Source organism: Lentibacillus songyuanensis (assembly GCF_039548255.1).
In the GTDB taxonomy this organism is placed as follows: Bacteria; Bacillota; Bacilli; order Bacillales; family Amphibacillaceae; genus Lentibacillus_C; species Lentibacillus_C songyuanensis.
Map to the genome: position 1 here is coordinate 1 of NZ_JBCLVH010000018.1, position 57,671 is coordinate 57,671.

General features: G+C 41.6%; 52 protein-coding genes and 1 riboswitch. Of the genes, 48 read left to right on the plus strand and 4 right to left on the minus strand.

What is annotated here, in order from left to right; genetic code table 11:
* Positions 1–195: 195 nt before the first annotated feature.
* The 3 genes from WMZ97_RS15750 to WMZ97_RS15760 all read left to right on the plus strand — a co-directional run bounded on the left by WMZ97_RS15750 (position 196) and on the right by WMZ97_RS15760 (position 919).
* Positions 196–420, plus strand: a complete 225-nt coding sequence (locus WMZ97_RS15750) for a DUF1659 domain-containing protein (RefSeq protein ID WP_343273047.1) — start codon at positions 196–198, stop codon at positions 418–420.
* A 39-nt stretch (positions 421–459) separates the two neighbouring features.
* On the plus strand, positions 460–675 hold the full coding sequence (locus tag WMZ97_RS15755; protein ID WP_343273048.1) for a DUF2922 domain-containing protein: 216 nt from the start codon (positions 460–462) through the stop codon (positions 673–675).
* A 109-nt stretch (positions 676–784) separates the two neighbouring features.
* A complete protein-coding gene (locus WMZ97_RS15760) occupies positions 785–919 on the plus strand; it encodes a YvrJ family protein (protein ID WP_343273049.1) in 135 nt (44 codons plus the stop codon).
* A gap of 108 nt (positions 920–1,027) precedes the next feature.
* Here the strand turns inward: WMZ97_RS15760 and WMZ97_RS15765 are convergent, their stop codons facing one another.
* Positions 1,028–1,462 carry an Hsp20/alpha crystallin family protein gene (locus tag WMZ97_RS15765; protein ID WP_343273050.1) on the minus strand — a complete coding sequence of 145 codons (435 nt, stop codon included), beginning with the start codon at positions 1,460–1,462 and terminating at the stop codon, positions 1,028–1,030.
* 144 nt (positions 1,463–1,606) lie between these two features.
* Between WMZ97_RS15765 and WMZ97_RS15770 the strand changes: the two genes are divergently transcribed.
* From WMZ97_RS15770 to WMZ97_RS15790, 5 genes are all read left to right on the plus strand, one after another.
* On the plus strand, positions 1,607–2,221 hold the full coding sequence (locus WMZ97_RS15770; RefSeq protein ID WP_343273051.1) for a DUF2179 domain-containing protein: 615 nt from the start codon (positions 1,607–1,609) through the stop codon (positions 2,219–2,221).
* Between the two features lie 235 nt (positions 2,222–2,456).
* Positions 2,457–3,371, plus strand: coding sequence for an RpnC/YadD family protein (locus WMZ97_RS15775; protein ID WP_343273052.1), 915 nt, complete (start codon positions 2,457–2,459; stop codon positions 3,369–3,371).
* Positions 3,372–3,601: 230 nt separating this feature from the next.
* Complete coding sequence (locus WMZ97_RS15780) at positions 3,602–5,197, plus strand: sensor histidine kinase (RefSeq protein WP_343273053.1); 1,596 nt, start codon at positions 3,602–3,604, stop codon at positions 5,195–5,197.
* Positions 5,190–5,876 carry a response regulator gene (locus WMZ97_RS15785; protein WP_343273054.1) on the plus strand — a complete coding sequence of 229 codons (687 nt, stop codon included), beginning with the start codon at positions 5,190–5,192 and terminating at the stop codon, positions 5,874–5,876. Before WMZ97_RS15780 ends, WMZ97_RS15785 begins: the two co-directional genes overlap by 8 nt.
* A gap of 262 nt (positions 5,877–6,138) precedes the next feature.
* A complete protein-coding gene (locus tag WMZ97_RS15790; protein WP_405027699.1) occupies positions 6,139–6,753 on the plus strand; it encodes an RraA family protein in 615 nt (204 codons plus the stop codon).
* A gap of 73 nt (positions 6,754–6,826) precedes the next feature.
* On the opposite strand, the gene WMZ97_RS15795 is transcribed toward WMZ97_RS15790, so the two are convergent.
* Positions 6,827–7,687, minus strand: coding sequence for a LysR family transcriptional regulator (locus WMZ97_RS15795; RefSeq protein WP_343273055.1), 861 nt, complete (start codon positions 7,685–7,687; stop codon positions 6,827–6,829).
* Between the two features lie 164 nt (positions 7,688–7,851).
* Here WMZ97_RS15795 and acnA point away from each other — a divergent pair, with 164 nt between their 5' ends.
* The 4 genes from acnA to WMZ97_RS15815 all read left to right on the plus strand — a co-directional run bounded on the left by acnA (position 7,852) and on the right by WMZ97_RS15815 (position 14,020).
* A complete protein-coding gene (acnA, locus tag WMZ97_RS15800; protein WP_343273056.1) occupies positions 7,852–10,557 on the plus strand; it encodes an aconitate hydratase AcnA in 2,706 nt (901 codons plus the stop codon).
* A 322-nt stretch (positions 10,558–10,879) separates the two neighbouring features.
* Complete coding sequence (locus WMZ97_RS15805) at positions 10,880–11,875, plus strand: Bug family tripartite tricarboxylate transporter substrate binding protein (protein WP_343273057.1); 996 nt, start codon at positions 10,880–10,882, stop codon at positions 11,873–11,875.
* A gap of 91 nt (positions 11,876–11,966) precedes the next feature.
* Entirely contained in the window at positions 11,967–12,437 is a 471-nt protein-coding gene (locus WMZ97_RS15810; RefSeq protein ID WP_343273058.1) for a tripartite tricarboxylate transporter TctB family protein, read from the plus strand.
* A 23-nt stretch (positions 12,438–12,460) separates the two neighbouring features.
* On the plus strand, positions 12,461–14,020 hold the full coding sequence (locus WMZ97_RS15815; protein ID WP_343273059.1) for a tripartite tricarboxylate transporter permease: 1,560 nt from the start codon (positions 12,461–12,463) through the stop codon (positions 14,018–14,020).
* Positions 14,021–14,081: 61 nt separating this feature from the next.
* On the opposite strand, the gene WMZ97_RS15820 is transcribed toward WMZ97_RS15815, so the two are convergent.
* A complete protein-coding gene (locus tag WMZ97_RS15820; RefSeq protein ID WP_343273060.1) occupies positions 14,082–14,915 on the minus strand; it encodes a DUF6282 family protein in 834 nt (277 codons plus the stop codon).
* A 35-nt stretch (positions 14,916–14,950) separates the two neighbouring features.
* Positions 14,951–15,811, minus strand: coding sequence for a LysR family transcriptional regulator (locus WMZ97_RS15825; RefSeq protein WP_343273061.1), 861 nt, complete (start codon positions 15,809–15,811; stop codon positions 14,951–14,953).
* 130 nt (positions 15,812–15,941) lie between these two features.
* Here WMZ97_RS15825 and WMZ97_RS15830 point away from each other — a divergent pair, with 130 nt between their 5' ends.
* From WMZ97_RS15830 to putP, 36 genes are all read left to right on the plus strand, one after another.
* On the plus strand, positions 15,942–17,033 hold the full coding sequence (locus WMZ97_RS15830) for an isocitrate/isopropylmalate dehydrogenase family protein (RefSeq protein WP_343273062.1): 1,092 nt from the start codon (positions 15,942–15,944) through the stop codon (positions 17,031–17,033).
* Positions 17,033–17,683, plus strand: a complete 651-nt coding sequence (locus WMZ97_RS15835; RefSeq protein WP_343273063.1) for a class II aldolase/adducin family protein — start codon at positions 17,033–17,035, stop codon at positions 17,681–17,683. The genes WMZ97_RS15830 and WMZ97_RS15835 overlap by 1 nt, the downstream gene beginning before the upstream one ends.
* On the plus strand, positions 17,673–18,362 hold the full coding sequence (locus WMZ97_RS15840; protein WP_343273064.1) for an aspartate/glutamate racemase family protein: 690 nt from the start codon (positions 17,673–17,675) through the stop codon (positions 18,360–18,362). Before WMZ97_RS15835 ends, WMZ97_RS15840 begins: the two co-directional genes overlap by 11 nt.
* 17 nt (positions 18,363–18,379) lie before the next feature.
* Entirely contained in the window at positions 18,380–18,976 is a 597-nt protein-coding gene (locus WMZ97_RS15845; RefSeq protein ID WP_343273065.1) for a four-carbon acid sugar kinase family protein, read from the plus strand.
* A 20-nt stretch (positions 18,977–18,996) separates the two neighbouring features.
* Positions 18,997–19,665, plus strand: coding sequence for a nucleotide-binding domain containing protein (locus WMZ97_RS15850; RefSeq protein WP_343273066.1), 669 nt, complete (start codon positions 18,997–18,999; stop codon positions 19,663–19,665).
* A 509-nt stretch (positions 19,666–20,174) separates the two neighbouring features.
* On the plus strand, positions 20,175–21,197 hold the full coding sequence (locus WMZ97_RS15855; RefSeq protein WP_405027700.1) for a tripartite tricarboxylate transporter substrate binding protein: 1,023 nt from the start codon (positions 20,175–20,177) through the stop codon (positions 21,195–21,197).
* Between the two features lie 66 nt (positions 21,198–21,263).
* Positions 21,264–21,716, plus strand: a complete 453-nt coding sequence (locus tag WMZ97_RS15860) for a tripartite tricarboxylate transporter TctB family protein (RefSeq protein WP_343273067.1) — start codon at positions 21,264–21,266, stop codon at positions 21,714–21,716.
* Between the two features lie 36 nt (positions 21,717–21,752).
* On the plus strand, positions 21,753–23,240 hold the full coding sequence (locus tag WMZ97_RS15865) for a tripartite tricarboxylate transporter permease (protein ID WP_343273068.1): 1,488 nt from the start codon (positions 21,753–21,755) through the stop codon (positions 23,238–23,240).
* Positions 23,241–23,538: 298 nt separating this feature from the next.
* Entirely contained in the window at positions 23,539–24,450 is a 912-nt protein-coding gene (locus WMZ97_RS15870; protein ID WP_343273069.1) for an RpnC/YadD family protein, read from the plus strand.
* 231 nt (positions 24,451–24,681) lie between these two features.
* Positions 24,682–25,560: an SDR family oxidoreductase gene (locus WMZ97_RS15875; protein ID WP_343273070.1), complete on the plus strand. Its 879-nt coding sequence runs from the start codon at positions 24,682–24,684 to the stop codon at positions 25,558–25,560.
* A 120-nt stretch (positions 25,561–25,680) separates the two neighbouring features.
* Positions 25,681–25,781, plus strand: a riboswitch (purine riboswitch).
* Between the two features lie 164 nt (positions 25,782–25,945).
* Positions 25,946–26,437: a 5-(carboxyamino)imidazole ribonucleotide mutase gene (gene purE, locus WMZ97_RS15880; RefSeq protein ID WP_343273071.1), complete on the plus strand. Its 492-nt coding sequence runs from the start codon at positions 25,946–25,948 to the stop codon at positions 26,435–26,437.
* Positions 26,424–27,557: a 5-(carboxyamino)imidazole ribonucleotide synthase gene (gene purK / locus WMZ97_RS15885; RefSeq protein WP_343273072.1), complete on the plus strand. Its 1,134-nt coding sequence runs from the start codon at positions 26,424–26,426 to the stop codon at positions 27,555–27,557. Before purE ends, purK begins: the two co-directional genes overlap by 14 nt.
* Positions 27,550–28,878, plus strand: a complete 1,329-nt coding sequence (gene purB, locus WMZ97_RS15890; protein ID WP_343273073.1) for an adenylosuccinate lyase — start codon at positions 27,550–27,552, stop codon at positions 28,876–28,878. Before purK ends, purB begins: the two co-directional genes overlap by 8 nt.
* Positions 28,856–29,569 (plus strand): phosphoribosylaminoimidazolesuccinocarboxamide synthase, encoded by a 714-nt coding sequence (purC, locus tag WMZ97_RS15895; RefSeq protein WP_343273074.1) that lies wholly within the window; start codon positions 28,856–28,858, stop codon positions 29,567–29,569. Before purB ends, purC begins: the two co-directional genes overlap by 23 nt.
* On the plus strand, positions 29,566–29,817 hold the full coding sequence (purS, locus tag WMZ97_RS15900) for a phosphoribosylformylglycinamidine synthase subunit PurS (RefSeq protein ID WP_343273075.1): 252 nt from the start codon (positions 29,566–29,568) through the stop codon (positions 29,815–29,817). The genes purC and purS overlap by 4 nt, the downstream gene beginning before the upstream one ends.
* The gene (gene purQ / locus WMZ97_RS15905) at positions 29,814–30,497 is read left to right on the plus strand and encodes a phosphoribosylformylglycinamidine synthase subunit PurQ (RefSeq protein WP_343273076.1); all 684 of its coding nucleotides are present in this window, start codon (positions 29,814–29,816) and stop codon (positions 30,495–30,497) included. The genes purS and purQ overlap by 4 nt, the downstream gene beginning before the upstream one ends.
* Positions 30,481–32,724: a phosphoribosylformylglycinamidine synthase subunit PurL gene (gene purL, locus WMZ97_RS15910; RefSeq protein ID WP_343273077.1), complete on the plus strand. Its 2,244-nt coding sequence runs from the start codon at positions 30,481–30,483 to the stop codon at positions 32,722–32,724. The genes purQ and purL overlap by 17 nt, the downstream gene beginning before the upstream one ends.
* The gene (purF, locus tag WMZ97_RS15915; protein WP_343273078.1) at positions 32,700–34,139 is read left to right on the plus strand and encodes an amidophosphoribosyltransferase; all 1,440 of its coding nucleotides are present in this window, start codon (positions 32,700–32,702) and stop codon (positions 34,137–34,139) included. Before purL ends, purF begins: the two co-directional genes overlap by 25 nt.
* Positions 34,129–35,148 carry a phosphoribosylformylglycinamidine cyclo-ligase gene (gene purM / locus WMZ97_RS15920; RefSeq protein ID WP_343273079.1) on the plus strand — a complete coding sequence of 340 codons (1,020 nt, stop codon included), beginning with the start codon at positions 34,129–34,131 and terminating at the stop codon, positions 35,146–35,148. Before purF ends, purM begins: the two co-directional genes overlap by 11 nt.
* Positions 35,145–35,723, plus strand: a complete 579-nt coding sequence (gene purN, locus WMZ97_RS15925) for a phosphoribosylglycinamide formyltransferase (protein WP_343273080.1) — start codon at positions 35,145–35,147, stop codon at positions 35,721–35,723. The genes purM and purN overlap by 4 nt, the downstream gene beginning before the upstream one ends.
* 36 nt (positions 35,724–35,759) lie before the next feature.
* A complete protein-coding gene (purH, locus tag WMZ97_RS15930) occupies positions 35,760–37,283 on the plus strand; it encodes a bifunctional phosphoribosylaminoimidazolecarboxamide formyltransferase/IMP cyclohydrolase (protein ID WP_343273081.1) in 1,524 nt (507 codons plus the stop codon).
* Positions 37,284–37,484: 201 nt separating this feature from the next.
* A complete protein-coding gene (gene purD, locus WMZ97_RS15935) occupies positions 37,485–38,756 on the plus strand; it encodes a phosphoribosylamine--glycine ligase (protein ID WP_343273082.1) in 1,272 nt (423 codons plus the stop codon).
* Between the two features lie 154 nt (positions 38,757–38,910).
* A complete protein-coding gene (locus WMZ97_RS15940; protein WP_343273083.1) occupies positions 38,911–40,866 on the plus strand; it encodes an FUSC family protein in 1,956 nt (651 codons plus the stop codon).
* Between the two features lie 150 nt (positions 40,867–41,016).
* Positions 41,017–42,759, plus strand: a complete 1,743-nt coding sequence (locus WMZ97_RS15945) for an adenine deaminase C-terminal domain-containing protein (RefSeq protein ID WP_343273084.1) — start codon at positions 41,017–41,019, stop codon at positions 42,757–42,759.
* 40 nt (positions 42,760–42,799) lie between these two features.
* A complete protein-coding gene (locus WMZ97_RS15950; RefSeq protein ID WP_343273085.1) occupies positions 42,800–43,837 on the plus strand; it encodes a DUF3048 domain-containing protein in 1,038 nt (345 codons plus the stop codon).
* Positions 43,838–43,862: 25 nt separating this feature from the next.
* On the plus strand, positions 43,863–44,165 hold the full coding sequence (locus tag WMZ97_RS15955) for a YerC/YecD family TrpR-related protein (protein WP_343273086.1): 303 nt from the start codon (positions 43,863–43,865) through the stop codon (positions 44,163–44,165).
* Between the two features lie 410 nt (positions 44,166–44,575).
* A complete protein-coding gene (locus WMZ97_RS15960; protein WP_343273087.1) occupies positions 44,576–45,583 on the plus strand; it encodes an ABC transporter substrate-binding protein in 1,008 nt (335 codons plus the stop codon).
* A 78-nt stretch (positions 45,584–45,661) separates the two neighbouring features.
* Entirely contained in the window at positions 45,662–46,645 is a 984-nt protein-coding gene (locus WMZ97_RS15965; protein ID WP_343273088.1) for an ABC transporter permease, read from the plus strand.
* Between the two features lie 2 nt (positions 46,646–46,647).
* Entirely contained in the window at positions 46,648–47,442 is a 795-nt protein-coding gene (locus tag WMZ97_RS15970; protein WP_343273089.1) for an ABC transporter ATP-binding protein, read from the plus strand.
* A 454-nt stretch (positions 47,443–47,896) separates the two neighbouring features.
* Positions 47,897–48,571 (plus strand): heptaprenylglyceryl phosphate synthase, encoded by a 675-nt coding sequence (locus tag WMZ97_RS15975; protein ID WP_343273117.1) that lies wholly within the window; start codon positions 47,897–47,899, stop codon positions 48,569–48,571.
* Between the two features lie 25 nt (positions 48,572–48,596).
* The gene (pcrA, locus tag WMZ97_RS15980) at positions 48,597–50,810 is read left to right on the plus strand and encodes a DNA helicase PcrA (protein WP_405027702.1); all 2,214 of its coding nucleotides are present in this window, start codon (positions 48,597–48,599) and stop codon (positions 50,808–50,810) included.
* A 15-nt stretch (positions 50,811–50,825) separates the two neighbouring features.
* Positions 50,826–52,829: an NAD-dependent DNA ligase LigA gene (gene ligA, locus WMZ97_RS15985; RefSeq protein WP_343273091.1), complete on the plus strand. Its 2,004-nt coding sequence runs from the start codon at positions 50,826–50,828 to the stop codon at positions 52,827–52,829.
* 118 nt (positions 52,830–52,947) lie between these two features.
* On the plus strand, positions 52,948–54,072 hold the full coding sequence (locus WMZ97_RS15990; protein WP_343273092.1) for a CamS family sex pheromone protein: 1,125 nt from the start codon (positions 52,948–52,950) through the stop codon (positions 54,070–54,072).
* A gap of 333 nt (positions 54,073–54,405) precedes the next feature.
* Entirely contained in the window at positions 54,406–55,671 is a 1,266-nt protein-coding gene (locus tag WMZ97_RS15995) for a helix-turn-helix domain-containing protein (protein WP_343273093.1), read from the plus strand.
* A gap of 13 nt (positions 55,672–55,684) precedes the next feature.
* Positions 55,685–55,822 carry a hypothetical protein gene (locus WMZ97_RS16000; protein WP_343273094.1) on the plus strand — a complete coding sequence of 46 codons (138 nt, stop codon included), beginning with the start codon at positions 55,685–55,687 and terminating at the stop codon, positions 55,820–55,822.
* 326 nt (positions 55,823–56,148) lie between these two features.
* A complete protein-coding gene (putP, locus tag WMZ97_RS16005; RefSeq protein WP_343273095.1) occupies positions 56,149–57,669 on the plus strand; it encodes a sodium/proline symporter PutP in 1,521 nt (506 codons plus the stop codon).
* Positions 57,670–57,671 lie beyond the last annotated feature (2 nt).

A 57,671-nucleotide genomic window follows, 5' to 3' on the forward strand; every position in this document is an offset into this window, starting at 1 on the left:
ACATTTTATGATAGAGTGCCTTTTCTTTTTTGGCTAGAATATCGCTCAAATACCCTCGAGAAATATTTTACACTTACTTAGTTAAATGATCCAATTGTGGAACAGCTCATGTTTAATCAGCTATTTTTAAAATTTACACTGATGCCACCTATTATCCTAAACGATTCGATTATAGTCGTGAAAGGAGGGAGGAACATGGCAACATTACAAAAATATGCTTCGATTTTGCAATTGGTACTTGATGACGGCATGGATGAAGAAACAGGAAAGCCGGCGTACAAACTAAAAAGCTTCAACCATGTAAAAACAGATGCAACTGCCGATCAATTGTTTACAACAGCAAATGCCTTTGCTGGATTGCAGGAGCGGACGCTAACTGAGATTAATCGCAAAGACAGCTCCAAAGTTCGGAACAACTAATGAAAGGATTAAGAAAATCATGCGAGAGGAGGGAAATCCTTGAAAAAGCTGGAGTTCAAATTTTTAAATGAGGATGGCAAAACAGTCACTTATAGCTTGGAGAAGCCGATTGAACCAGTTGATCCGGAAGCAGTGAAGCAGGCTATGAATGATATCCTGGAGCAAAATGCCTTCAACACTTCTGGTGGCGAGCTGGTAGCGATCAAAGGCGCGCGCATCGTTGATCACAATGTAGAAGAAATTGAGCTTGATTAAAGCTAGTGATAATGGCAAACGGCTGCTACAGGTTCATGAAAAAAAACCAGTGCTTAACAACTGTCTATAGCCCTGGTTTTTTACAATAACAACGATAGGAGGTTTACCTATGGACACATGGATATCGTTTTTAACCGATGTGGGCTTTCCGATTGTGGTCACATTTTATTTGTTGAACCGCATTGAAGATAAGCTCAATATTTTAATCGAATCCATACACGCTTTGCCGGAAAAAATGAAGTAATAAAAAAGCTGTCCCAGGAAGTATATTACTTAACTGGGACAGCTTTTTCGCGTCTAGGTTGGTTCGGAAACTGCTGTCATACGATAAGTCTGGAATGCTACTGATTTTTTATTCATCTTCGAGCAGCTTCACTGGAACGCGGTATTTACTATTCGAATCGGAATACAAACGGTATAGCTGAATGAGCACGATACCATTTTTATAGTTGGCTCTGATTTTATCTGACCGTACTGGAAATGGCAATCTTATGGTTCGTTCAAAAACACCTTGTAGTATTTCTTCTTGCAATACTGTTCCATCACTGTGCGGAATATCGATGACACCATTTAATTCTAGCTCCGTATAGTTTACATAGATATCCACTTTGTTAATATCGGTTAACCCGGGGATACTAACTAGACATGTTATTTCATTTTCGGTTTGATACATATTGATTTGTGGAATAGTAGGTTTTATGATGCCATCAAATTCATTCCAAAAATTTTCTCCAAAAAAGGAATCCATATTTCGCTTCCAATCTGACATTTGTTTAAATGGATCCATCCTAATCCTCCTTTGCCACATATACGAAAATTGATATGTATTACGTTATGCGGGTAATTTTAATTGGGTGAACATCATAGTATTTAATTTTAGGCATGATTGATGTATGCTGAAAAAAGAATAAATGAATGGGGAGGGCTTATTGTGCTTGGCAATGCATATGTAATGGTTGTCATTATTCTCGTGATTAATATTGTTTACGTCACCTTTTCGACCATGCGCATGATTTTAACGTTAAAGGGACGCAGATATTTAGCAGCTTTGGTTAGTATGGTTGAAATTGTTGTCTATGTTTTAGGGTTAGGGCTTGTGCTGGATAATTTAAACCATATCCAAAATATTGTTGCCTATGCAGTTGGTTTTGGAATCGGCGTTGTTGTTGGTACCAAAATTGAGGAAAAGCTTGCCCTCGGTTATATTACAGTTAACGTTGTTTCATCCAATCCGGATCTTGAATTCACACGGAAATTACGGGATAAAGGCTACGGTGTCACAAGCTGGTATGCGTACGGAATGGATGGCGACCGATTAGCCATGCAGATTTTAACACCAAGAAGATATGAACTAAAGCTATATGAGACGATTAAGACGATTGATCCCAAGGCATTTATTATCTCCTATGAGCCAAAACAGATTCATGGCGGTTTCTGGGTGAAACAAGTCCGAAAAGGAAAATTAGGAAAGAATGGGAATGCAGCGGAAAGTCAACCAGGAGCACACTCCCAATTTCCTGGATCGCATGTGGAATATCCGGAATGACTGTACTTTAGGCTATGTCAAATCTGGGATTGGATAATAAAGACATTTTAGCGGCAAGACCTCTGGATGTCTTTATTTTGTTTCATTTTATAGTAATACTTTTAACTATTAGTAAATTGGATGTCCATACTAGGGCAATGAAAAAATGCTTGTTCCTGTTACATTTTTCTGATATATTAAAAACAGAAACACACCCCGGTTTTCCGCTTCATACCCTCATAAAGGATGTGCTGCTTTGCCAGTAACCACAGTAATCAAAGAAGATTCCCCTAATTACACGAGACACGATCAACTATTCAAGCAATTAATCAACACATTTTTTGAAGAATTTTTAGAAGTATTCTTTCCTGACATCCATCATGATATTGATTTTCAAAGCCTTCAACCCTATCCACAGGAACTTTATACCGACTTAATTCAAGGAGACACGAGAAGGCTCGATATTATCGTAGAAACGAAGCTAAAAGGTACAGATTCCGTCATTCTTGTTCATATCGAACCGCAAAGCAGTAAGGAAGATGACTTCCATGAGCGGATGTTTCGGTATTATAGTTTGTTGTATAATACGTACCAAAAGCCAATTGTTCCAATCGCGGTATTTAGTTACAACGAAAAATGGGAACAAGATGAATATATAATAGAATTCCCATTTGCCCATGTATTAACGTTTCATTACCAGACGTTGCATTTGCGTAAAAAAGATTGGCGAGACTATATCAAATCTGACAATCCAGTGGCCGCGGCGTTGTTAAGTAAGATGGGATATAAAAGAGACGAAAAAATACAGGTTAAAATCGAATTTTTGCGGATGATGGCGAAAATGGAGTTGGATCCAGCACGAGAGCGGTTGATATATGGATTTTTCGAGACTTATTTAACACTGTCCGAAGAGGAGGAGGATGAATTGATGAAGGATATTAAACAGTTGGATGACGCGGATAAGATAATGGAGTTACCGATTTCGTATGAGGAACGTGGGATTGAGAAAGGGAAAGAGATTGGAAAAGAAATTGGAAAAGAGATTGGAAAAGAAACCAGAAGCAAGGAAGTGGCGCTGGAAATGTTAAAGGAAGGGATGGCTGTTGGACTGATAGCGAAAGTAACTCATTTGAAGAAGGAAGAGATTGAACAGTTAAAGGACAAGTTGTAATCTTTAGCCCACCTTTCCTTTCGATTTGTATAATGGCTGTTAAATAGTATTCTAGCACTAGAGCCTAAGACAATAAATGTCTTGGCTCTAGTTCTTGTGAAGGAAAGTTAACTAACGTTTCCTTTATATTATACTAGTCTATGTCCATCCGCTTTAATACTTCCAACTAACAAACTATTATGATAAATTTAAAGTGAATGATTGTATAATGGGAAGGTCGTACCGGAATAATGAAAAGAATCAGTTTACAAACAAAAATATTAGTGTTAATTACATCATTGGTTTTATTTGTTACGGTGTTACTTGCGGGTATCCTTTCCTATATTGAATCCAAAGATACGACAGAGAGTATCGGAAATCGGGCCTTAAATGTTGCAACAGCGATTTCATTCATGCCAACCGTAAAGGAGGCACTTGAAATAGATGATCCTGCCGGAGTGATTCAACCATTAGCAGACCAGATCAGGGAAAAAGTCGGCGCAGAGTATATCGTGATCGGTGATGAAAAGGGAGTCCGATATGCGCACCCGGATGAGAACAAATTGGGCAAGCATATGGTTGGCGGTGATAATGATCGTGCAGTTGTTAAGGGGAAATATTACACGTCTAGGGCTGTTGGAAGCTTAGGTCCTGCGCTGCGTGGGAAGGCACCGATTTTCAATGATCAGGGTGATATCATTGGGCTCGTATCGGTTGGCTTTATGGTTAAAGATATTAAATCTATTGTATTGGGCAAGCTTATTAAAATTAGTGGCATTGCATTGCTCGTGTTAGTTTTTGGTATCGTTGGCGGGATCATATTGGCACGAAATATTCGCAAAGATACACTTGGATTGGAACCACATGAAATCGCTTCATTATATCGTGACCGGGATGCTATTTTACATTCTATCAAAGAAGGGGTGATTGCGGTTGATAAAGCGGGGTACATTTCGATGATTAATCCGTCAGCGAGGAAGATTCTTTCGCTAAATCGTGACATGCGGTTCAAAAAGGTAGAAGAGGTCATCCCCAATACGCAAATGTACCAAGTATTGAAGACCGGGGCACTGGTAAATGATGAAGAAATGCATTTGAACCACCGGGAAATTATCGTCAATCGAACACCGATTATCGAAAATGGGGAAGTGGTCGGCGTTGTTGCCAGCTTCCGCGATAAAACGGAAGTAAACGAAATGCTTAATGCGTTATCGGATGTCAGAAAGTATTCGGAGGACTTACGCGCACAAACGCATGAGTTCACCAATAAATTATATGTGTTATCCGGACTCCTGCAATTGGGTCACTACGATGAGGCAATCGAACTCATCCAGCAGGAATCCGATCTGCACGTGAACCAGAATAAGGTAGTACTTACCCAAGTCAAAGATAAAACGGTTCAGGCCATTCTATTGGGGAAAATCAGTAAAGCATCGGAGAAGAAAATCAGTTTTGTTGTGGATGATAACAGTTCATTGGAAACCGTCCCGAAACAAATTGATACGGTAAAGTTAATCATGGTCTTGGGGAATGTCATCGACAATGCGCTGGAAGCAGTTGAGGATAGCGAAAACGGACAGGTGACCTTTTTTACAACCGATTTAGGAAAAGATATCGTTTTTGAAATAGCCGATAATGGTGGTGGGATTGCAGAAGATACAATGACACATATTTTCGATACAGGCTTTTCAACAAAGAGTGAATTCGACAGGGGGTATGGGCTGGCAACGGTTAGGGAAACAGTTGATGAGCTACGTGGCGTGATTGAAGTACATAACCAGCCAGGCGGTGGAGCAGTATTTTCCGTTTTTATCCCGAAAAAGGTGGAGGAGAAGGAAAATGATTAACGTCATTATAGCTGAAGATGATTACCGGGTTGCCGGAATCCACGAGGAATTTTTAATGAAAGTTACTGGCATCAACCTAGTTGGCAAGGCACTGAATGGAAAAGAGACGTTGCAATTAATGCGCGAGAATGCAGTTGATCTGGTGCTGTTGGATATATACATGCCTGATATGCTTGGTACAAAACTGATCCAGGGTATCCGGGGTATACGCTGGGAAACAGACATCATTATGATTTCTGCGGCAACGGATAAACAAGTCGTTGAAGAAACCATTAGAGGTGGTGTGTTTGATTATATTATCAAACCAGTAAAAATGGACCGGTTCATTCAAACCATTGAAAAATATAAACAGACGAAAAAGTCACTGCATGATAAAACCGAAATAGATCAGGCTTTTTTGGATGATTATTTCGGACATACCGAAGGAAAGACCAGTCAGGTTAAGCAAACGCCAAAAGGGATTGACCCGCTGACACTGGAAAAGATAGAAGAATTGTTACCAAAAATGGACGGCGGGGTGACCGCTGAGGAAATGGGCTATCAGATTGGAGCTTCCCGAACCACAGCTAGGCGATATCTGGAATATTTAATTTCCGCGGGAACATGTACTGCTGAACTGGAATATGGGATTGTTGGCCGGCCTGAACGCAGATATCGGTTTGCTGGGAAAACATCTTGAGAATAAGTCGAGGTGCTTTTTTGTAAGTCCAGCATGGGTGAGAAAGGATAGGGTGCAAGTTCCGAACAGTGAAGCAGGTAGTACCTGTAGCTTAAGACAATAGAATTTAATCCAGTTTTAGGAATATCCACTCAGGTATGAAAAAGTAATATTCAAGTTTGGAATATCCAGGCATTAATTATTTGAATTTTCGAGTTCGCAAATGCTTGTTAGAATTATATATACATTGAACATAAATTATGAATGTAAGGAGAGAAAAATAATGTGTATACTTAAAAAGTTCCAGGATATCCCGACTACTTGTATTTCTGATGCGTTAAATGGTCTTTATAATTTCGATTCGTCGATTAAGCCTTTAAAAGAAAACTATCAAGTAGTTGGCCGGGCATTTACCGTCAAAATGCCTGTTGGTGATAATTTAATGGTGTTAAAAGCAATTAGAAATGCACAGCCTGGAGATGTACTGGTGATTGACGCGAAAGGAGATACATATCGGGCAATTGCCGGTGATTTTATTCTAGGTATGGCGCAAACATTGGGAATCAAAGGTGTTATAGCAGACGGTGTTATTCGCGATATTTCAGGTGCGAAAAAGTTAAATTATCCAGTTTTTTGTAAAGGTACAACGGTTGCGGCCAGTGGCAAAGCAGGTGCGGGAGAAGTGAACGTACCGATTTCCTGTGGCGGGGTAATGATTCAGCCGGGTGATATTATCGCGGGAGATGCAGATGGTGTTGTGGTTGTTCCACGTTCGATGGAAAATGAGGTCTTGGAAAAATCAATAGAAAAAAAGAATAAAGATGAAAAGAGAGAGGAAACAGTGGCTGGGAACAAGGATAAAATAATTGAGTACTTAGATTCCATGTTAACAAAATAAACGGAAGCGTATATATCTAACCATATAGACTTTTAATGATAAAAGGGTACCCAATTATTTGGATACCCTTTTATCATGACATATAATTTTTGATAAAGTCAGTAAATGCTTTTACAACATTTAGGTTTTTATTATCCGTATAGTATATCATCCAGGTTTGTTGCGACAGGGGGGAGCCATCTTTTGTGAATAATGGGATTTGATAAACGTTGGGAACATCCTTTAAGAAAAGTGAAGGAAGGATGGCATACCCAAGTCCGTTAAGAATCATTTCCCTGCATGTGTCACCCCGATCGACGGTAATTTTCACAGTGGGCGGTTGAGAATAGCGTTCTGCCCACCAATTGTCGGTAACGTGTTTATAGAGTGTGTCAGTGTGATAATCAATCCTTGGCAAATTGGGAAGATCCTCTAAATCGACAGGATGAATGGATGCGATGCAAAGGGGTTCTTCAAAGAGAAGTTCTTTTTCCTCTGGCCAGTTATATTCCCCTCTTATAAATCCAATATGAACATCCTGATTATAAGCCAGATTATAAATCTGTTTACTAAAGCCTGTCTCTACTTGGTATTTCACATTTGGATAGTGCTTTTCAAACGCTGCGAGCCATCCTGGAAGTTTATATTTACTAATAAAATTCGAAACACCTAGACGTAATGTGCCGACAATACAATGGTTAAGATTGTCAACATCTTCTTTTATCTCCCGGAATGTTTCCAGAATTTCATCGGCCCGTTTTGCTAGATATTCCCCCTCCTCTGTGAATTGAACGCCTTTTATACTGCGGTTAACAATTTTTACTCCTAACTCCGTTTCCATTTGTTTTAAGCGCTTCGTTAAGGTTGGCTGGGAGATATATAGCGATTCTCCGGCCTTTGTGATGCTTTTTTTTCGATAAAGCGTATGTATAATCAGCCAATCTTTATCATCCATATCGATGTTCTCCCCTTCAGAAGGAGTATATCATAAAGACTTGTCCTCTAAAAGATGCTATTCAAAATATTCATTATCAGGCATGAAATATTACTATTTTCAAAAGGATTGGATATTCCATTATTATAAAAATAATCAACTGTACAACTACGGAGGTGTGCAAAATGACAACAGACTTGGTTGATTCCTTTGCTTCGAAATTAAGGGTTGGTAATAAAGAATATATTTATTATCCAATTCAAACAGTAGCCGAGCATACCGCAAACAGGCTGCCTTATTCCATTAAAGTACTCCTTGAAGCAGCAATAAGGGAATACGATGGGAATTCTATCACATTCGAACATATTCAAAAACTTGCTAATTGGACAATGGGGCATTCCAAAAATGAGGAAGTTCCGTTTAAACCCTCGCGTATATTAATGCATGATACAACAGGTCTTCCGGCTATTGTTGATCTTGCCGCGATGCGGGAGAAGCTGTATGAAATGGGAGGCGATGTCACAAAAGTAAACCCGGACATTCGGGTGGATCTTGTGGTTGACCATTCCGTAACGGTAGATTATTTCGGTGATCAACGTGCGATGAGGCTGAATGAACAATTAAATATGACCAGGAATAAAGAGCGATTTAAGTTCCTGCGCTGGGCACAGCAGGCATTCGATCACTTACATGTGATACCGCCAGCCACGGGTATTATGCACCAGATAAATATGGAGTATTTATCTTCCGTCGTTTCTCGAAAAGATAAAGATGGGGAAATCATTTTGTCTCCGGATTCGCTTGTTGGCACGGACTCGCATACAACCATGATCAACGGCCTCGGCATTGTGGCATGGGGTGTTGGAGGTATTGAAGCGGAGGCTGCAATATTAGGGCAACCGATTTATTTTGCTGTTCCTGAGGTGGTTGGGGTAAAATTAACCGGTTCGTTACTTGAAGGCGTTACGGCAACAGATGTAGCCCTGACAATTACCAATATACTTCGAAAACACGGCGTCGTTGGGAAATTTGTTGAGTTTTACGGACCAGGAGTTCGTACCATGACGGTAGCCGATCGGGCAACAGTGGCTAATATGGCACCTGAGTATGGTGCTACAATGGGCTTCTTTCCAGTTGATGATCAAACTATACATTATCTGCGTTCTATTGGTCGTAGTGAGGAACAGTTGCAATTAATTGAAACTTATTATCGTGCACAGGGAATGTTTGTCGACGATAATAGTCCGGAAGCTGACTTTTCAGAAACGATTACATTAGATTTATCTACTGTGTCTTCCTCGCTTGCAGGACCAAAGCGGCCACAGGATCGAATTAATTTGGCTGATATGAAACGGTCCTATCACGAAACGATTCGAAAGCCAATTGAGACGGGTGGTTATGGGCTTTCAGAAGATCAAATCAAAGAGGAAGTGCTCATCACACATAAAAACGGTGAAAAAAGCAAGCTGTCACATGGTTCTGTTGTGCTGGCGGCGATTACAAGTTGTACAAATACTTCCAATCCAACCGTGTTAATGATGGCAGGATTGCTGGCGAAAAAGGCAGTAGAGAAAGGTTTAAGAAAACTGGAGTTTGTAAAAAGCTCGTTAACACCGGGATCTCGTGTGGTGACCGATTATTTAAGGGAGTCAGGATTATTGTTTTATTTGGAAAAACTAGGATTTTATGTTTCCGGTTATGGTTGTGCAACGTGCATTGGAAATTCAGGACCACTTCCCGAAGAGATAAGCGATGCGATTGAACAACATGATTTAACGGTGGCCGGTATTCTATCCGGGAACCGAAATTTTGAGGGGCGAGTCCATCCGGAAATTAAAGCGAATTATTTGGCTTCTCCGCCATTAGTAGTCGCTTATGCACTGGCGGGGACGGTTGATATTGACTTTTTGACAGAGCCAATCGGTGTTGACCAACAACACAATCAAATTTACTTGCAAGACATTTGGCCAACTTCAGCAGAGGTAGAAACATGGATTAGTCGCTCGCTTCAGCCACAGCTTTTTAAAAATCGCTATCAGGAAGTATACGAAGCGAATGAAGGTTGGAATGACATGCAAGTACCTGGTGGTCAATTGTATGAATGGCAGGATAATTCTACCTATGTTCAAGAGCCGCCGTTTTTAAATGAATTGTCGAATAATGCACCTGTTATAGAGGAGATAAGAAATGCTCGAGTTTTAGCTTTGCTTGGAGATTCAATAACAACCGATCATCTCTCGCCATCAGGGATCGTTCCGGTAAATAGTGTTGCGGGGAAGTACTTGCACGAACAGGGAGTGGCACCTAAAGATCTTAATTCCTACCCTTCTCGTCGCGGCAACCATCACATCATGCTTCGTGGTGCGTTGGCAAATCATCGGATTCAAAATAAACTCGTACCTGGTGTGGCGGGTGGATTTACCAAACATTTTCCGACCGATGAAATAATGTCAATCTATGAAGCGTCTTCTAGATATAAAAAGAATGGAACTCCTTTAGTTATTATTGCTGGGAAGGAATTTGGAACAGGTAGTTCAAGAGATTGGGCGGCGAAAGGAATTTATCTGTTGGGGGTCAAAGCAGTTATTGCGGAAAGCTTTGAACGTATTCATCGAAGTAACCTGGTTGGAATGGGAGTTCTGCCACTTCAATTTGAAAAAGGGAGTAACGCTGCAACGTTGGGGCTTGCTGGACAAGAAATTTTTACGACATTCGGTTTGTCTGAAAAGATACAGCCTGGAGAAACGATAACCGTACAAGCGGAAAAAGAAAATGGAACACAACTAAAGTTTGACGTCACTGTACGTTTGGATAATGTGGTGGATCTGGAATATTATCGAAATGGCGGAATTATGCAGAAGGTGGTCCGGCAATTGTTGGTGGACGAGTAAGAGATAGAGCGGGGAAAAATTCAGTGATTCAATCACAGCAAAAAGGTAGCTTATCTTATCAACCGAGAGTCCTCTTTCAAATAACGGTTTAATGAAGTGTATGATCAGGATTTGAATGTGGTATCAAAAAATTCTATGTAAATATATTGAATTTTAATATTTTATTAATTTCAATATTTAATATATAGTAGTTGATAACGAGTTTGTTTACCTAGAGATAGGCATACTTTATATGGATGGAGGGATGATGGACAAGCTTTAGTATAATACATTTTTGGCGTAATTTGTCAGAAGATAACGATTATTAGGAGGCGTTCATATTATGAAAAGGTTTAAATTCCTTTCGATGATGATACTTGTATTGTTTGTATCGATTTTGTTAGCTGCCTGTGGTGAAAATTCAAAGAAAACAACTGCAGAAGGAGAAGGTGCAAACTATCCTGAAAAAACATTAAACTGGACAGTGGCATTTGGCCCCGGTGGTGGAAACGACCTCATGTCCCGAACGGTAGTTGACATTTTGAATAAGCATGACCTTTATGACGGAGATATTGTAGTAGAGAACAAGGAAGGTGGAAGTGGCGCAGTTGGTTGGAGTTATGTGAATCAGCAGAAGGGAAATCCATATCATATTTCATCGACAAGTGGTAATTTCATTGCGACACCACTGATTTCGAATACTGATTTTAACTATGAATCATTCACGCCGGTAGGATTATTAGCTAGAGATGAAATGTTGTTCCTAGTAGGAGACGATTCAGAATATAAGTCGATCGAAGACTTTGTTAAAGCAGCTAATAGTAATACGTTAACTGTTGGTGGAATGGGAAGCGCAGGTCCTGATTTGGTGGTCACGAGCTTGCTTGAATCTACTGCAGGAATCGATCTTGAATATGTACCTTTTCAAGAAGAAGGACAGCTTCTTACTGCTTTAAGTTCAGGAAGTGTTGATGCAATTGTTTCTAATCCGGGAGAAGTACTTGGTCAAATAGAGGCTGGTAAAATGAAACCGATTGCATATTCTGGGGATGAAAGAAACCCTGCATTTGATGATGTATTAACTTTTAAAGAAGCGGGATATGACTTTAGTTTTTCCTTCCCACGTGGTGTCATTTTACCTGCAGATGTTTCGGACGAAGTACAGGAGTATTGGATCGATGCATTAAAAGAAGTTGTTGAAACAGACGAGTGGCAAGATTATCTGGAAACAAATACATTGACAGACGATCCAATTTGGGGTGATGAATTTGAAGACTATCTGGAAGAAACAAATGATACGTTTAAAAATGCTTTAGAGGAAGCAGGAGCATTGAAATAAAATGCAGGGGGGCTAGATAATCCTATTTCTTTCAGCCCTCTACCGCTCCACATTTGTAACTTTATTATATTTGATTAGGGTGGTGAAAACTTTGAAAATAATTTTTTCAATTGCTTGGGTTGTATTTTCTTTTATCTTCACGATAATAAGTCTCATTAATTTGGACTTTTTATCAAATGCCGGTCGCCCGGGTCCGGGTTTTTTTCCTACGATTATAGGACTGGCTTTGTTGATTTTGAGTATCTTTAATCTCATGAAAGATGTAAAGGATAAACATAAAAATACTGCTGCAATGTCCGAAAAAGCAGAAGATGATAAAGGAAAGCGTTACGTAAAAGATATGGCGTGGGTGATTGTATTTATCATAGCGTTTATAGCGGCCTTGACGACTTTGGGTGGAATCGTATCGATGGTACTGTTTACATTTGGTATATTACTTTATTTGAACCGGGGAAAAGTAGTGCAGAATGTTATCATCAGTGTCATCTTTCCCACCTGTCTGTTTCTTTTATTCGAGGTATGGTTACACGCAGGTATTCCCGAAGGTATTTTTGGATTTTAATATAGTAAGAGAGGAGGAATAGAATGACAGATCTTATTAGTAACTTCAGTCTTGGTTTATCTGTAGCTTTTACGCCGACTAACATTTTATTTTTGTTAATTGGTGTATGTGTAGGAATGGTCGTAGGAGCGTTTCCTGGTTTCGGTCCCGCTGCTGGAATTGCCATCTTGTTGCCGGTAACATTTGGGATGGATCCTACTGCAGCTATTATCATGTTGGCAGGAATCTATTATGGATCGATGTATGGGGGATCAATAACATCTATATTAATAAATACTCCTGGTGAGGCGGCAACGGTAGCCTCCATGTTGGATGGCTATCCGTTAGCTAGAAAAGGAAGAGCGGGCCCTGCTCTGGTAATGCATGCAATCGCCTCCTTTGTCGGTGGGACAATTGGTGTCATATTAATTTGTGCGCTTGCTCCTTGGTTAGCAAGTGTTGCAGCTACTTTTGGCCCTTCTGAATATTTTTTGATTATTACGATGGGAATAATGCTATTAACCGTCATGATGGGTGAGGATAAAATAAAAGGTATCATGTCGGCATTGTTTGGCTTTGCTATCGCCATGGTCGGCGTCGATGTTATGTCAGGTATGCAACGATTTACCTTTGGCTCCCCTGAATTAATCGGAGGAATTGATTTCGTTGCGGTCGCCATTGGATTGTTCGGTATTGGAGAGTTGTTATATTGTGTTTATACTGGCCTACATAAGGAGAAGGATGAAGATAAAATAAAGGTCCCGTTCCTTGGAAAAGGATTTTGGCCCAATAAGGATGACCTTTCTACGACAAAATTCACCATGTTCAGAGGATCCATTTTAGGTTTTATTGCTGGTGTTCTTCCAGGTTCTGGAGCGACGTTGGGATCCATTATGGGGTATTCGATAGAAAAGAAGATTTCGAAGCGATCAGATAACTTTGGAAAGGGAGAAATGGCAGGATTAGTTGCTCCGGAAGCGGCTAATAATGCAGCTTCTTCAGGGGCAATGGTCCCTTTGCTTTCTTTAGGCATACCTGGTTCAGGGGCTACGGCAGTATTGCTTGGTGCGTTTATGATCTGGGGACTGCAGCCAGGCCCACAATTAATGACGGCAAATCCTGATTTTGCCTGGGGCGTTATTATGAGCATGTACCTTGGTAACGTAGTTTTAGTGATCATGAGCATTGTAGCCATTCCATTAATTGTGAAGGTATTAGACATTCCATACCGAATATTGATACCGATTATCGTAGTATTGTGTGTGGTTGGAACGTTTAGTTACCATGGCAGCATCATTGAAACCTGGATTCTCATTTTTTCAGGAGTGCTTGGGTTTTTTATGAAACTATATGGCTACTCACCTGCAGCTGTAGTGCTTGCATTAGTGTTAGGACCAATGGCAGAGAATGGATTACTTCAATCGGTGATCACATCAGGTGGAAATCCAGCAACTTTATTATCGCGTCCTGCGACAGCTATACTGTTTTCCGTTATTTTATTGATCGTTTTCGTTCCAATTGTCATAAAATTATTGAAGTACTTCAATAAAAACAAAAAAGCTGCTGCAACGCCTAATGAATTTTACGATGATCAATCTGGATAACAAAATTATATATGGAGCTTCGCTGAAGGAAAGAAGCTCCATATGTCATGGTAGTTATCGTCTATTCTATATCAAGAAGTTTAGCAGGATTATATTTGGTCATGGTGTCTAAAGCATTGGAAGATAAACCATTACTCTTTAGGAATTCAATATATCTTTGGAGTGAATGATGCCATAAAGGATTTTCTACTTGTCCACTATCCGTTGAAACGATGGTAGATTCGTAACCAATTTCATTAATTGCAAACAAATTTTGATCTAAATTAACCTTGTAATTTCCGTTTCCAACAGGTTGGGCATACGTCCTTTCAAAATAAACCGGGTGATCTTTGAGAAGCTTTTTTTGATCTTGTACAGACATCCCGACTACATGAAATTCTGGGTGGGTGACCACTATCTTTTCAACTCCAAACTTTCTAGCCTCTTCTACAACAATGAAGATTTCATTAGATGAGAGATGGCCGGTAGCTAATATAGCTTCACTTTCAGCAATTAATTTAAATACATCTTTTAGAGGTGGTACGACATGACTGTTTTTAACGGACTCTACAGCATCTCCGCCTTTTCCTAATACCTTGCGATGCTGGGTAGAAAATAGTGTAGGAAGCCATACAACTTTTGCTCCTAACTGTAAAGCAGTTTCCACAGCAAAAGGATTAATCCCTCCTACTGCTGGGTTAAGGGTAATGCTTCCGAATGTTTGTACTTCTGGGATAATTCTGTTAAGGAGCCAGGCTCTATCGGTAGTAGGGAAAAAATGGGACTTAATAAGAACGGCCTGAACACCTAATTCCTTGGCTTTTTGTATTAGTTCAATGTCGTTGTGTGATCGTTCTCGTATATCTGGTGCAGAGTGCACATGCATGTCGATCACTCCATATAGATCATGATTCATTATCAATTTTCACTCCAAACGGATAATATTTTGGCTTAAATATAGTACTTTTTGACAAATTTTGCAAATTCGCTAACTGCCGATAAATTTAAAGCTTCCTTTCTATAGAGAATCCAAGTGGTCCATTTTATAGGTTGGTTTTCTTCATCTTTAAGATCATATGTATAAAACTGATCATTTTCTTCAAGTACAATATTAGGAACAATGGTATAACCTAAGCCAGCAGTAATCATCCTCTTGGCAATCTCCATATTGTCAACTTTCATTGTAATTTTGGGAGGTTCACTAAAGCTGTCCTTCCACCAGTTATCAATTGCCATGATCAGAGTAGGATCTGTCTGGTAATCAATCCGTGACAATTTAGGTAGTTGATTAACATCAATGGGATGCTCGGAGATAATACTTATATTTTCTTTAGTGAGTATATGTTTTTCGCCAGACCAGTGGTGATCTCCGCGAACAATCCCTACGTGAAAATCCTGTTTATATACGGAATTAACAAGGTCAGGGTTTAATCCTGTGCTGACTCGGAATTCCACTTCAGGAAAAGTTTGATGAAACTGTTTTAATATCTTTGGCAGGGTGTATATAGCGATTGCGCGAGAGACTCCTAAATTTAAGGTGCCCCGTACAAATTGACTAGAGTTTGCAAGTTCTTCTTGCAGATCACGATATTTAAAAAGCATCTCCTCGCAATATCGAACTAGTATTTCACCCTGCTCTGAAAACTCTACGCCCCTTCTTCCTCGGAACAGAATTGTAATATTTAATTCTTTTTCAAGTTGTTTTAACCGGTATGTAAGCGTGGGTTGGGATATATACAATCTTTCAGCTGTTTTCGTAATATTTTTTTCTTTGAAAAGTGTTATTAGTAGAACCCAATCTTTTTTATTCAAAGCATCACCTCCATTAGGAATAGAAAAAATAAATGGATATAAATTAAAAAACAATATTTTATCTATATCTATAGAAGAAGTATACTATAAATAGACTTAAAAATAAAGATAAAGAAAGGAAATGGTGTGAATGGCAATTTATAAAATAGGTGTACTGCAAGGCGACGGAATTGGACCAGAAATTGTACCCGCGACAGTTAAAGTATTAAAGGCAGTCGAACAACAACTGGAAAGTACAATCTTTGAATGGATAGACTATCCAATAGGATGGGAAGCAATTGAAGAATATAATAATCCTGTTCCTGAGATTACGAAAGAGGGGTTAAAAACGTGTCATGGATGGATTATGGGTCCGCATGATTCTGTCGCTTACCCAAAAGAACATAAAGCAGGGCGTAATCCTAGTGGTGAACTTCGCTTTTACTTTGATCTTTATTCAAATATTCGCCCGAGCCAAACGATCCCGGGTATTAATAGTGTTGTAAAAGAGGCGGATATGGTTATTTTCCGGGAAAACACGGAGGGGTTTTACTCAGATCGTAATATGTATGTTGGTACGGGAGAGTGGCAGATTACATCGGATGTTGTGGTATCCACCGGGGTGTTCACAAAAAAGGCCATTACACGCATTGCTCATGCCGCTTGTAAAATGGCAATGGAGCGAAATAAAAAATTAACAATTGTTCACAAAGCAAATGTCATAAAACTGGGAACCGGTATGTTTTTAAATGTTTGTAAAGAGGTGGCTCAACAGTACCCGGAACTAACCGTAGATGATTATCATATCGATGCGATGGCCGCACACATGGTTAGACGCGCACAAGATTTTGATGTGATTGTCACCGAAAATATGTTTGGGGATATATTATCGGACCTTGCTGGTGAATTGGTAGGGAGCTTGGGACTTGCACCTTCCATTAACACGAATGATTCCATGGGAATGGCACAAGCAGCGCATGGTTCTGCTCCGGATATTGCTGGTGAAAATATTGCTAATCCGATCGGTATTATGTTGTCATCCGTGATGCTTCTTCAGTGGTTAGGCAATCGTCACCAAGATAACCGTTTGTTTGATGCAGCTCGGATAATGGAATCAGCAATTATGGAAGCGATTAAAGAGGGAAGTTGTACATCTGATTTAGGTGGAAACGAGACTACCTCCTCTTTTGCGGAAACCATTATTAAAAAGGTTGAAAGCATCAAAGCAGTGGAGGGAAAATAATGCCTGAAAGAGAAAGGTTAATATCATTGGGGCACTACCTTCAGAAGAACAAACTTGCGTGGGGTACCTCGGGCAATGTAAGCACAAGAATAGATATAGAAAACATGGTTGTCACTGCTTCAGGAACATCCATGGGAGATCTAAAAGAAGACGACTTTGTAGTATGTAATATCAACAATGGAGAAGTGGTCGGAAAAGGCAAGGCATCAAAGGAAACACCAATGCATACGGGCGTGTATAAAAGGAGGCCTGATGTGAACGTTGTTTTACACTCCTCGCCGTATTACACAACATTTGCTGCATGTTCGTCATTGCCGATATACTCCGATCTATTTGTTGAAACGATGTATTATCTGGAAGATATAGCATATGTTGATTATCATCACCCGGGCTCTGAGGCATTAGGTAATGCAGTTGCGGAAGCCTCGCAAAACGCTAATGTTATTATTCTTAAAAATCACGGCGTTGTTGTTTGTGATGATTCAATTGCAGAAGTATGCATGAGAATAGAAACATTAGAAATGGCTTGTCGTATGTGTTTAGAAGCGGAGCAAGCGAAAATGGCATTAAATAAAATTTCGCCTGATAAAGTTAAGGAATTTTTAGAAGACGCAGTGTATAAACCGAGAAAGTCCTTAAATGGATATTAATTTAATGAATAGTGGTGATAAGATGGTAAAAAAAATCGGATTGATCCATGCAACTTTAAATTCGGTTCAGCCTATTAATGAAGCCTTCAGAAAGTATGCCCCATATGTTGATTTGCTTAACTTTCTGGATGATGGGCTAATTCAAGAGGTTAATGCTCAAGGTGAAATCACACCGAAAACATTACGGCGCTTTATAGGTTTAGTGGGTAGAGCAGATGATAGTGCTGTTGATGGAATTCTTACCGTCTGTTCTGTATTTACCCCATATGTTCCGGGTATTGCTCATTTATTCCAAGCCCCAGTACTAAGTGCAGATTACAGTATGTTAAATGAAGCTGTAAATACAGGGAAGCGTATTGGTCTCATTGCTACTGTTGCAACAGCAGGCACTACCTCAGAGGAAATAATGCTAAAAATTGCTGAAGAAAAAGGAAAAAGCATCGAGGTTCATACCGAAGTAGCTCCGGAAGCTTTTCAGGCATTACAGGCAGGGGATACTGCGAAACATGATGGAATTATTCACCAAAAAATTACTGACCTGTCTCAAAAATCTGACGTAATCGTGTTAGCACAGATTTCAATGGCTAGGGCGACACAGAATATGAATAACGTCTCTATTCCTGTCTTAACAAGTCTAGAAGTTAGTATGAAATCTATTATCCATGCCATTGAAAGTTGAAAGGAGGGAGTTTCTCTGTGATAGGAGTTGTAGCAGATGATACTACCGGGGCAAATGACATAGGGGTAATGTTTAGTAAAAATAAATATTCAGTGAAAATCCTTCCTCATGATATATCGTTGGAAACGAAGAACGACTCAGATGTTTTAATTTTGGATACCAATAGTCGTCTTGATCCACCTAATGATAGTTATGATAAGGTCTATTCTTCTACAAAAAAACTTAAAGAACAAGGCTGTTCTCTTTATTTTAATAAAACATGTTCTGTTTTTAGGGGTAACATAGGAATGGAATTTGATGCAATGTTGGATGCTTTGGATGAAAACTTTGCTGTTGTCGTTTTATCATTCCCCAAAAATGGAAGGAAAACGATACATGGTATCCACACTGTCTACGGTAAGCTTTTGGAGGAATCGGAGTTTGCGAATGATCCAGTACATCCTATGTATGATTCAAATCTTGTAAACATTTTACAAAAGCAAACGGAACGAAAAGTTTCTATGGTAGATATTGAAAAAGTAAGACGAGGTTCAAAGAAATTAAGAGAAACAATAGAAGAGCAAAAAGATCAGACAAATTATTGTATTATCGATGCAGAAATCAACGGGATTTAGAAATAATAGCTAGAGCAATCGTGAATTATCCTGTTCTTTGTGGCAGTTCAGCTATAGCAGAGGAGCTGCCTAAATTCTTATCTGTAAATTCAACAACTCATCCTGTAGAAACGATTGATGTTGCAGATGATAATGGTGTGTTGGTTGTTTCTGGTAGTTTGACACCGCAAACAAGGGATCAGACTGCATATTTAGTTTCCTCAGGTGTGGAAACATTAGTATTGAATACACGTACTCTTTTTAACAAATCAAAAAAACAACAAGAGATTAATTCGATTACAGATAAAGCGAAGCACCTGATTGCTGAAGGAAAAGATTTGTTAGTGCTGGCGGACAATAATGAAGAACATGTCATAGAAACAAAAGAAACAGGTGTTAAATTAGGGTTGGATGATCCGGCAATTAGTAAATTGGTCTCCGCGTCCCTAGCAGAAATAACAAAGCAGGTGGTAGACGACACTGGTTTAAAAAGATTAATTATTGCAGGTGGTGATACATCGGGGACAATTTGCAGAACGTTAGGAATAAAGGGAAATCATGTTTTGCAAGAAATCGAAACAGGGTTGCCGTCGGGTCTTGCGATAGGTAGAGAAATGTTAATTGTCCTCAAATCAGGAAGTTTTGGAGGTCAAGATTTTCTTGGAAAAGCTATTCTACATTTGAAAAAACTCTCAAATGTAGAAAAGTAACTTCTGATCAACGTAATTTATTTTCAACAAAAATAAGGGTATAAGACATGTAACTGTCTTATACCCCTTTTAGAGAAAATATAGTGAAACTTCATATGTGGGTTTTTGACGACGTTCTATATCTCTGTTTTCCAATTTATACCCCCATAAAGGAAGGAATGTCCGTTGAACGGATTCAAGCGTAACGGACTTAGAGAAAAAAGAGACTGAACGGTTGAAGGAAACGTTGTAACGTCGGACCTAAGACATGAAAATATGTTTTAGGTTCTTTTTTTGCAGTAGAAAATCAATAAACTTCTTCCATAGACAATTTCCAACCAGCATTCCATGTAAAATTTTCTGCGACTAATGATTCAATCGCCTGTGAACTAAATGAACAAAATGCACAAAAAAATTTTATTAACCGTTATTTTGAAAACGATTACAATCTGGAGTGATTCGATTAGAATAAATTTCAATAGCAATGATGACTATCTATTCATTGCCAAAAAGACAAGGGGGAATTAGTAGTGAAAAAGAAAATGGCATTATTTGTATTGATTTTTCTAATGGTAGTTGTTTCCGCCTGTTCAGGAGGAGACAAGAACACCAGCAGCGATTCATCTGGTGACAAGGATTCCGGTGACTGGAAGCCGGATAAGAAGATTGAAATTGTCGCTCCATCTGGGGCAGGTGGCGGCTGGGATACGACTGCACGAATGGCAGCGAAAATGTTTAATGAAGCAGGTATTATCGACCAGGATATTGGTGTTGTTAATAAAGAAGGCGGTGGCGGCGCGGTAGGCTGGGCCTATATTGCCGGAAAGGATGGCAGCCCATACAATTTATTTGTTGGCTCACCACCGTTACAGTTGGTTCCATTAAATGGACAATCTGAATATAATTACGATGATTTCACACCGCTTTCTAACCTAATTGCTGACTATGCTGCAATTGCAGTTTCAGCGGATGCAAAATGGGATAATCTAAATGAACTATTTGACGATATGAAAAAGGACCCATCTAGTATTACTGTTATCGGTGCGTCTTCACCAGGAAGCATGGACCACATTCAGTTCATTAAAATTGCCAAGGCAGCTGGCGTAGATGTTAAAAAGATTAAATATGTATCTGATCAGGAAGGTGGGGCATTAACCGCCCTGTTAAATGGCAGTGTTGATGTTTATTCGACTGGTGTAGCAGAAACAGTTGAACAAGTGAAAGCCGGTAAAATTAAGGTTTTGGGTGTGACCTCGGAAGAACGTCTGGAAGGTGATACGCTATCAGACTTCCCGACGGCGAAAGAACAAGGAATCGACGAAACATTTGTTAACTGGCGTGGATTCTTTGGGCCACCAAACATGGATGAAGCTGCAGTGAAATATTATGAAGAGAAATTTAAAGAGTTAAGTGACTCCGATGAGTTCGCTGAAGTTCGCGCAAAATATGGCTGGAACGAAAAGTATATGGATAGTAAGGAATACAAGGAATTTTTGGATGAAGAATATGAATCGAACAAAGAATTGCTGGATGAATTAGGTCTTGCAAAATAGCGTGATTTGGGAGAGCCAATGATTCTGTTCATTGGCTCCATCCTTTAGAAAAGGAGGTACGTAAGCATGTTTCAAACAACAAACAAGAAAGTCTCCATTGTTTTAATTCTGATAGCCATTGTATATCTTGTCTTAAGTTTTCGATTACCAGCCTATGCCTATGTGCCGGTTGACAGTGATATCGTGCCGATCGGACTCGGGGTTATCTTGTTGTTCTTATCAGGGATGCTTTATTTTATCAAAGATCAGGAAAAAGAAGAAGCTAGTGATCATATTACAAAGCGTGATTTACCTGCCGTTCTTGGCGTTATTTGCTTTACGATTGTTTACATTGCCCTGCTTGAAGTAATTGGTTTTCTGATTATGACGGTATTATTTCTCTTTTTATGTTCGTTGTTTCTCGGATATAGAAAACATTGGGTTAATGCTATAATCTCGCTTATTCTACCAATATTAATCTACTTATTATTTGTTGAATTTCTACAGGTTCAACTGCCGACAGGGATATTATCATTCTAGTGATCCTTGGACTGTATTAGAAAAGGAGGTAACATCATGGATGTCATGCATGGACTCGCTCAAGGCTTCCAACTGGCTTTAAGTTTGCAAGGTTTATCATTTGTATTTATTGGTGTTGTTGTCGGTACTGTGATCGGGATGATTCCTGGACTTGGTCCGATTACAGCGATTGCCGTTATGATCCCAATCACATATGGAATGGATCCAGCAATTGCATTATTGTTGATGGCTGGTGTATATTATGGTGCGGCATATGGTGGGGCTGCGTCATCCATTTTACTGAATGCACCGGGTGTTTCTGAATCGGTGGCGACAACATTTGACGGCTATCCGCTGGCGAAACAGGGAAAGGCAGGGAAGGCACTCGCCCTTGCCGCAATTGGTTCATTCGTTGGTGGTACGATTAGTCTCATTCTTTTGACATTTCTAGCGCCATTACTAGCAAAGGTAGCGGTATCATTTGGCCCGCCGGAATATTTTGCCCTCATGCTTATGGGGCTGACGGCTATTGCAAGTCTTTCAGAAGGGTCTACCATTAAAGCGTTAATTTCTGGTACAATTGGCTTAATCATTGCTACAATCGGTATTGATGCGCAAACCGGAACCCCTCGTTTTACATTTGGTAATCCACACTTGTTGGAAGGGATCGATTTCCTCGTTATTGCATTAGGATTGTTCGCACTTGCCGAGGTAGCATCACTTATTAAAAATAGAAAAGAAAAGGCAACAAACATGAAAAATGTCGGTAGCTTAAAACTGACAAAAAAGGAAGCAAAAGAGGTAGCTCCTACAATGGGAAGACAATCGATACTTGGTTTTCTTGTCGGGGTTTTGCCTGGTGCGGGTGGAACAATTTCGTCTTTTCTCGCCTATATAACGGAAAAAAAGCTTTCCAAAAATCCAGAGGAATTCGGAAAAGGAGCAATCAGAGGTGTGGCTGCGCCAGAATCAGCCAATAATGCGGCGTCAAGTGGTGCGTTTGTTCCATTACTAAGCCTTGGAATTCCTGGCTCTGGAACCACAGCAGTTATGCTTGGTGCGTTAATTGTCCTTGGTGTTCAGCCTGGGCCGCTGTTAATTGCTGATCATCCGGATGTGTTCTGGGGCGTTATTGCAAGTATGTATATTGGGAACATTCTATTGCTTATCTTGAATTTACCGCTAATACCATACATTTCAAAAATTCTGCTTGTCCCAAGGCAGTTGTTAATTTCATTAGTTATTGTATTTTGTATTATCGGTGTTTATGCGGTTAGCTTTAGCACGTTTGACCTATATTTGCTGCTTGGGTTCGGGATTCTTGGATATGTGATGCGATTGATAAAATTTCCTGCAGCGCCGCTATTACTCGCCTTTATCCTTGGTGGTATGATGGAACAGGCGTTTAGGCAGTCGTTGACCATTTCCAATGGAAGTTATTCTATTTTTGTAACCAGTCCAATTGCGGCTGTGTTGCTGCTAGTAGCTCTATTGGCATTCTTAGTTCCGATTACCAAAAGTTGGAGATCAAAACGTAAAGCTTGAGTGGAAAATGATAAAAGCTATTCTATGGGGGGGGGTAACAGGTAAATTGTTATCCTCCATTTTTTATTCACTTTATAAGTGTTTAAAAGTTTATTTTAGAATCACATTAGATACATTATATTGTTTGAAAACAGACAATTTAAGTCCATCATAGTTGATAAAAGATGCACATGAAAATACGAACAAGAAAATAATCTTGTACATAAAAGTGCTTGTTCTAATGCCACCTTTCTGATATATTTAACCTAGAAACACACCCCGGTTTTCCGCTTCATACCCTCATAAAGGATGTGCTGCTTTGCCAGTAACCACAGTAATCAAAGAAGATTCCCCTAATTACACGAGACACGATCAACTATTCAAGCAATTAATCAACACATTTTTTGAAGAATTTTTAGAAGTATTCTTTCCTGACATCCATCATGATATTGATTTTCAAAGCCTTCAACCCTATCCACAGGAACTTTATACCGACTTAATTCAAGGAGACACGAGAAGGCTCGATATTATCGTAGAAACGAAGCTAAAAGGTACAGATTCCGTCATTCTTGTTCATATCGAACCGCAAAGCAGTAAGGAAGATGACTTCCATGAGCGGATGTTTCGGTATTATAGTTTGTTGTATAATACGTACCAAAAGCCAATTGTTCCAATCGCGGTATTTAGTTACAACGAAAAATGGGAACAAGATGAATATATAATAGAATTCCCATTTGCCCATGTATTAACGTTTCATTACCAGACGTTGCATTTGCGTAAAAAAGATTGGCGAGACTATATCAAATCTGACAATCCAGTGGCCGCGGCGTTGTTAAGTAAGATGGGATATAAAAGAGACGAAAAAATACAGGTTAAAATCGAATTTTTGCGGATGATGGCGAAAATGGAGTTGGATCCAGCACGAGAGCGGTTGATATATGGATTTTTCGAGACTTATTTAACACTGTCCGAAGAGGAGGAGGATGAATTGATGAAGGATATTAAACAGTTGGATGACGCGGATAAGATAATGGAGTTACCGATTTCGTATGAGGAACGTGGGATTGAGAAAGGGAAAGAGATTGGAAAAGAAATTGGAAAAGAGATTGGAAAAGAAACCAGAAGCAAGGAAGTGGCGCTGGAAATGTTAAAGGAAGGGATGGCTGTTGAACTGATAGCAAAAGTAACTTATCTGGAAAAAAAGGAGATTGAATGGTTGAAAAACGTTTAACATTGGAGCCTGATACATTATGTTTTAGGCTCTATTTTTTGTGGAAAGTTAACAAGATTCCCCTATTAAGTCATTTTAATTACTCAAAGCTTTTACCCTGGGCGGTTTGTTGTTTGAGTCAATTTCATCACTTAACGATAACAAGATGAAAAAGCATGACGTGATGAACGCCTACCTCCAAAGTCGAATACATTACCTTTAGATTGGATTTTCTTAATAGGAGGAAAGCACATGCGTAAAGATGATCAACAAAAAACGCCTTTTCCACCACAGCATCAACCGCAACAACCTGGGATTGAGTCGTTAATGGTGCCACGGCCAGTTGTCGAAAATCCGAACTATCAAGGCTCAGGGAAGTTGATGAATAAAGTTGCGATTATTTCTGGTGGTGACAGCGGGATTGGGGCAGCGACTGCAATTGCCTTTGCCAAAGAGGGAGCGGACGTTGTTATCCCCTATTTTTATTCGTATGAAGATGGCGATGCATTTCGTACAAAGCAGCGGATTGAACAGCTTGGCCGACAATGCCTGCTAATCGTTGGGGACCTACGGAATAAAGGACATTGCGATAACGTAATCGCAAAAACGTTGGAGCGATTTGGCAAACTCGATATTTTAGTTAATAATCATGGTGTACAATTTGTTCAGCACTACTTGGAAAATATCTCTCCAGAACAACTGCATGCCACGTTTCAAACGAATATTATTGCATTCTTCTACTTAACACAAGCTGCCTTGCCGTGTATGGAAAAGGGAAGCGCGATTGTTAATACCACCTCGATCACCGCATATGAGGGAGAAGTACAGTTGATGGACTATTCAAGTACCAAAGGAGCAATCGTTGCATTTACCAGGTCACTATCACAAAACATTGTGGATAAAGGGATCCGGGTCAATGCCGTGGCTCCCGGTCCAATATGGACGCCGCTTATTCCCGCGAGCTTCTCAGCTGAGTATATTGCAACCAAGTTTGGTCAGGATGTGCCAATGAAACGGGCCGGGCAGCCGTATGAATTGGCACCGGCATATGTGTATCTTGCTTCTGACGACTCTTCATATGTGACGGGGCAGGTAATTCATGTGAATGGTGGGGCGCCGGTTAGTTCTTAGATAATGATTGTTTTTAAGAACAATGAATTCTATCCCAAACACGAACATTAATTAATATTTGTATAAAAATGTTCCGTTGTTTTATTGACAGATCATTCTATTATTTGCTATCCTTAAACCAACAAATGAATACGGTAACCTCATATATTTCCTGAGAATATGGCTTGGAAGTTTCTACCCGGCACCGTAAATGCCGGACTATGAGGGAAGGTGAATCGTTGCAGATGCAATGATTAGTTTCGTCATGTCAGAAAAGTCTATTCATCTTCTCTTGTAGGAGGAGATTTGAATGGACTTTTTTTGTTTTGAAAAGCCTTGGCGGTAGTCGCTGGTTCCACGCGCAACTAGATCAGAAAGTTTATTATAAATAAGAAAGAGGGATACGATGGCACGGGTTGGTGTAATTATGGGCAGTATATCGGATTGGGAAACGATGAAGCATACGTGTGATGTACTGGATCGTTTACAGGTTTCATATGAAAAGCAAGTGATTTCAGCACATCGGACGCCTAACGAGATGTTTACATATGCCGAGACAGCGCGTGCACGTGGGCTAAACGTAATCATCGCCGGTGCCGGTGGTGCGGCGCACTTGCCTGGCATGGTAGCTGCCAAAACAACGTTACCGGTAATTGGTGTCCCTGTAAAAAGTAAGGCATTAAATGGACTAGACTCGCTTTTATCAATTGTACAGATGCCTGGCGGGGTACCGACTGCGACCGTGGCCATTGGCAAAACGGGGGCAACAAATGCAGGGATTCTTGCTGCGGAAATAATTGGTGCGTTTGACGAACAGATTGCAGAAAATCTTCAAGTCTATCGAGAACAGATGCAGGAAAAAGTAGCGGAAATGAGGGATGATCTTGCCAAAGGATAAGGTGATTTTACCACCAAAAACAATTGGTATTATCGGTGGCGGGCAGTTGGGAAGAATGATGGCGATTGCGGCAAGACATATGGGATATAAGCTTGCCGTGCTTGATCCCACACCAAATTGCCCAACTGCACAAGTAGCTGATGAACAGATCGTGGCTGCATATGATGATCTGCAAGCGATTGAAAAGCTAACGAACATCAGTGACGTGGTTACATATGAGTTTGAAAACGTCGATCTTACTGCTGCACGCTATATTGCCGAACAAGGGAAACTTCCTCAAGGGTCACAGGCATTGGCAATCACACAAAATCGTGAAAAAGAAAAGCAGCAGATGCAACAAGCTGGTTTGCCTGTACCGAAATTTTCGATTGTAACTACTGCTCACGAATGTGAAAAGGCATTAGAAAATACAGAACTGCCAGTAGTTATCAAGACGTGTCGCGGTGGCTACGATGGAAAAGGGCAGCTTAAACTTACATCTGCAGTTGACAAAAAAGCTGCGATGGAATTTGCCGCTAAGCACAGGCACTGCATTATCGAGCAATGGGTGCCATTCGATAAAGAGATATCCGTTGTTTTTACCCGCACAGTAACTGGCGAGATAGCATTTTTCCCAATTGCCGAGAACGTGCACAAGGATCACATTTTATATCAAACAACAGCGCCAGCAGCAATCAGTGATCAGGTTCATGATAAAGCGATCGGAGCTGCTTCCATACTAGCAGATAGCATCGACGTCGTTGGCACGTTTGCCATTGAAATGTTTGTTAAGGGTAAGGATATTTTCCTCAACGAAATGGCGCCAAGACCACATAATTCTGGTCACTATACGATCGAAGGCTGCACTATTTCCCAGTTCGCACAGCATATCCGAGCAATCTGTGGCTTGCCGTTGATCCCGGTAAAACTTGTCCAGCATGCTGCAATGGTCAATATTCTTGGTGAGGATATGGAGCATGCGTTAACGCAGATGGCACAATCAAACGAAGGGTCATTCCATTTATATGGAAAAGTGGACATAAAGGCGAAACGAAAAATGGGGCATGTGACATTTACGGCAGATACAGCCGAAGCAGTGAATCAACAGCTAACGAAATATAGGGGGAAGCGTGATGATTGATCGGTATACACGGGAAGAAATGGGTCGGATTTGGACCGAAGAGAATAAGTTCAAGGCATGGCTTGAAGTGGAGATTTTGGCGTGTGAAGCATGGAGTGAGCTTGGGGTTATCCCGAGAACAGATGTGGAGAAGATCAGACAGAACGCCTCGTTTGCTATCAACCGGATTTATGAAATCGAACAGGAGACGCGTCATGATGTCGTGGCTTTTACTCGCGCGGTCTCAGAGACACTTGGCGAAGAACGGAAATGGGTCCATTATGGCTTGACCTCAACCGATGTTGTCGATACAGCCCTATCCTATCTGCTTAAACAAGCGAATGAACTAATTTTACGTGATATCGAAAACTTTATTGCTGTTTTGCATGACAAAGCATTGGAACACCAGCATACGGTGATGATGGGCCGGACCCATGGTGTACACGCGGAGCCAACCACGTTTGGTCTGAAACTGGCTTTATGGTATGAGGAAATGAAACGTAACCTGGAACGGTTTAAGTTTGCTGCCAGAAACATTGAATTTGGTAAGCTTTCCGGCGCGGTAGGGACATATGCGAATATTGATCCATATGTGGAACAGTACGTTTGTGAAAAGCTTGGCCTGACACCAGCACCAGTATCGACACAAACCCTGCAACGGGATCGACACGCTGATTATGTGGCCACGTTAGCATTAGTAGCAACATCGATCGAAAAATTTGCAACAGAGATCCGCGGTTTGCAGAAGACGGAAACGCGGGAAGTGGAGGAATTTTTTGCAAAAGGACAGAAAGGCTCTTCGGCTATGCCACATAAGCGTAACCCGATCGGTTCAGAAAATATGACGGGAATGGCCCGAGTGGTACGCGGTAATATGGTCACTGCTTATGAAAATGTTTCGCTATGGCATGAGCGGGATATTTCTCATTCATCGGCCGAACGGGTGATTTTGCCAGATACGACGATAGCTTTAGATTACATGTTGAACCGCTTTGCCACAATCATGAAGAATTTGACGGTGTTCCCGGAAAATATGAAACGAAATATGGATAAAACCCATGGTGTCATCTTTTCACAGCGCGTTCTGCTGGCATTAATTGACAAGGGGATAGCACGTGAAACAGCGTATGACATCGTACAGCCAAAAGCAATGGAAGCGTGGGAAACAGAAACGCATTTTAAGAAATTGCTGGTGCGAAATGAACAAATTAACAGCATACTGTCGCAGGAAGAAATCGATGATTGTTTCGATTATACCTATCACTTGAAAAATGTTGATCGGATTTTTGACCGAATCGGACTAAAACGAGGTGAAGCTCATGAAAGCGGAATTGTTGTATGAAGGAAAGGCAAAACAGGTTTACCAGTCTTCAGAGGCAACCGACCAGCTGATTTTAGCTTATAAAAATGACGCAACAGCGTTTAATGGGAAAAAGAAAGCAAGCTTTACTGGGAAAGGACGGTTGAATAATGAAATTTCAGCACGGATATTTACCTGCCTTCATGAACAAGGAATCGAGACGCATTTTATCGAGAAACAAAACGCAACCGAACAGCTTGTCTGGCAAACAGAAATCATTCCGATTGAAGTTGTTGTTCGGAATCTCGCTGCCGGCAGCATTACTAAACGACTAGGGGTGGAAGAGAAGACTAACTTTGCGCCACCGATTGTTGAGTTGTTTTACAAGGATGATGCATTGGATGATCCATTGATTAATGATCAGCATGCATTATTGTTAAGTGGCGTAAATGAAGCAGAATTACAGGAAATAAAGGATAAGGCGTTAGCGATTAATGATGTGCTAAAAGAACTGTTTCTTTCTACTAATCTAAGCTTGGTAGATTTCAAATTAGAGTTTGGCCGGCTTGCCAGTGGGTGTATCATCTTGGCTGATGAAATTTCCCCGGATACATGTCGCTTATGGGATGTCGAAACAAACGAGAAGATGGATAAAGATGTATTTCGCCAGGGAACGGGCGATTTATTGGATGTGTACAATACGATTTTACAACGACTGGAGGCCAAAGCATGATGAAGGTTACAGTAAATATTACGTTAAAACAAGGTGTGTTAGATCCACAGGGAAAAGCGGTCGAAACATCGCTCCATTCGCTTGGATTTAGTGAAGTCAACGATACCCGTGTCGGTAAATCTATTCAATTCTATACAGAAGATCAAGTAAATCTTGAAGAGCGGGTGCACATGATGTGTGATCAACTGCTGGCGAATCCGGTTATGGAAGATTATCATTTTGAAATCGAGGAGGTTGTACCTTCGTGAAATTTGCTGTGATCGTATTTCCAGGATCGAATTGTGACCGTGACATGTACCATGCAGTAAAAGACGTTCTAAACATAGAAGCAGATCTCGTGTGGTATGAAAATAGTAACCTGGAAAACTATGACGCGATTTTGTTGCCTGGCGGGTTTTCCTATGGGGATTACCTCCGTTCAGGGGCGATCGCAGCCACCTCGGATTGTTTGCAGCAAATCAAAATCCATGCCGCTAAAGGAAAGCCGATACTCGGTGTTTGTAATGGATTCCAAATTTTGTTAGAAACAGGTTTGCTTCCGGGTGCAATGCTGCCTAATAAACATCTTGCCTTTATGTGCCATCAGGAAATAGTACGTGTCACAAATAATACGAGCATGTTTACAAGTCAATACAATGAAAATGATATCGTGCAGTTCCCGATTGCGCATGGAGAAGGAAATTATTTCTGTGATGATGAGACCCTTGACCGCTTACAAAAAAACAACCAAATCGCGTTTACGTATCAAAACAATCCTAATGGGTCTACTGCCAATATCGCTGGAATTCTTAATGAACAAGGCAATGTACTGGGAATGATGCCGCATCCGGAAAGAGCAGTTGAAGCACTTCTTGGCAGTGATGACGGATTAAAAGTCTTTCAGTCGATGATCCTAAATTGGAGGGAATCCTATGTTGCAAACGTCTGAAATAAGTCCAAACGAAATCGAGATTAAAAAGCTTTATTTGGAAATGGGACTTAGTGAACAGGAATATAACAAGGTCAAAGCGATTTTAGGACGCCGGCCGAATTTCACCGAAACGGGTATTTTCTCAGTGATGTGGTCAGAGCATTGCAGCTATAAAACATCCAAACCATTGCTGAAGCGATTCCCAACGAAAGCAGCACATGTGTTACAAGGGCCAGGAGAAGGTGCTGGAATAATTGATATTGGTGATAATCAAGCGGTTGTGTTTAAAGTGGAGAGCCATAATCATCCTTCAGCCGTTGAACCGTATCAAGGTGCAGCAACTGGTGTTGGCGGGATTATTCGTGATATTTTTTCGATGGGGGCTCGTCCGCTCGCGTTAATGAACTCGCTTCGTTTTGGAGACTTGCGGAACGATCGAACCAACTATCTGTTCCGGGAAGTTGTACACGGGATTGCTGGGTATGGCAATTGTGTTGGTGTGCCAACTGTTGGTGGAGAAATTCAATTTGATGACTGTTATGAGGAGAATCCGTTAGTCAATGTGATGTGTGTCGGGTTAATTAACCACGATGATATTCAAAAAGGTATTGCAGCTGGAGTAGGCAATACCGTTATCTACGCCGGTGCAGCAACCGGCCGCGATGGCATTCATGGAGCAACATTTGCATCCGATGATCTGGGTGAAGATGCAAATAAAGATCGGCCAGCTGTCCAGGTTGGGGATCCATTTATGGAGAAACTGCTCATTGAAGCTTGCCTGGAAGTAATCAAGTCGGATGCGCTGGTTGGGATGCAGGATATGGGTGCAGCGGGGTTAACGTCGTCAGCAAGTGAAATGGCCAGTAAAGCGGGAACCGGGATGGAAATGAATCTGGATCTTGTTCCGCAGCGTGAATGGCATATGAGTGCATATGAATTAATGCTTTCCGAATCACAGGAGCGGATGCTGCTTGTGGTGAAACAAGGTCGTGAACAAGAAATTGTCGATATTTTTGAAAAATATGGACTGCAAGCCGTTGCTGTCGGCCATGTTTTGGAAGAGAAGACATTTCGCTTAATCCAACATGGAGAGGTTGTGGCGGATGTCCCTGTCGATGCCTTGGCAGAGGAAGCGCCGGTATATCATATGCCTTCCGATGAAGCGGCATACTTTCACGCATTTCAACAGATGAAAAATGTCATCCCGGAAGTTTCGGATCATAAGGACATGCTGAAACAGCTGCTCCAACAGCCAACAATCGCCAGTAAAGAATGGGTATACGAGCAGTACGACACGATGGTGCAGACCAATTCAGTAGTTGGTCCGGGTTCGGATGCTGCGGTTATCCGTTTGAAAGGGATGGATAAAGCTTTGGCGATTACAACCGATTGTAATTCCCGATATTTGTATTTAGATCCAGAAACTGGCGGAAAAATTGCTGTGGCCGAGGCGGCGCGCAATGTTGTCTGTTCCGGTGCGAAACCAATAGGTATCACGGATGGGCTTAATTTCGGTAACCCAACAAATCCGGAAATCTATTGGCAAATGGAACAAAGCATTGCTGGTATGAGTGAGGCGTGCCGTTACTTAAAGACACCGGTTATTAGCGGAAATGTGTCATTATATAACCAATCAAACGGAAAAGCGATTTTTCCAACTCCAGTTGTTGGTATGGTTGGTTTGATGGAATCGTTGGAACATATCACATCGAGCTATTTTCAACAAGCTGGTGACGCTATTTTTCTTATTGGGGATACGAAGCCTGAGTTCGGTGGAAGTGAATTGCAGCGTGTGTTGTCAGAGGCGGATGGGAAAGCAAGCTACTCTGGGAAAGCACCAATGATTGATTTGGCAGTAGAAAGTAAACGCCAATCGCAATTGCTGAATGCGATTCACCATGGCATCATCCAGTCCGCCCACGATTTAGCAGAGGGCGGTTTAGCGGTAGCTCTTGCTGAATGTTGTTTTAACCAAAAAGGATTGGGCGCAAATGTATATTTAACCGGTGATATGACGGTCGAGCTTTTCAGTGAGACGCAATCCCGATTTCTTGTATCGGTAAAGCAGGAAGACGAAGAACAGTTTACAAAGCTGGTTGACGATGCAACACAAGTTGGTGTGGTAACGGCAGATCAAATGTATACGGTCGTCGGCAATGGGAAAAGGGTGCTAGCAACGAATGTGGACACACTTTATGATTGCTGGAAAGGAGCTATTCCATGCTTGCTGAAATCAAAGGCATAAACGAAGAGTGCGGGATTTTTGGAATTTGGGGAAACAAGCAAGCAGCTGAGCTTACGTACTATGGACTGCATGCACTTCAGCATCGTGGGCAGGAGGGCGCCGGTGTTGTTGTGAATGATGGAACCAACCTAAAAGCACATAAGGGTTTAGGTCTCGTTAATGAAGTTTTTAGTGATGTAGACTTTTCCAAGCTTACAGGAAAGGCAGCTATTGGTCATGTTCGCTATACAACCCAGGGTAGTGGCGGAATTGAAAATGTGCAGCCATTGTTGTTTCGATCACAAACGGACAGCCTGGCATTAGCACATAATGGCAATATCACGAATGCTGACGAGCTGCGGGGTCAACTGGAAGATATGGGCAGTATTCTGCAAACTACCTCAGATACGGAAGTGCTAGCCCATTTAATCAAGCGGGATGGTGCCAAAATGACAACGGAAACGGTTGCCAAAGCACTTAACCAGATTGTTGGAGCGTATGCGTTTGTTCTTTTCAATGAGGAAAACATGTACGCTGCGCTCGATCCAAGTGGTATTCGCCCTTTATCGATCGGCAGACTGGGTGATGCGTATGTGATTGCTTCAGAAACGTGCGCCTTTGATCAAATTGGTGCTACTTTCATTCGTGAGGTATTGCCAGGAGAACTGGTTACTATAAGTGACGCTGGGATTGAATCGGAGCAATTTGCTATGCGGAAGCAACGAAAAATGTGTGCAATGGAATATGTGTATTTATCCCGTCCCGATAGCAATGTCAATCATGTCAATGTGCATGCATCACGAAAACGCATGGGAAGAGAATTGGCGAAAGAAGCGCCTGCTAATGCTGATATGGTAATTGGGGTCCCGGATTCCAGTATTTCGGCGGCGATTGGGTATGCCGAAGAAAGCGGATTGCCATATGAAATGGGCATTATAAAGAATCGTTATGTAGGCCGGACGTTTATTCAGCCATCGCAGGATTTGCGTGAACAAGGCGTAAAAATGAAACTTGCACCAGTCCGGGGAATTGTTCAAGGCAAACGTATTGTGATGATTGACGATTCTGTTGTTAGAGGAACGACAAGCAAGCGGATTGTCCACATGCTAAAAGATGCAGGTGCGAAGGAAGTTCATGTCCGGATCGCTTCTCCTTCCATTCAGCATCCATGCTATTACGGAATTGATATGTCAACACGAAGTGAACTTATTGCCGCTAACCGTACGCTTGACGAGATTAGTGCTATTATCGGAGCGGACAGCATCGCGTACCTGTCAGCGACCGGTTTGGAAAAAGCAATTGTAAAAGATAAAACGATTAACCAGGGGATATGTACAGCCTGCATGAGTGGGATTTACCCAGTGACAGAACAACATAAGCAGCCCGCGATTAGTAATCATTCCCCAAGGAAAGGGACGGTGCCAATTGTCTATTAGCTATAAAGAGACAGGAGTCGATGTGGAAAAAGGTTATCAGGCAGTTGAACGGATGAAAAAGCACATTGCTAAAACAACACGTCAGGAAGTACTTGGAGATATTGGAGCATTTGCCGGGTTGTTTGATCTAAGCGGTTTTTCGTACCAACAACCTGTTCTGGTTTCCGGTACAGACGGAGTTGGCACGAAGCTGAAACTGGCACATCAATTTGGCATTCATCATACGGTGGGACAGGATTTAGTTGCTATGTGTGTGAACGATATTGTTGCCCAAGGTGCCGCGCCATTATTTTTCCTCGATTATATTGCTTGTGGAAAAAATGACCCTAAGATGATCGAACAAGTTGTTTCCGGTGTTGCGCAAGGCTGTGTGCAAGCGGGGGCTGCCTTGATTGGCGGTGAGACAGCAGAAATGCCGGGAATGTATGAAGAAACGGAGTATGACCTGGCTGGTTTTACAGTTGGCATCGTAGAAAAATCAAAGCTGATCACAGGTCAAGCTATTCAAGCGGATGATTGTGTGATTGGTATCGCATCAAGCGGCATCCACTCCAATGGTTTTTCCTTAGTGCGCAAACTGGTCGATGGTTTGGATGTTTCTAAAACGTATTCTGCCATGACGAAGCCCCTCCAAGATGTTCTTTTAGAACCGACAAAAATTTATGCGAAACAAACGGATGCTCTAATGAAAAAGATTGAAATAAAGGGTTCTGCCCACATTACCGGTGGAGGATTCTATGAAAATATCCCCCGGATGCTGCCGGCTGGTCTTGGTGTCTCGATCGATCTAACCAGCTGGGAAAAACCGCCGATCTTCTCCTTTTTACAGGAACTTGGGCAGCTTGACGAACAGGAAATGTACGGTGTCTTTAATATGGGAATTGGCATGGCAATTGTGGTAAATAAAGATGAAGTATCTACAGCGATCAAGATACTCACGGAGCGTGGCGAATCCGCTGTGCTAATCGGCAAGGTAACTGATCAAGAAGGAGTGCGGTTCGAATCATGAGAAAGGTGAAAGCGGCCGTGTTTGCTTCTGGAACGGGCAGTAACTTTCAAGCAATAATGAAGGCGTCTGTCGAAAATAAGCTGGCCTGCGAGATTTCGCTGCTCGTTTGTGATAAACCAGGGGCCAGGGTTGTTCGTTTGGCCACAAATTATACGATACCGGTATTTGTTTTTGATCCGAAGAACTATTCTAGTAAACTGGCTTATGAACAAGAAATCATTCATAAGCTGCAAACGCTAAACGTAGAATGGATTTTTCTTGCCGGTTACATGCGAATGATTGGGCCAACATTGCTTGAAGCTTATCAAAATCGGATCGTGAACATTCACCCATCCTTGCTGCCGGCATTCCCTGGCAAAGATGCGATCGGGCAGGCGTTTGCAGCAAAGGTTATGACAACAGGTGTAACTGTTCATTTTGTCGATGCGGGAATGGATACCGGGCCCATTATTGAGCAAGCTTCTGTAGCTATCTATAAGGGAGATACAAAGGAAACATTACACAAGCGCATTCAGCAGGTGGAGCATGCATTATATCCAAAAGTTATCAATGATCTTGTGTACAATAGTAGATAGGAAGAAAAATTATATAATAGAGTGAGGCGTGTTTGAATGAAAAAGCGAGTGTTAATTAGTGTATCGAATAAAGACAACATTGTCGATTTTGCGAAGGGACTCACTGAACAAGGTTACGAAATTATTTCGACCGGGGGGACATTGAGCACGCTCAAACAGGCTGGAGTGGAAGCAATCGCTGTCGAGGATATTACCGGTTTTCCAGAGATCCTTAATGGACGGGTGAAGACATTACACCCATATATTCATGCAGGATTGCTGGCGAAACGGGACAATGCCGATCACCAAAACCAGCTTGAGGACCTGTCGATTACCCCAATTGATCTGGTGGTGGTAAATCTGTACCCATTTAAGCAAACACAGGCAAAACCTGGTGTTTCCGAAGCGGAGATTATTGAAAACATCGATATTGGCGGTCCAACCATGTTACGGTCCGCGGCTAAAAATGTAGCTGATGTTGCTGTCGTGGTCGATCCGGCAGACTATGATGGCATTTTACAAGCAATACAAAACCAGACATTGGATGTTGCTAAACGCAAACAGTTAGCTGCTAAGGTGTTTCGTCATACGGCAAATTATGATGCCATGATTGCAGATTATTTTACCGAAGAATCGTTTCCGGAAGCACTTACAAAAACATACGAAAAGGTCCAAACATTGCGCTATGGCGAGAATCCACATCAAACCGCTGCCTTTTACCAGGATGTCCAACACATGGCAGGGACGCTTGCCGCAGCAAAACAGCTGCATGGAAAGGCGTTATCATATAATAATATTCAGGATGCCAATGCAGCGCTGGAGATTATTGCTGACTATGAGGAACCAGCGGCTGTTGCGGTTAAACATATGAATCCTTGTGGCATCGGGATTGGGGATACAATTGAAACGGCATTTACCAGAGCGTATGATGCGGATCCAGTATCGATTTTTGGCGGCATTGTTGTTTGCAACCGTACTATTGATGTAGCTGTCGCGGAACGTTTAAGCAAGATCTTCTTGGAAATCATCATTGCCCCAGGCTTTAGTGACGATGCATTTACATTATTGACAAAGAAAAAGAATATCCGGCTGCTAGAGTTGGAATGGAATGATGGATCAGCAAACAGGCAAAAGATTACGAGTGTGATGGGCGGCATCCTGGTGCAGGACTATGATTATGGGGCTGTAAGCGAGGCGGATCTCACCTTCGCAACGAATCGTAAGCCGACGGAAGCAGAACTTACTAATTTGTTATTTGCCTGGAAAGCAGTAAAGCATGTAAAGTCAAATGCTATTGTATTGGCGAAAAATAACCAGACGATTGGTGTTGGAGCGGGACAGATGAATCGGGTTGGTGCTGCAAACATTGCCGTCGAACAGGCAGGAGAAAAAACAGTTGGCGCGGTGATGGCCTCTGACGCCTTTTTCCCCATGCCCGACACGGTAGAAGCGGCGGCAGATGCCGGTATTACTGCAATTATTCAGCCAGGCGGCTCTAAGCGGGACCAGGATTCGATTGATGTGTGTAACGAACATGGGATTGCCATGGTATTTACGGGAATGCGCCATTTTAAACACTAAGGAAGCAATTATTTGATTGCTGAACATAAAGTTGATCGTATATATGTAGAAGTTGATCGAGTGGACATGAAAGTTGATCGAATCGGGCACAAAGTTGATCGAACTAGGCTGAACTATGATTATGTAATAGGAAATGCAGGCGTACGTTACATAGTAATAGGATATTTTTTGTAATCTCATTAAACAAAGGGGAGCGTTTGGATGAATATATTAGTCGTCGGACGCGGCGGACGCGAGCACAGTATCGTGATGGAATTGGCAGCAAGTGAAGCGGTGACCAATCTTTATGCGGCACCTGGGAATGGTGGTATATCGCAACAAGCAACGTGTGTGGCCATTGATGAAATGGATATCGACCGACTAATCACATTTGCCAAGACCAAACAGATTGATTTAACTATTGTTGGACCAGAAAACCCACTTAACGCCGGAATCGCCAACCGCTTTCAGGAAGCAGGATTAGCCATTTTTGCCCCGACAAAGGAAGCGGCATTATTAGAGGGAAGCAAACAATTCGCCAAGGAATTTATGGTGAAATATGATATTCCGACCGCTGCATATGCCGCATTTACCGATGCAAAAAAGGCAAAGCAGTATATTATCGAACAGGGTGTACCGATTGTAGTAAAAGCAGATGGGCTGGCAGCGGGAAAAGGCGTGGTTGTAGCGGAGACGAAAGCGCAGGCATTACAGGCGGTTGATGCCATGCTTGTAGAGCACACATTTGCTGAAGCAGGCACGACGATTGTCATCGAGGAATGCTTAATCGGACCGGAATTCTCACTCATGGCACTTGTTCATGAAGGGAATGTTTATCCGATGCTGCCTGCTCGCGATCATAAACGTGCATACGATCATGACCAAGGACCAAACACTGGCGGGATGGGAGCATATGCACCAGCATCTGATGTGACAGGCGAGGATCTTGTTTATGCTTACCAGGAGATACTAACAAAAACGGCGCGCGGGTTAATGAATGAGGGGCGGCCATTTACAGGGATATTATATGCTGGTTTAATATTGACGGCTGATGGTCCAAAAGTTATTGAATTCAATACCCGATTTGGCGATCCGGAAACTCAGGTTGTCTTGCCTTTATTGAAGAACGAGCTGCTTCAAGTCATTATCGACGTGATGCATGGACAAAATCCACGATTGGAATGGGAAGACAACTTTTGCGCAGGAGTAGTTGTTGCCGCAAAGGGCTACCCGAATACATATGAAAAAGGGGCAGCATTGCCTGGTATTCCGAGTGAGGATGGCGTTTTTGTTGCACATGCTGGAACGAAGCTTGTGGGGCAATCGTATCAATCAGATGGCGGACGGGTATTGCTTGTTGGCGGCAAAGGACATACACTTAGACATGCTGTTAAGCTTGTTTACAAGATTTTAATGTCAGCCGACTTAACGGATGCGTTCTTTTATCGAACGGATATCGGAAAACAAAGCGTACAAGAAACGAGTGCAATATAGAATGTCAAGAACGCAAATAAGTTTACATGTTCAAATATGGCGCCTAAATAGATTTTTTATCTGTTTTATGCGTATAATAGCTAAGGGCTGATTTTTCTACGATCAGCCCTCTGTTTATTTTACCACACATAAAAAATGGAGGGGTTCATGCTTTATGACAAGACATCAAAATCATTCGACAGCTGCTGCCGCTGAATCCTCCAGCTTCTTAGCACTTGTTCGGCAGGCGTTTGCTATCAAAAAAAATCCATTCCCATGGTGGAAAGCATTTAGAGCCGGGATTTGTATGGCTGTACCTCCGTTTATCGGATTACTTGCAGGAAATCTGCAAAATGGGTTATTAATGGGGATCGGGGCGTTTACATTTCTTTATATGTTTAATGAACCGTATGCACAGCGGGCGAAAAAATTATTCTTTGTGATGATTGGAATCGCGTTATCGGTTGGCTTAGGTACGCTGTTGGCGCCGTATCCCTATTCGTTAGCATTGATGATGGGGCTGATTGGCGCCGTGGTTACATTCATTTTTGGAGCCTTGAAAATTCCTGGGCCGGCTGCAGTGTTTTTCGTGCTTACCTTTTCGATGACATCCGCCATGCCAATTGATCCATCACTCGCACCAATGCGTGCCGGGCTTGTATTCCTCGGTGGTGCACTGTCATGGCTTGTTGCAATGGCGGGTTGGTTTGTTCATGCACGCGGACCGGAAATAACGGCAATGAAGCAAGTATACCGCGAGCTTTCATCGCTGTTGGATGCGGTCGGAACAGATACGTTCAGTGCCAAACGACAACAAACCTTGCTAACGATTAGAAATGCGGAGGACACACTGCTGGCCGGATATTTACCCTGGGATAAATCGAATGTCTATAAGCAGTTATATTTATTATACGAGCAGGCAAATATTATCTATTCGGAAGTACTGGAGTTTTACACCGAAAGTGATCAACAGCTTCCAGCAGAACTTGGCAATTCATTAAGAGGACTAGCGGATGCAATTGGTGTGAAAGGTTATACGTCCGCCCAGGAAATAATGACGATGGATACCGATGAAATGACCAATCGTTTGGGCAAAGAGGTTCAAAAAGCAGAAAGCATTGTCAGCGGGTCAACTGAGATGATGAACAGGAAGATAGCTGTGAACAAACAGCCGTTAAAGGAAATCTTAGGTGCGTGCCTGCACCGTAATTCGATTGTGTTTATTTCAGCGCTTCGTTATGGTTTCATTCTGATGATAGCTGCCTTGGTTGCGTTTGGCTTTAACTTTGACCGTTCTTACTGGATTCCTTTATCCTGTGCTGCAGTCATGCTAGGGGCGACGATCATGACAACCTATCATCGGGCGATTCAACGAACACTTGGTACAGTGATTGGGATTCTCATTGCAAGTGCACTGTTATCAACCCATCCAGATGGATTTTTAATTGTGCTCATTGTTCTGACGTTAACGTTTTTGACAGAGGCGTTTATTGTTCGCAATTATGCACTCGCTGTTTTCTTCATTACCCCGAATGCCATATTTATGGCGGAAAATACCACGCAAATCCATAATGTCAGCTACTTCGCTACTGCACGGATTACTGACATTTTTATTGGTTGTGCGATTGGACTGATCGGGACACTAATCACCAGCCGGCGGTCTGCATCCAGCAGGCTTTCCCGTTTGGTTGCCAAGACGATTCGGAGTGAGATACAATTTCTCGTACTGCTTTTTTCCGCGGAAACGGCAAAGCATGATTTTACTAATAGCCGGGAAATGCGCAAAATGTACTCCAATTTGGCAAATTTAAGGATTGTTTATACGACCGCATTGGGAGAAATTCCTAATAATAAAAAGGCGCTGGAATTTATCTGGCCAGTTATTTTTTCGATCGAACAATTGGGATATTTACTGGAATCGTCATCAAAGAGTCAGTATCGTCCGGTCCTTTCCGATGCAGACCTTGCACAATTTCTGCTTGTGTTTGAAACCATGGCAAAAGCGAGCGAACGTGGGTCTGCACCAAGCACAAGGTATATTCCGCCTATTAATGGATATACCCAAATCCAGAAGGAAGCGGCGGATTTACAGCAGGCGTTACAGTCCAGTGCGCGGATACCGATTGGTTGAAAAGACATCTATCTTTTCAACCAATGAAAGGTGTCAATCAGACAAAACAAAACTGTCATAAAAAGTTCACTTCATTTCACAAAAACTTTACAGTATGAAAGCAGATAATATGATAGAATATAGGAAATAGAAAAATTGGAGAGTTGTTATATGCTGGAAAATGGTTATTACTGGAGAAATCGCGAAATGCGTAAACATGTTGCTGTTATTGATGGCAAGGTTGCACCGTCCCTTGTATTGAAAAACAGCACTTATTTAAATACATTTACGAAACAGTGGCTTAAAGCTAATATCTGGATTTTGGACGATCGTATTGTTTATGTTGGGGATAAACTGCCGGACAATCAAGCAACAACAGAAATTATCGATTGTCAGGATTACTATCTGGTGCCGGGATATATTGAACCACATGCCCATCCTTTTCAATTATACAATCCACAAGAGCTGGCTAATCATGTGGCATGGTTTGGTACGACAACATTGATCAATGATAGTTTGATGTGGAATTTCATGTTAGACAAAAAGAAAGCGTTTTCTTTGTTGGATGAGTTTAATAAATTGCCAATCTCGATGTACTGGTGGGCTCGGTTTGATTCGCAAACAGCGTTACAGGATGAGGAGAAGTATTTTAATAGTGAGGATGTGCTTGATTGGTTATCCCACCCAGCTGTAATCCAGGGGGGAGAATTGACATCATGGCCAAGCCTATTAGCCGGTGATGACAGATTACTATATTGGATTCAGGAGGCAAATCGGAAAGGAAAACCAGTCGAGGGACATTTTCCGGGAGCTTCGGAGCAAACATTAACTAAAATGAAGTTACTAGGCGTTGCTGCAGACCATGAAGCGATGACGGGTGCAGAGGCGATCAAGCGGCTGCAGTTAGGGTTTCAAGTAGGACTCAGACATTCCTCCATACGCCCTGATTTACCAAAGCTATTGGAAGAAATGCTTGCGGAAGATATACCATCCTTTCAAAATGTCACGATGACAACGGATGGGGCAACTCCAGCATTTTACGAGCATGGGATGATGAATCGTTGCCTGGAAATTGCGATTGATAAAGGGGTGCCTGTTGAGGAAGCGTACTGCATGGTCACCCATAATGTGGCGAACCATTATCGGCTAATCGATGAATTGGGAAGTATCGCGCCTGGCCGGCTGGCCCATATTAATATTTTGGATAAAAAGGATAATCCGCATCCAGTAGGCGTGCTGGCTAAAGGACAATGGATTAAGCGAAGGAACAAGGGTGCAACCGTTAAAGCCAAAGTTGACTGGGGAAAATATGATATCGGACCATTAAAGCTGGATTGGGATCTACAAATCAGTGATCTGCAGTTCTCTATTCCAATTGGACTGGACATGATCAATGACGTCATTATTAAACCATATCCAATTGAAACCGATGTGACTCTTGATGTCATTCCGGATCAATGTGATGATGCATTTCTATTATTGCTTGACCGCAATGGAAAATGGCGCGTAAATACAACCCTTAGAGGATTCACCAAAAAAATGGGAGCGATTTTGAGTTCGTATTCGACTACTGGTGATATTGTATGTATCGGAAAGAGTAAGTCAGATATGTTACTTGCCTGGAAACGGTTGAAAGAAATTGGTGGAGGAATTGTTTTGGCGCACCAAGGGGAGATTCTATTTGAGTTACCGCTAACACTTGGAGGTATCATGTTTGCCGGTGAAATGGATCAATTAATTGAAAAGGAAAAACAATTGAAGCAGCACTTGCGGGAGTTTGGGTATACTTATGAGGACCCGGTATATTCCATATTATTCCTGTCAGCCACCCATTTACCTTATATCCGTATCACCCAACAAGGGATTGTCGATGTTAAGAAACGGGAAGTGCTCTTTCCAGCGATCATGCGTTAACGTATAATGGAAAGAAGACGATTTACAAGGATGTGTTGGAATGAAAAAAGTTTTTCTCCTTTTCATGGCTTTACTTGTGGTTCTGATGGCAGGATGTACAAAGGATAAGGAGCAGAGCGACAGTAATAAAAAATCCCGGGAAAAAACAGATCAGTCAGAAAAGGGTGATATCTATCCGCTGACAGGGTTACAGGCAGATGGATCAACAGATCGTCGGGCAGTTGGAGTGATGGTGAATAACCATCGAAAAGCACGACCACAAACTGGTTTATCCAAAGCGGATATAGTGTTTGAAATTTTAGCGGAAGGACAGATCACCCGGTTCTTGGCATTGTTTCAGAGTGAGGAGCCAGATGTGGTTGGTCCAGTCCGCAGTGCCAGGGAGTATTATTTCGAGCTAGCCAAGGGATATGACACCTTGTATGTCTATCATGGAGCAGCGAATTTTGTAAACGATATGATAGATGAACGAGGGATTGAACATATTGATGGGGCGTTGCATGATAATGATGGAACATTGTTTAAGCGCGCATCGTCCCGAAAGCCGCCGCACAATTCCTATTTACAGTTTGATGCAGTCGATGATGCAGCAAAGGAAAAAGGGTACGACATCAAGTCGAAAACAGAACCATTACCTTTTTTAACAAAGGATGAAGTGGATCAGCTTTCTGGTAATGAAGCGCAACATGTTCGGATTGATTACTCATTACATGATATAATGAATGTTGTAGAGTTTGACTATGATACAGATAATGAGAAGTATATAAGGTTTAGTGACCGTGAGAAGACGGTAGAACTTGACACGAATGAACCAATTCAGGTAGATAACGTATTCATCGTTGAAACAGCCCATAAAATAATTGATGATGAAGGTCGTCGTGCAGTGGATATTGAATCTGGCGGAGATGCCTTGCTGGTACAAAAAGGGCACGTTCAGCAAGTTCAATGGGAAAATATCGACGGACGAATCATCCCGGTTAAAAACGGGGATCCTGTCGGTTTGGTACCAGGGAAAACGTGGATTAATGTCATCCCGGAACAACCTGGGATCCATGATGCTGTTACTATTTCAAACTAACAACGGACAGGAGGTTGCAAACAGCGTGCAAATTGATAAATTACGTGGGGAACAATTAGACCAATTGTTTGATGCAATTTTGTCGTTACATAATCGTGAAGAATGCTATCGCTTTTTTGACGATATTGCAACAATGTCAGAAATTCATTCCATCGCCCAGCGCTTACAGGTTGCTAAAATGCTGATTGAGGGACAAACTTATAATGTAATCGAAAAAGAAACGAAAGCATCGACCGCCACCATTTCCCGGGTAAGAAGATGTATTAATTTTGGAAACGATGGTTATAAAATGGTGCTTGATCGTGTGTTAGATAAACCAATTGAATAAAATGGCAAGTGTCGCACTCTGGATGGGTGCGATATTTTTTGTGCTTGATAAGCTTTATTGAGCGCTTGAGGGATCATTGCTGGATTAGAATTGGGCCGGATCCAAGCGCTTGGCCAAGGACTGGTGCTGATCGGGCTTTGACTGAAGAGCAAAGTGCATAAGGCAAGGTCTTCCCCGAAATCCTGAAAAAGTGAAACGCCGATAAAAGTAGCGAAACCGTCGTTAAACCGTCTAAAACCGCCGATAAATTGAATGACGACAAATTTAAAGGGTGAACCAATTACATTTTCACTCGTGGACTTAATTTTCATTCCTGTCTCATTAAAAAAACTAGTAAATCAATCAATAGTATGATATAATCACGCTTAAATATTTTGACGATTTTAACAACAGGAAATGGGGGAATTGGATTGAAGAAGTTACTTCAATTATTTGCAATGATTAGTTTAATTGTTTTAGTTGCTTGTGGCAGTAATGATGCTTCGGGTGAAGATAAGGAAAAGGGTGACTCTGGATCCGACGGAGATAAGTCGTATACCGTTGGGGCAACACAAATTGTTGAGCATCCATCTCTTGATGAAGCATATAAGGGATTTAAGGATGCCCTGTCTGATGCTGGTTTAGACGTGGAATATAAGTTTGAGAGCGCGCAAAATGACCAGAATAATGTGAAGCCAATTTCGGATGGATTTGTCACGGATGGTGTTGATCTGATATTTGCCAACTCGACACCAAGTGCGATTGGTGCATTGCAGGCGACAAGTGATATACCAATTATCTTTACTTCAGTAACGGACGCTGTAGATGCGGGATTGGTGAAGTCGATGGATGAACCTGGTGATAATATTACTGGAGTGGTAGATCTTCATCCAGATGCAATTAAAGAGACAGTGAAATTTATTGATGATAACTTTCCAGATTCGAAGATTGGTATGATTTATAATGCTGGAGAGCAAAACTCCGTTGCCCAAATTGACGCTGTAAAGAAGGCAGCTGACGGAACCGGTCTAAGTATTATTGAACGGACTGTAGCGAATTCATCAGAGGTCCAGCAGGCAGCTACAACCCTTGTTGGCGACGCTGACGTGTTCTATATCATCACCGACAATACCGTCGTATCAGCACTGGATAGCGTTGTAGGTGTTGCCAATGATCAGGATATTCCACTGTTTGTTGGGGAACCAGATTCCCTTGAAAAAGGCGGATTTGCAACATTTGGTATCGACTATCATACGATTGGCTACCGCTCCGGTGAAATGGCTGCTGATATTTTAACTGGTGAAAAGAAAGCAAGTGATTTTCCTGTTGAGTATCCACCGGAGATTCAGCTTTTCATTAATAAGCAGGCAGCAGAAGAGCAAGGTGTGAAATGGAACGATGAATGGGATGACACGGCTGAATTTGTTGAAGCCGAATAGCGCGTTTTAATGAAGAGCCAGGTAATGAAACTGGCTCTTTACTATCCAGCTCCATGAGGCAGCGAAAGGAAGAAAATTATGCTTATTATTTCAATGTTTGGTGCGGTGGAATCAGGAGTCATTTATGCAATTATGGCATTAGGTGTCTATTTAACTTTTCGGGTGCTCGATTTTCCCGATTTAACGGTTGACGGAAGTTTTGTCACTGGTGCCTCTGTAGCTGCAATCTCGATTATGAATGGTGTTCCACCGATTTTGGCAACTATTTTAGCAGCAATAGCCGGATTTATTGCAGGATGTATAACCGGATTATTACATACAAAAGGAAAAATTAATGCATTATTATCAGGTATCCTCATGATGACAGCATTATATTCGATTAATTTACGGATCATGAGTCAGCCTACACTATCGATGCTGAACGAAACAACACTTTTTAGCCAATTGAAATCTGTATGGGAAGCAGCCGGTATTGATACATTTTTAAACGGTATACTGGAGTCACTTGGAATGGAACACTTCCCGGCTACATGGGCAATCGTTACCGTAATGATTGTAGTAACATTGTGTATCAAGCTGGTAACTGACTTTTATTTGAAAACAGAGGTCGGCCTGGCACTTCGAGCGATTGGGGATAACAAGCGAATGATCAGAAGTCTGTCAGCAAATACCGATTCACTGACGATTGCCGGTGTTGGTCTTTCTAACGGATTAGTCGCATTATCTGGTGGCTTTTATGCCCAGCTTGGCGGATTTGCCGATGTGAACATGGGGATTGGCATGATTGTTATCGGGCTCGCATCGGTTATTATCGGGGAAGCATTATTCGGAACAAAAACGATTGCTAGAACAACATTGGCGGTCATTGGCGGGGCCATTATCTATCGGATTATTGTGACCCTGGCATTACGTGTTGATTTTCTCGATACAGGGGATATGAAACTCATTACCGCGATCATCGTTATTGCAGCATTAGTTACCCCCAAAATGTTACAAGCTAGAAAAGAGAAGAAACGCCGTTTACAAAAACGAAAACAACTCCATCATGAAGAGGTGGCGTAAACATGTTAAATCTAAGTAATATTTCCATAACCTTCAATGAGGGGACGCCAGACGAAAAGAAAGCATTGGATTCGGTCCATTTAAATTTAGAAAAGGGTGATTTTGTCACAGTAATCGGTAGTAATGGTGCAGGTAAATCGACTTTAATGAACGTGATTGCTGGGGCTTTAATGCCGGAAGTTGGCGACGTGATAATCAATGATAGGCATGTTGGCCATTTGCCGGAATATAAGCGATCGGCTTTTATTGGTCGCGTTTTTCAGGACCCCATGGCTGGAACAGCACCATCCATGACCATTGAGGAAAACTTGGCGATGGCCTATTCCCGTAATAAAAAACGGAAATTACGCATTGGGGTAACCAAGAAACGAAGAGCCATGTTCAAGGAATATTTGCAAACACTCCACTTAGGACTGGAGAATCGTTTGACAGCAAAGGTTGGCTTGCTTTCCGGCGGGGAACGACAGGCGCTTTCCTTATTAATGACGACATTCACCGAACCGGATATTTTATTACTCGATGAACATACCGCTGCATTAGATCCTTCGCGAGCAGCGTTAATCACCGATCTTACCGAGGATGTTGTCCAAAAAGCCGGGTTAACGACATTGATGGTCACCCATAATATGCAACAGGCTCTTGATTTAGGCACCCGGTTAATCATGATGGATAAAGGACAAATTATTTTTGATGTCGATGGAGAAGACAAACAGAACTTAACCATTGAAGATTTACTGCATGAATTTCAGCGAATTCGCGGGGAACAATTTGGAGATGACAGAGTGGTATTGGGGTAGCGGAGTTTATTGCCCGTCGAGAGCGATCGAGCCCGTGCCCTGAGCGATCGAGAAAGCCCACTGAGCGATCGAGCCCGCGCCCTAAGCGATCGGGAATACCTGCCGAGCGATCGAACCCGCGTCCTGAGCGATCGAGAACACTAAATAACCGATCGACGTTCTCTCGTGTTCGTCGATCGTCCCTCCCCTACTTTCTCCCATAGGTGTTTTGCTTACGAGGTAACGAGATTTTCGATAACTCTACGTGAATAGACCAGTCCACCCAACTTAAGCTTACGTATTAAATAGTGAGCCTCCTGCAAGTGCCACCTACAAGCGCCTATCACCCATCAACGCGTAAGTGCTTCCCCTTGTCTCCAAAAAACCTTCACTTTACACTAATTTTCACTTATGATTTTTGCTATAATAGACTAATGGATAATGATTATGGAGGATTGGACCATTGTATAATGAGATGAAGAAATGGAAGCATATTTTCAAATTAGATCCAGCGAAGGAAATTTCGGATGAAAAACTGGAGAAATTATGTGAGTCACAAACGGATGCGGTAATTGTCGGCGGAACCGATAATATTACGCTTGATGGTGTCTTGAACTTGCTATCACGCATTCGCCGGTATACCGTTCCGTGTATATTGGAAATTTCTGATATGGAGGCTATTACACCTGGATTTGATTATTACTTTATTCCAATGGTAATGAATTCAAAAGACAAACGATGGATGATGGATATTCAACATCAAGCCATTAAACAATATAAAGAAATAATGGATTGGGATGAAATTTTTGTCGAAGGGTATTGCATTTTAAACGACCAGGCCAAAGCATTTACGAAAACGAATTGTGTGCTGCCGGATACAGACGATGTAACAGCCTATGCTTATATGGCAGAGCATGTATTCCATTTACCAATCTTTTATATGGAATATAGTGGCGCATATGGTGATGCCAAGCTTGTGAAACAGGTGAAACATCAGTTGGACAAGACAATGCTTGTTTATGGCGGGGGGATCGAAACGCGTGAGCAGGCAGCGGAAATGATGGAACATGCGGATTGCATTGTTGTCGGAAATAGTATCTATACAAATTTCAAACAAGCACTTGAAACCGTTAAGGCGGTAAAAGCTTAAAGGTGGTGTTACTGTGAGTCAAACGATGGATGACTTACTAAACGGATTAAATAAAGAACAGCAAGCAGCGGTTAAACATACGGATGGACCGCTATTGATTATGGCTGGGGCAGGAAGTGGGAAAACCCGCGTACTGACCCATCGGATTGCTTATTTGCTTCGGGAAAAGGATGTTGCATCGCGGAATATTTTGGCAATCACTTTTACCAACAAAGCGGCACGCGAGATGAAAGACCGTGTGCAAAAACTGGTGGGCGCAGATGGGGAACAAATATGGGTATCCACCTTCCACTCGATGTGTGTACGAATCCTGCGTCGTGATATTGATCGAATTGGTTACAATCGTAATTTTACGATTTTAGATAGCAGCGATCAGCTGTCGGTAATCAAACAAATTCTGAAAAACTTAAACATCGACCCGAAAAAGTTTGAACCACGGGCGATGCTGGGTCAAATTAGCTCTGCGAAAAATGAACTTGTTACCCCGGAAGAATACAGCAATAACGTTAACAATTTTTATGAACGCCAGATTGCGCAAATTTATCAAGCCTATCAAAAAATGCTGCAAAAAAACCAGTCACTTGATTTTGATGATTTAATTATGCAGACCATTCATTTGTTTAAACGAATTCCGGAAGTTCTTGAATACTATCAGCGGCGATTTCAATATATTCATGTGGATGAGTATCAAGATACCAACCATGCCCAATACTATTTAGTAAAACAATTGGCCAATCGGTTCCAGAATCTTTGTGTTGTTGGGGATTCGGACCAGTCCATTTATGCATGGCGCGGGGCAGATATCCAGAATATCCTATCATTCGAAAAGGATTACCCTACTGCGCGTGCGATTTATCTGGAACAAAATTATCGTTCGACCAAATCCATCTTGGACGCGGCTAATCATGTGATCCGTAATAATCCAGGACGGAAGCCAAAAAATCTCTGGACTCAAAATGATAATGGGAGTCAAATTAACTATTATCAAGGCGCAACGGAACAGGAAGAGGCTTTGTTTGTAACCGATAAAATTCAGGAATTGACAAGCACACAGGGTTTTTCGCCAAAAGATATCGCAATTCTGTATCGTACGAACGCACAATCACGTGCGATTGAGGCTACGTTGATGAAGTCGACGATTCCATATCAAATGGTTGGTGGACAAAAGTTCTATGAACGAAAAGAAATTAAAGATTTGACCTCGTATTTACGATTAATTACCAATCCAGATGACGATATCAGTTTTGAACGTGTAGTCAATGTTCCCAAGCGCGGCATTGGGAAAACTTCGATCGATCGTTTGCGTGATTATGCGACACAGCATGATTTATCGTTCTATGAGGCAGTGAAAGATGTTGCATTGATCGGGATTTCCAAAAAAGCAACACAAGCGCTGGAAGAATTCACAGCGTTAATTCGAACGTTTTCCCAACAGCAGGAATTTTTAACCGCAACGGACATGGTGGAAGCTGTACTGGAACGGACTGGCTACGAGACGATGTTGAAAAATGAAAACACCCTTGAATCACAAAGCCGTCTGGAAAACTTGGAAGAATTCATGACGGTTACGAAGGATTTTGAAGCTGCAAGTGAGGATAAAACGCTCGTTGCCTTTCTGACTGATCTGGCCTTGATCGCCGACATTGATCGTGTCGACGATGAAGAAGGTCAAGGGGAAGAAAAAATTACCCTAATGACATTACATGCGGCAAAAGGGTTGGAGTTCCCGGTTGTCTTCCTAATTGGCCTGGAGGAAAATGTCTTCCCGCATAGTCGTTCTTTGTTTGATAATGATGAAATGGAAGAAGAGCGCCGTCTCGCGTATGTTGGTATTACCCGTGCGGAAAAAGAGTTATATTTAACCCACGCTAAAATGCGTACATTGTATGGACGAACCAATATGAATCCAATCAGCCGATTTATTAATGAAATTCCGGAAGAATTGATTGAAGGAATTGAACAAGCTCGACAAACGATGTATGGTGGGGCTGTGAAGCAAGAACGATCGGATAATAATGTTATCCCGTTCAAACGCAAGGCAATGAAAATCCAGCAAACAACTGGTGCCGAAAGCCAAGCCTGGAAGCCTGGTGACAAAGCATCACATAAAAAATGGGGTGTAGGAACGGTTGTCAAGGTACAAGGGGAAGGCGAAGCGACGGAACTCGATATTGCTTTTCCAGCACCAACGGGAATCAAACGGTTATTGGCGAAATTTGCACCCATCACAAAGCAGTAGGAAGGTGTTTGATCGATGGACAAACAGCAAGCACAAGAACAAATAGATGCTCTCAAAGAAGTGTTAAATCAATATGGATATGAATATTATGTGCTGGATAAACCGAGTGTCCCCGATTCGGAGTATGATCAAAAGCTGCAGGAATTGCAAAAACTGGAAGCATCATTTCCAGAGCTGATTACACCCGATTCACCGACACAGCGGGTTGCCGCACAACCGTCAGATGCCTTTCAAAAGGTACACCACAAAGTGCCAATGCTTAGTTTGGCCAATGCCTTTAATACTGGTGATTTACGGGACTTTGACCGGCGTGTGCAGGAAGGATGCGATCAGCCGGTTAGCTATGTTTGTGAATTAAAAATTGATGGTCTGGCCATCTCGTTATTATATGAAAATGGAAAATTCACGCGTGGTGCAACGCGCGGGGACGGAACAACTGGAGAGGATATTACCACCAATTTACGAACGATCCGGAGTATCCCTCTGTCGATTAAAGAAACCGAAACCATTGAAGCACGCGGGGAAGCTTATATGCCACACAAATCGTTTCTCGCGTTAAACAAAACGCGGGAGGAAAAGGGTGAGGAACCGTTTGCTAACCCGCGAAATGCTGCAGCCGGCTCGTTACGGCAGTTGGATCCTAAAATTGCTGCCCAGCGTAATCTGGATATCTTTTTGTATGGAGTTGGTGAATGGGAAGTGGGCACAATCCAAACCCATAGTGAGCGTCTGGAGTATTTGGCGCAGTTAGGATTAAAAACGAATCCTGAATGGCGCCGTTGTCAAACAATTGACGAGGTACTGGAGTATGTGGAGTATTGGACCAATGAACGGCCAAATTTAAGCTATGAAATCGACGGAATCGTTGTGAAGGTAGATAATTTGGACCAACAAGAAGAACTGGGCTATACAGCGAAAAGTCCACGCTGGGCTATTGCTTATAAATTTCCCGCTGAAGAGGTATTGACAACACTAAGAGATATCGAATTGAGTGTCGGTCGTACTGGAGTCATTACCCCGACAGCTGTTTTGGATGCGGTAAGGGTTGCTGGAACAACGGTTAAGCGGGCTTCCTTGCATAATGAAGACCTGATTCGGGCAAAAGATATCCGCATTGGCGATCAAGTCATTATTAAAAAAGCGGGTGATATTATCCCCGAAGTTGTGCGCGTCGTGGCGGAAAAGCGAACAGGAGAAGAACGGGAATTCCACATGCCAACCGAATGTCCAGCGTGTGGCAATGAGCTAGTCCGGTTGGAAGAAGAAGTGGCCCTTCGCTGTATCAATCCGAATTGTCCGGCTCAACTAAAAGAGGGTCTGATTCACTTTGTTTCTCGTAATGCCATGAATATTGATGGCCTAGGTGAAAAAGTGATCCAGCAGCTTTTTCAGGAGAATTTGGTCAAAACAATTGCTGATATATACCGATTGGACCGTGACGAATTACTGGAATTAGAGCGCATGGGGGATAAGTCGGTTGATAATTTGCTACAAGCGATTAACAATTCTAAAGCAAATTCGCTGGAGCGGCTATTATTCGGCTTAGGGATCCGTTTTGTTGGCGCGAAGGCAGCCAAGACCCTTGCGCAGAAATTTGAAACAATGGATAAGCTACAACAGGCTACGATGGACGATCTAACTGCTGTTGATGAAATCGGAGAAATTATGGCCGATTCTGTTGTCCAATATTTCTCGGAACAAAAGGTTACAGACTTACTGAACGAATTACGAGATCTAGGCATTAACATGGATTATACTGGTGTCAAACGGTCAGAGCAGATTAGTGATTCCGTTTTTTCAGGAAAGACATTTGTGCTAACCGGAAAAATGGAGCTTTATACCCGTCAAGAGGCAAAGGAGTTAATCGAAAATCTAGGCGGGTCGGTTACCGGCAGTGTCAGTAAAAAAACGGATGTTGTTGTTGCCGGTGAAGACGCGGGATCTAAATATGACAAGGCGCAAAAGCTTGGTGTGACCATTTGGGATGAGGAGCAACTAAGAGAAGCCTTGGACAACTAAAAAGAACGTACAATTTATTTAGCGTATTGCCTTCGTAATCAAGCACGTTCTCAGTGTGTGATGCTTGCTACCTGGATTACAGGTGTGTACGCTTTTCAAAAATCAGGGAGTGGAAATCGTGAAGAAATTATGCGCAGGTCTCCTATGTTTGTTACTGCTATTAACAAGCTGTGCACCAAGGATGCATGATGATGATGAGGTTGTGCAAAAAAAAGGAGAAACAAAACAAGAAAAATCGATTGTTCCAAGCTATCAATTATCGGAAGACACTTACAAAATGATTCTCCCATATAAGACGAGTGCAGCAAGAGGTGTTATCCTTGATCAAATGGGCAATCGTCTCGACATTGATGAAATGGAAGAGGGATTAAGGCGACAATCGAAAACTGTCTATGATCCAAAGAAATATTTTTATCAAGAGGGTCAGTATTTAGATAAAGACACAGTTTACGATTTGATCGATGACTTGAATCCAAAGAAAGATCCGGACGGCAACAAGAAGGAAAAGGAAAAGTATTTTCGTGATCACCCACGTTACTTGTCCCATATCATGGAGCAAAACTATTTGAGTAAAAATGACAAAAATAATGCCAAATTGGAAGGCATATCAATTGGACTGGCACTTAAGTCTGTTTACAAGTTCCAGGCGGAAGAAGGCGGTCCATACTATTATGAAAAAATCAGCAAGGACGAAATGCTGAAACATGGCAAAAAGCTTGCCGAAAAGGTGTTAAAAGAAATTCGCGGGATAGATGAATTAAAAAACGTGCCGATTTTGATTGCCTTGTACCGGGAAGAAGATCAAGGCTCACCGGTCCCGGGAAATTATGTAGCTAAGACAACCGTCAAAGGAAATCAAGCAAGTATTGATAATTGGAAAAACGTAAAAGAAGAGCATGTGTTATTCCCAGATGAAAAGTCTGCTGACAAGTATTTTGATGATAATAAGTTAATTGAGGACTTCGGCAAGGAAATTCAGGATTTCTTTCCAAACTATGTTGGGGTAATTGGTGATGGTTTTTATATTGATGAGGATATGAAAAAGCTGACATTGGAGATTCCAATTGAGTTTTATGGGAAAGGGGAAGTTATCGGTTTTACACAGTATACCTATGGCTTGATCAAGGAAATGTTCCCCGATTATTATGATATTGAAGTGAAAATCACCGCCCATAATGAGGTTGAAAGTGTCATTTACCGAAGTGCCGGTGGAGACGATCCAACTGTCCATATTTTTGATTAAATGATAAAACTTCAGACATCGAATTTGATGGTCTAGATTACCCAAAGGGAAAAAAGAAAGAAAAATACAATTAGCAGATAAGAAATAAGTAATAAGTCATATCTAAACAAAATATAACAAGGAACCTTTTTCTGGAAAAATAATGTAGAAATAGGTTCCTTTTTTGCATAACTTTCCTCATTTCAGGAAAGTAGGCAAGTTTTTAGATTGATAATCCACTTAAATATCCCTCAACTTTCCCAATATGATTTTATAATGATTCATGCTATTATATAAATATAGAAAATTAAATTTCGCTCATTTCCAAATCTAACCTGTGAGGTGGGTAAATAGATGGAAATAGGATCATACATCAAATTACACCGTATCAAGCAGGAAATGACGCAAGCGCAACTGGCAGATGGGATTGTATCGTTTGCCTATCTTTCCAAAATAGAGAACGGGAAGACGGAAGCAAGCCCTGAAGTAATCAGCTTACTATGTACACGCCTTGGCATCCAGCTGGATAACGAAAAGGAAATAACAATCAAAGAGAAATGCCAGGAATGGTTCAGTCAGCTATTTGAAGTCAATGATCAAGAGGAAATTGTCAAAGGATATAACGAGTTGGAGTATTTAATGCAAGATACCCATTCCGAGAACTTAGTGATGTTTGAGATTTATAAGATTCGTTACTTCTTGATTATGGGCGAAATTGAAGCAGCATTGACACAAATTAATAGTCTGGCGGATTTGTCTGAAACGTTTGATAGCTTGCATCAATTTTATTGGTACAAGTTTAAAGGAAATTACAACACCGCAATTTCAGAGTTTAATCAAGCAATGAGGATGTACAAGCTAGCGGAGGAAAAATTGAATCAGCTTGAGCTAGCTGAAGAAGAGGTAGCCGATCTGCAGTATACGATATCGGTTACACATAGTAAATTGCGGAATACGCTGGAATCAATTGAATACGCAAACAAAGCATTAGATGTGTTTCAAAAGCAATATCACTTTTATAGGTGTGCACAATGTCATATTTTACTGGGAATTTCTTATCGTAGGCTTATGATGTATGAAAAGGCAATTAAGAATTATAATCTGGCTTCACATCTAGGAAAACTAAGTGAAAATAAACAACTTATTCAATTGACAAATCAGAATCTTGGAAATCTATATTCTACAAAAGGTGAAGCGAGTAAAGCAATTAAGTGTTTTAGTAAAATCGTACATGATGATCAATTGATTATGGTAGAACGATTGGCCGCAATAGCTTGTTTGATCAGAGAATATTATAATATTGATGACTATAATGAAGCAGAAGAAATTATAAAAATAGGTCTTGAATTGATGGAAAATGTTGATATCGTCGATCAATATAAATTATTTTATTATATGATTTATACCTACCATTACGCCTTAAATGAAGACCACAAGAAATTTGAAGACTTGGTAATTAAAAAGTTTATTCCATATTTGGAAAAACATAAAGACTATGCAAACCTTGTTACTTACGCAGAACTTATGGGTCAGCATTATGAAAAGCTGAACAGGTACAAGGATGCAACTAAATTCTATAAGCAAGCTAACTTAGCTTATGAACAATTTACTATCATTTAAAGGAGGGGAGAAAATGAAAAAGATTATAGCAACAGTAGTGTTAGGGGCTCTATTAGCTACAGGCTTTTTGTTCACCCAAGACAACTCTTCTAATCTTGCAATTGACAGGGAACCAAGCGTGTTTTCAATCAACAATGCCAACTTTTTTTAATTCTTAAGTTTTAATCGTTTTTAACTTTATTTACCCTATTACTATGATGATTGCCTGAAATGGTGTGGAAAGCCATCTCAGGCCTTTTTTGTCTAAAAACTCCAGTTCGAAAAATATAACATGATCTGCAAACAAGTCGTATATGCTAATATAGAGCTGTTATTTTTGTAATATTTCGTTTACAAGTTATTTAGAAAGGGGTGGCGAGATGCAGGAGACAGAATTCGCGATTGCTGGTGTTACCTGGTTTTGGATATTTGTACCCATGCCAATCTTGATTTTGTTATCCATTATCACATTATTTACGGAGAGGAAGTGAGACGGCTATGGAATTAGAAACATTGATTACGTTCATTGTTTACTTAATTGTGATGCTTGTTATTGGCTTGATTATGTATTTTCGTACAAATGATTTATCAGATTACGTACTTGGCGGTCGAAAATTGGGGCCAGGGGTCGCAGCATTAAGTGCTGGTGCTTCGGATATGAGCGGGTGGCTCTTGCTTGGTCTGCCGGGGGCAATTTATGCGTCTGGTTTATCAGAGGCATGGATGGCCATCGGGCTCTCGATTGGTGCCTATTTGAACTGGCAATTTGTTGCGAAACGATTACGGGTTTACACAGCGGTTTCCAATGATTCTGTTACCATTCCAGACTTCCTGGAAAATCGTTTTAAAGACAATTCCCATGTGCTCCGTGTGATTTCTGCACTCGTTATTTTACTATTTTTTACTTTTTATACGTCTTCAGGGATGGTCGCAGGGGCAAAATTATTTGAAGCGTCGTTTGGTTTATCCTACCAGACTGCACTTTGGATTGGTACACTTGTCGTTGTTTCATACACCTTGTTAGGAGGTTTCCTGGCGGTTGCGTGGACCGACTTCGTCCAAGGACTGCTCATGTTCTTGGCATTAATTGTAGTGCCCATTGTTGCATTACAGCAAATCGGAGGCTGGAACGCTGCGGTGCAGGCGGTTGGTGGAATTGACCCCAATCATTTGAATATGGTAGGAGGGGTTGGGTTGCTGGCGATTATTTCGTCTGTTGCCTGGGGACTTGGTTATTTTGGCCAGCCGCATATTATTGTTCGTTTCATGGCATTACGATCGGCAAAAGATGTGCCAAAAGCTCGCTTTATTGGTACGACATGGATGATTCTTGGATTATATGGGGCGATTTTTACCGGGTTTGTTGGTCTGGCATTCATCAGTACACAGGACGTTTCGGTATTATCAAAATTTGGGATTGACGTTGCCACGGAAAACGGGTTACAAGTGCTTGCCGACCCGGAAAAAGTCTTTATTGCATTCTCGCAACTATTATTCCACCCGATCGTGGCCGGTATCCTGTTAGCGGCGATCTTATCGGCGATCATGAGTACCATTGACTCGCAGCTGCTGGTATCATCTTCCGCCGTTGCCGAAGACTTTTATAAAGCAATCTTTCGGAAAAAGGCATCCGATAACGAATTGGTATGGGTAGGACGAATTGCGACATTGCTTATTGCAGTTATTGCTGCATTGTTGGCGTTAAATCCGGAAAGTTCGGTGTTAGAATTGGTAAGCTATGCATGGGCCGGATTTGGTGCTGCATTTGGTCCAATTATCCTACTGGCGTTATTTTGGAAACGGATTACCCGTAATGGCGCTTTGGCTGGAATTATTGTCGGTGCCGTAACAGTCATTATTTGGGGTGGATTTCTATCGGGTGGCATATTTAATTTATATGAAATACTCCCAGGATTTTTGTTAAATCTTATTGTTACCGTTGTTATTAGTTTAATGGAAAAACCGTCCGCTGACATGGAAGAAGAATTTGATGAAACGGTGCGGCAAGTAAGCAAATAGCA

Coding starts and splice junctions, on each gene's coding strand:
- WMZ97_RS15750 (WP_343273047.1), top strand. CDS start 196: ATGGCAACATTACAAAAATATGCTTCGATTTTGCAATTGGTACTTGAT.
- WMZ97_RS15760 (WP_343273049.1), top strand. CDS start 785: ATGGACACATGGATATCGTTTTTAACCGATGTGGGCTTTCCGATTGTG.
- WMZ97_RS15765 (WP_343273050.1), bottom strand. CDS start 1,462: ATGGATCCATTTAAACAAATGTCAGATTGGAAGCGAAATATGGATTCC.
- WMZ97_RS15780 (WP_343273053.1), top strand. CDS start 3,602: ATGAAAAGAATCAGTTTACAAACAAAAATATTAGTGTTAATTACATCA.
- WMZ97_RS15785 (WP_343273054.1), top strand. CDS start 5,190: ATGATTAACGTCATTATAGCTGAAGATGATTACCGGGTTGCCGGAATC.
- WMZ97_RS15790 (WP_405027699.1), top strand. CDS start 6,139: ATGTGTATACTTAAAAAGTTCCAGGATATCCCGACTACTTGTATTTCT.
- WMZ97_RS15795 (WP_343273055.1), bottom strand. CDS start 7,687: ATGGATGATAAAGATTGGCTGATTATACATACGCTTTATCGAAAAAAA.
- acnA (WP_343273056.1), top strand. CDS start 7,852: ATGACAACAGACTTGGTTGATTCCTTTGCTTCGAAATTAAGGGTTGGT.
- WMZ97_RS15805 (WP_343273057.1), top strand. CDS start 10,880: ATGAAAAGGTTTAAATTCCTTTCGATGATGATACTTGTATTGTTTGTA.
- WMZ97_RS15815 (WP_343273059.1), top strand. CDS start 12,461: ATGACAGATCTTATTAGTAACTTCAGTCTTGGTTTATCTGTAGCTTTT.
- WMZ97_RS15820 (WP_343273060.1), bottom strand. CDS start 14,915: ATGAATCATGATCTATATGGAGTGATCGACATGCATGTGCACTCTGCA.
- WMZ97_RS15830 (WP_343273062.1), top strand. CDS start 15,942: ATGGCAATTTATAAAATAGGTGTACTGCAAGGCGACGGAATTGGACCA.
- WMZ97_RS15835 (WP_343273063.1), top strand. CDS start 17,033: ATGCCTGAAAGAGAAAGGTTAATATCATTGGGGCACTACCTTCAGAAG.
- WMZ97_RS15840 (WP_343273064.1), top strand. CDS start 17,673: ATGGATATTAATTTAATGAATAGTGGTGATAAGATGGTAAAAAAAATC.
- WMZ97_RS15860 (WP_343273067.1), top strand. CDS start 21,264: ATGTTTCAAACAACAAACAAGAAAGTCTCCATTGTTTTAATTCTGATA.
- WMZ97_RS15865 (WP_343273068.1), top strand. CDS start 21,753: ATGGATGTCATGCATGGACTCGCTCAAGGCTTCCAACTGGCTTTAAGT.
- WMZ97_RS15875 (WP_343273070.1), top strand. CDS start 24,682: ATGCGTAAAGATGATCAACAAAAAACGCCTTTTCCACCACAGCATCAA.
- purE (WP_343273071.1), top strand. CDS start 25,946: ATGGCACGGGTTGGTGTAATTATGGGCAGTATATCGGATTGGGAAACG.
- purB (WP_343273073.1), top strand. CDS start 27,550: ATGATTGATCGGTATACACGGGAAGAAATGGGTCGGATTTGGACCGAA.
- purC (WP_343273074.1), top strand. CDS start 28,856: ATGAAAGCGGAATTGTTGTATGAAGGAAAGGCAAAACAGGTTTACCAG.
- purS (WP_343273075.1), top strand. CDS start 29,566: ATGATGAAGGTTACAGTAAATATTACGTTAAAACAAGGTGTGTTAGAT.
- purL (WP_343273077.1), top strand. CDS start 30,481: ATGTTGCAAACGTCTGAAATAAGTCCAAACGAAATCGAGATTAAAAAG.
- purF (WP_343273078.1), top strand. CDS start 32,700: ATGCTTGCTGAAATCAAAGGCATAAACGAAGAGTGCGGGATTTTTGGA.
- purN (WP_343273080.1), top strand. CDS start 35,145: ATGAGAAAGGTGAAAGCGGCCGTGTTTGCTTCTGGAACGGGCAGTAAC.
- purH (WP_343273081.1), top strand. CDS start 35,760: ATGAAAAAGCGAGTGTTAATTAGTGTATCGAATAAAGACAACATTGTC.
- purD (WP_343273082.1), top strand. CDS start 37,485: ATGAATATATTAGTCGTCGGACGCGGCGGACGCGAGCACAGTATCGTG.
- WMZ97_RS15940 (WP_343273083.1), top strand. CDS start 38,911: ATGACAAGACATCAAAATCATTCGACAGCTGCTGCCGCTGAATCCTCC.
- WMZ97_RS15945 (WP_343273084.1), top strand. CDS start 41,017: ATGCTGGAAAATGGTTATTACTGGAGAAATCGCGAAATGCGTAAACAT.
- WMZ97_RS15950 (WP_343273085.1), top strand. CDS start 42,800: ATGAAAAAAGTTTTTCTCCTTTTCATGGCTTTACTTGTGGTTCTGATG.
- WMZ97_RS15965 (WP_343273088.1), top strand. CDS start 45,662: ATGCTTATTATTTCAATGTTTGGTGCGGTGGAATCAGGAGTCATTTAT.
- WMZ97_RS15970 (WP_343273089.1), top strand. CDS start 46,648: ATGTTAAATCTAAGTAATATTTCCATAACCTTCAATGAGGGGACGCCA.
- WMZ97_RS15975 (WP_343273117.1), top strand. CDS start 47,897: ATGAAGAAATGGAAGCATATTTTCAAATTAGATCCAGCGAAGGAAATT.
- pcrA (WP_405027702.1), top strand. CDS start 48,597: ATGGATGACTTACTAAACGGATTAAATAAAGAACAGCAAGCAGCGGTT.
- ligA (WP_343273091.1), top strand. CDS start 50,826: ATGGACAAACAGCAAGCACAAGAACAAATAGATGCTCTCAAAGAAGTG.
- WMZ97_RS15995 (WP_343273093.1), top strand. CDS start 54,406: ATGGAAATAGGATCATACATCAAATTACACCGTATCAAGCAGGAAATG.
- WMZ97_RS16000 (WP_343273094.1), top strand. CDS start 55,685: ATGAAAAAGATTATAGCAACAGTAGTGTTAGGGGCTCTATTAGCTACA.
- putP (WP_343273095.1), top strand. CDS start 56,149: ATGGAATTAGAAACATTGATTACGTTCATTGTTTACTTAATTGTGATG.